The organism is Mesorhizobium sp. B2-3-4, assembly GCF_006442315.1.
GTDB lineage: Bacteria > Pseudomonadota > Alphaproteobacteria > Rhizobiales > Rhizobiaceae > Mesorhizobium.
Genome location: NZ_VFVY01000007.1, coordinates 1 through 52,892 on the forward strand (window position 1 = coordinate 1; position 52,892 = coordinate 52,892).

Sequence of the window (52,892 nt, forward strand, 5' to 3'; positions counted from 1 at the left end):
GGACCGGATGGCCATCCGGTCCGAGGCTCAGTCGCTTACATCGCACAAACTCTCCTCCGTGCAGATACAAGGGGCGGCGCTGGCTTAGACAGCTGATGCACGACCGGGTTCGTATTCGTCACGACGCTTGCAACAACGCCCTTTCCCCCGCATCGAGCAGCCATTGCCGCACAGCATGCGTCGGTTCGGGATGGCGCTGCTTTCTCGGCATCACGACATAAAAATCCTGCGTGCCGCGCATCTCGCCACGCACCGGCTGGACCAGACGGCCGGCGGCGAGGTCGGCGGCGACGAGGAAGCGGCTGGCCAGCGCTATGCCCTGGCCGGCGAGGGCGGCGTCGATGGCGAGGCCGGTCTGGTTGAAGCGCATGCGTTTCAACTCGGTAGCCATCTTCAGGCCAACCGCCTTTTCCATGAACTCCGGCCACAGATTGTGCGCGTCGTGCAGCAGGACGTGATGCTGGATTTCGGTCGCCGCGATTTCGGTTGTGCCGGCCGGCAGCAGGGCCGGACTACAGACGGCGATGATCTGCTGGGGAAACAACAGGTCGACGATCAGGCCGGCGCCAAAGGGGGCGCGGCCTTGCCGCACCGCGATGTCGACGCCGTCGGCCTGGAAGCTCGACAGGCTTTCGCTGGCCAGCACGCGCAGGTCGACCAGCGGATTGTCTGCCATGAAGTCCTGCAGCCTGGGGATCAGCCATTTGGTGGCGAAGCTCGGGGTCACGCTGATCGTCAGCCGCGCCGGTTCGGGGCGCAACAGCAAGGTCGCCTCCGAGATCAGGTCGAAGGCGCGGCGGATGTTGGGCACATAGGCGCGGCCCTCATCGGTCAGCGCCAGGCCGCGTGGCAGTCGCTCGAACAGTTTCGTGCCGAGATCGGCCTCCAGGCCGCGAATGTGCTGGGCGACCGCCCCTTGGGTGACGTTCAACTCCTCAGCGGCGATGCGAAAGTTGAGATGGCGCGCCGAGGCCTCGAAGGCGCGCAGCGCATTCAGCGGCGGCAGGCTCAGGAAGGCTTCGGGCATGCAGGAGTTTTTCTACTGGTTGATTTCAGGCATTCTGGTTCGAACCGGGCGGAAAAACCAGCTATATCGGCGCTGAGATCCCGAAAACACCGTTTGCGGCTCCCGCCAACCCGAAGAGGAAAACCCAATGAGTGTAGAAAAAGTGGCTGTGATCGTGGCCGGAGGCAGCGGCATGGGGGCGGCGGCGGCGAAGCGGCTGGCGGCGGACGGGTTCAAGGTCGCCATCCTGTCTTCGTCCGGCAAGGGCGAGGCGCTGGCCAAGGAGTTGGGTGGGCTCGGCGTCACCGGTTCCAATCAGTCGAATGACGACCTGCGGCGGCTCGCCGATGCGACGCTCGAAAAATGGGGGCGCATCGACGTGCTGGTCAACAGCGGCGGCCACGGGCCGCGCGCGCCGATCCTGGAGATCACGGACGAACAGTGGCACACGGGCATGGACGTCTATCTCATGAACGTCATCCGGCCGGTGCGCATCGTGGCGCCGCAGATGGTCAAGCAGAAGGGCGGCGCCATCATCAACATCTCGACGGCGTGGGTGGCCGAGCCGAATGCGATGTTCCCGACCTCGGCCGTGTTCCGCGCCGGCCTCGCCGCCTACACCAAGGTTTTTTCAAACACCTACGCGGCCGACAATGTGCGCATGAACAACGTGCTGCCCGGCTGGATCGACAGCCTGCCCGCCACCGAGGAGCGCCGCGACAACGTGCCGATGCAGCGTTACGGCACGTCAGAAGAGATCGCCGCGACGATCGCGTTCCTGGCTTCGGACGGGGCGGGGTATATTACGGGACAGAATATCCGGGTCGACGGGGGCGTGATCCGGGCGCTGTGAGGGCGGCGTTTTCCTTTCCTTCTCCCCCAAGTGGAGAAGGAAAGAAGCGTCACCGCTGGTCCGCATCCGTCAGCGTCTGCAGAAACGCGACGATATCGTCGATCTCGGCGTCGTCGAGCGCCGGCTTGTCGCCGGGCTTCCTGCCGTCGAAGGGCGGATCCTGATTCAAGTTCGGCCAGTAAGCCTTTGGCAGGTCGTCATATTTCTGGACCGTGCCGTCGGCATTTCTCGGGTACCAGCGGCCAGGGTCGGTGTCGCGGCTGGCGTAAAAGGCGACCGCGTCGCGCAGCGTGTGGAACTCGCCATTGTGGAAGAAGCTCCTGCGCAGCGCCACGTTGCGCAGGGTCGGCGTCTTGAACAGGCCGCAATACTCCGTCCTGCCCTTGAAATCGGTGCGCAACGGGCCGCACAGGCCGAGATCGGCATAGGCCGGGTCGGCGTTGGCCGGAATGGCCGGGTTGCGCGGCACGGCGATGGCGATCAGGCCGAAATCGGTGAATTGCGGCGGCTCGCCGTCATTGGCGGGTTCGCTCAGATGGCAGCTGGCGCAGTTGCCCTTGGTCTCGTCCTCGAACAATTCGCGGCCATGCAGTTCCTGCGCCGATAAAGTCGCCTTGCCGGCGAGAAACGCGTCGTAGCGGCTGGAATAGGGATAGAAGTCCGCCGGGCTCTGCTCGAACGTGCCGAGCGCCTCGGCGGCGGCGGCCAGCGCGTCGTCCGGGCGGTCGAAGACGTCGTCGCCGAAGGCGGCCTTGAAGTCGTCGGCATAGGCCGCCTTGCGCAGGCCGGCGGCGACGGCGGCGGCGTCCTTGTTGGCCATCTCGAAGGGCGAGAGCAGGGGGATTTTCGCCTGGTCCTTGCCATGGTCGGCGCGGCCGTCCCAGGTGAGACCTCCGGTCGGGCCGTTGTCGACGCTCTCGTCGCCCTCATCCTCGGAATCGTAGAAATGCTCGGTAAAGGCGGGTGCGGCCTGGAGATAGCGCAGCGACGGCACGGCGCGCACGCCTGGCCGGTCGAGATCCGGCCCGCCCATCTCGACTGGCGAGGCCGAAGCCGGGCCGAAAGCGTGATGCGGATCGTGGCAGGACGAACAGGCCTGTTTTCCCGAAGCCGACAGTGCCGGGTCGAAGAACATTTTTTGCCCCAGGGCGGTCAGCACCCGCGCCCTGGCGAAGGCGTCGGCACGCGACAGCGGCCCGGGATGGAGGCTGCCGTTTCCGGCGCGGACAGCGGCCGACGACGCAGCGATGGCAGCGGCCAGTGCGGCGGCACCCGCCAGCATCAGGCCTTTCCATCGCCCTGTCGTCATCGGTTCGGTCCCCGTTCGGTGCGCAGTTAGGTCGCCACTGCAACGGATTGATGACTTCCACCGGCGCTCACGAAACCGTGTTCGAGGGCGCGGCGGATGTCACAAAGGTGACAAGGCATCTACGTTAGCTGCCGCTGTGGTTCCCGCGCCATAGCCCCTCCAGCCACAGTCAAGCCACGAGGTCTTTCCATGACGAGGCTCAAGCTCCTCACTTCCTTCTGTCTGGCCGGTTCGGCCCTAGTTCCTTTCACCGCGCACGCCGCTCCCGCCGGCTTCGAAAAGATCGACACCGTCGTCGTCATCTACGCCGAGAACCGCAGCTTCGATAATCTCTATGGCGGCTTCCCCGGCGCCAATGGGCTGGCCAACGTCTCGGCCGACCAGGCGCGCCAGCTCGACCGCGACGGCAAGCCGCTGACCGAACTGCCGCCGGCCTGGGGCGGGCTGACCGCCAAGGGCGTGACGCCCGTGGTGACGGAGGCCGAGACCGCGCATCTGGCCAACGCCGCCTTCGCCATCGACGATCCCAAGGGTTTTCACGAGGGCACCAACGTCATCACCCACGATCTGTGGCACCGTTTCTACCAGGAGCAGATGCAGATCGACGGCGGCAAGAACGACAAATTCGTCGCCTGGGCCGATTCCGGCGGCCTGGTCATGGGCCATTATGACGGCTCCGACCTGCCGATGTGGCAGGTCGCGAAGAAGTACGTGCTGGCCGACAATTTCTTCCAGGGCGCCTTTGGCGGCTCCTTCCTCAATCACTTCATGCTGGCCTGCGCCTGCGTGCCGGTCTATCCGCATGCAGACACCAGTCCGATCAAGGGCCAGATCGCCGTGGTCGAGCCCGACGGCACGACCTTGAAGGTCGCCGACAATTCGCCGGCCTCGGCGCTGGGCGGCGTGCCGAAATTCGTCAATGACGGCGCCATCACGCCCGACTTCCATGCCGTCAACACCATGCAGCCGCCTTACCAGCCGAGCGCCAACAAGCCCGTGGAAGGCGGCGACAAGGCGCTGGCCGACCCGGCCGCGCCGACCACGCTGCCGCCGCAGCACGACATCACCATCGGCGATCTCCTGTCGCTGAAGGGGGTGAACTGGGCCTGGTACGCCGGCGCCTGGCAGACGGCACTCGATGGCAAGAACGCCACGCCGGTGCCGAACTTCCAGTTCCACCACCAGCCCTTCAATTATTTCGCGGCCTATGCGCCGGGCACCGCCGCGCGCACCGAGCATCTGAGGGACGGCGGTCTCGACGGCGCCGAATTCATCAAGGCGATCGACGACGGCAAGCTGCCGCAGGTCGCCTTCTACAAGCCGCAGGGCAATCTCAACGAGCACTCGGGCTATGCCGACGTGACCTCGGGCGACCAGCACCTGGCCGACCTCGTCTCGCATCTGGAGAAGAGCCCGCAATGGGGCCATATGCTCGTCGTCGTCACCTATGACGAGAATGGCGGCTTCTGGGATCATGTCGCGCCGCCAAAGGCCGACCGTTGGGGTCCAGGCAACCGCATCCCGGCCTTCATCATCTCGCCCTACGCCAAGATGGGCACGGTCGACCACACGCAATACGACACGACGTCGATCCTGCGCTTCATCACCGCGCGCTACGATCTGCCGGTGCTCTCGGGCATCGTCGCCCGCGACAAGGCGCTGGCGGCCAATGGCGAACCGCCGATGGGCGATTTGTCAGCGGCGCTGGATCTCAGCCGCTAACCGCCTGATCTGCGGATCAGGTCGCGGCCGATCGGCTTCGGCGCCTCGCTGCGCAGCACCAGCGCCGTGGTGACCGCGCCATGGCGCGCCACCGCGTCGACGATGGTTTCAAGGTGGGCGGGCGAGGGCACGACCACTTTCAGGATGAAGCAGTCCTCGCCGGTCAGCCGGTGTACCTCGGTAATCTCGGGCATTTCGGCGAACTCCTTCAGGCACGGGCGGATGTGCTCATGCGTGGTGCGCACGCGGATGATGGCCATCATGCCGAGGCCCAGCGCCGCCGGATCGATCACCGCGGTGTAGCCTGATATGACGCCGCGCTCCTCCAGCCGCTTGACCCGCTCGGAGGTCGCCGGTTGCGACAGGCCGACCCGGCGGCCAAGTTCCGAGATGCCGATGCGGCCGTTCTCCTGCATGGCCTCGATGATAGCGATGTCGGTCGGATCGAGCGGCGCGCGCTCATCGTTGTTTTTCACAAAACACCTTGAATTCATCGGCAGGGACGTGATTTCTCCGATGGTTTCCTATTCCCGATGGCGATGCAAGACGCCACCATGCATCACCGATCGATAGGAGCAAGGCGACATGACGCATTTCATCATCCTGCCGGGAAGCGGCGGTTCGGGGCCGGCGCATTGGCAGTCGCGCTGGGAGAGCGCCAATCCGGCGATGCGGCGCTTCCTGCCTTCAAGCTGGGACCTGCCCGATTTCACCGACTGGCTGGCGGCGCTGGAGGCCGCGGTGATCGCGGCGCCGGAGCCGCCGGTGCTGGTCGCGCACAGCCTGTCCTGCCTGTTGATCGCGCACTGGCAGACAATTTCGCAAAGGCCGGTTAAGGCAGCCTTGCTGGTCGGCGTTCCCGATCCGGCTTCAGCGGTCTTTCCTGGATATGGCATGGCCTTCGCCAGAATTCCCGAGGGGAGGCTGCGCTTCCCCTCGCTGGTGGTGACCAGCACCGACGATCCCTATGGCTCGCAGGAGTATGCGCAGGCGCGGGCGCGGCAATGGGGCAGCCGCATCGCCGTGATCGGCCCGTTCGGCCACATCAATGCCGACAGCGGCCTTGGCGACTGGCCGGAAGGTTTGGCGCTGCTCGAGGGGCTGGTGTCCGAGGCTTGAACGCGCTCAGCCGCCCTTCACCAAAGCGAGGACAAGCTTCTGCAGATTGCCGCCCTGGCCGAACTCGACGCGGTCGAAATCGCGGCTGCCCTGGATCCTCGCCTTCGAGATCGCGTCGAGCCGACGGACCACCTCGGCCCTGGTCTTGCTGCATTTCGGATCGTCGGTGACGGTCAGTCCGCCTGTCGCGGCTTCGATGTCATGCACCATTTTTATCATGCTGGCGCCATGCACCTTTTCATGAGCGCTGACGCCGGCGATGAACACCTCCCAGTTCTTCTGGACGGAAGGCGGCAGCGGCGCGGAGGGACTTGGCAAGGTGTAGGTGATGATCAGTTTCGGCTTGCCCGCCGTCAGCACGCAGTCCTTGCCCCTGGGCTTGTAGTCCCGGATCCCCCAGGTCAGCTTGAAGTTGGTGAAGGCGATGGCCCGGGTAATGCCAACATTCGGCCCGTTCTCGCCGATCGACCGGTAGAGTTCCAGCCCGGACTGGCCCGAAATGGCGTAGGTCTCGACCTTCTCCACCGGCTTCCACTCGGCATGGGCGGTGATCGGCAAGGCCACCAGGGCCGCCAGCAGAAGACACAGACGAACTCTCAGCACAATGTCTCTCCAAACCGGGGCCGAGCGGCCGTGCTGAACAGGCAATGCCACCGGATCGCTTTTCCTATATGCTGTCGGCGGGCGCTGCAAATGTCGCGGCACAGTCAATGGGGGGAAGTCATGAGGGTTCGTTATCTCGTCGTCGCCGGTGTCGTGGCCGCATTGCAGACGGCGCAGCCGGTTTTCGCCGCCACCTGTGGCGGCTGGAGTGCCAAGATGGAGGAGGACGAGGGCGGCAGCGTGCTGACCGCCTCGGTCTGCGGCGGACCGAAAGGCGACGCGCATCTGATGCTGACCTGTTTCGACACGCCGGTGCTGAGCTATGACCTCGGCACGGCCGGCCAGCAACCGGAAACCGGCGTCAGCGGCTCGTTCGACTTCAAGGCCGACGGCAAGACGGTGACCAAGACGCTGCAGTTGGAGGAAATGTACAATTATTTCGTGGTCAATCTGGCTAAGGCCGATCCGCTGCTCGACCTGCTGCGCTCCAAAGGCGATGTGTCGGTCAGTGCGGCCAAATATGGGCAGGCCAGTTTTTCGCTGAAGGGGTCGAGCGGGGCTATCGGCAAGGTGCTGGCGCAGTGCGGCAAGGCGAAGCCTGCCGGTGATGGGGATTAGACCTTCGAGGGTTGCGCCGCCCCTCATTGTCCTGCCGGACATTTCTCCCCGTATAGTGACGGGGAGAAAGACGCCCCGACGAATGATTTCGCCAATTTTGGACGTTGCAGAAAAGGCGCCGAGGTTGCGGCAGCATTCTTCTCCCCGTCACTATACGGGGAGAAGGTGCCGGCAGGCGGATGAGGGGCAGCGCTGTGCTCGCTTATTGTCACTCAATGCCCCATCACCCCACCCAGCCTGACCGTCGCCGCCATCAACTCCGCATCCGAAAAACCGGAAAAGCCCAGCACCAGCCCGTGCTTCGGCGCCCCGTCGATGAACATCGCGGACAGGGCGCGTGCGCCGACGCCCACCTCCTTTGCCGCCTCGACGATCGCCGAGTCCAGTCCGCCGCCCCTCAGCATCGCCATCAGATGCAGCCCCTGTTCAGGCACCGTCACATTGAGCGCATCGCCACAATGCGCCTCAAGGCCCGCCACCAGAACGTCGCGCGCGGCTTGTACCCGGCGGCGCACGCGTCTCAGATGCGCGGCGAAATGGCCTTCGTTGAGCAGATCGGTCAGCGCCCCTTCGGCAAGCGTCGAGGGGTAGCGGTCGGAGCGCGCCCGGACCGCCATCACGGCATCGAGCAGCGGCTCCGGCACGACGACATAGCCGAAGCGCAGGCCGGGGAAGAGCACCTTTGAAAACGTGCCGAGATAGGCGACGCGGTTCGCGCCATCCATGCCTTGCAGCGAGGTCAGCGGCGGGCCGGCGTAGCGGAACTCGCTGTCGTAATCGTCTTCGATAATCCAGGCGTCGTTGCGCCGCGCCCAGTCGAGCAAGGCAAGCCGGCGGCGCATCGTCATGGTCACGCCGAGCGGATATTGGTGCGAGGGCGTGACATAGGCGGCGCGGGCGTTCGGGCAGAGGCGCTCGCCGATCTCCGGGTCGAGCCCTTCGGCGTCGACCGGCACGCCAACCACCTTGGCGCCACTGCCGGCTAGCGCTGCATGCGCCATGGGATAGCAGGGGTTTTCGATCCAGACAGCGTCACCGGGGCGAAGAGCCGTCCGCACCAGCAGATCGAGCCCTTGCTGCGTACCCGAGGTCAGCACGATCTGGCCGGCGTCGCAGCGCACGCCGCGAGCGGTCCTGAGATATGTGGCAATCGCGGTGCGCAGCGGCAGGCCGCCGCGCGGATCGCCATAGCGGAAATGTTCGGGGCCGGGGCGGGCGAGGTGGCGCGACAAAAGGATACGGAACAGGTCGAGCGTGCGTGGGTCCGACACCGCCACGCCAAGCCCACAAGGCAGCGAGGTGGCGGCATCGATCTCGGGCGGACGCGGCTTGCGCAGCCTCACCGGCAGAAACGGCACGTCGGGCGCGACGAAGGTGCCGGCGCCGACCTTTGCCACCGCGAACCCTTCCGAGATCAGCATTTCGAAACAGGCGACCGCCGCGGAGCGCGACAGGCCGAAGCGGCGCGCCAGATCGCGGGTGGTCGGCAGCTTGGCGCCGGCGGCCAGCGCGCCGGTTTCGACCAACCGGCGCAGCGCCGCGTAAAGCTCGCGGCTGCGCGGACCCTCGCCCGGCAGAACCGGTATGAGCGCCGACCAATCCGGCGGATTGGTCTGAATTTTCTCGTCGTGATTGGCTCTTTTTCCAACCAATGCCATTGCCTAGGGTTGGCAGACAACAGCCAAGGATGCAAGCCGTGAACGACGTCGCCGCCAGCTTTTCCACCACCAGCCGCAACCGCATCAAGCGCCTGCACGAGCGCGGCAGCTATGACCACGAGGCTGTCTTCGCCGTGCTGGATGCGGGGATGCTGTGTCACGTCGCCTATACGTTCGAGGGCCAGCCCTATTGCACGCCGACCATCCACTGGCGCGAAGATGACTGGCTCTACTGGCACGGCTCGTCCGCCAGCCGCATGCTGCGCCAGTTGCGCGGCGGCACGCCGGCCTGCCTGACGGTGTCGCATCTCGACGGGCTGGTGCTGGCGCGTTCCGGTTTCAATCACTCGGCCAACTACCGCTCGGCGATGTGCTTCGGCACGGCGCGGATCGTCGAGGAGCCCGAGGAGAAGATGAAGGCGCTGGCCGGGGTCGTCGACCGTTTCTATCCCGGGCGAAGCGAGACCCTGCGGCCGATCTCGGCGCAGGAAGCCAAGGCGACGATGGTGATCGGCATGCGCATCGAGGAGGCCTCGGCCAAGGTGCGCGCCAAGGGCGTCGGCGACGACGAGGAGGATTACGGCCACCCGGTGTGGGCCGGTGTCATCCCTGTGCGCACGGTGATCGGCGCGGCCGAGCCATGCCCGAGGATCTTGCCGGGTATCGAACGGCCGGGGAACCTGGCTGATTATGCCGAAGGCGAAAGACTGGACCGGGCGCTGACGCAAGCGCAGAAGGTGTATGAGGGCGAGGATTGACCTGCAAGGTTAGCGCTGCCGGCGCCGGCCTTTGCCAATTACCCCAATGTCCAGCTTGGTCCAAAGGGACAGTCCCGGTACCGCCTTGCCGCCGCCACCGCCTCGCGATATCCCGCCATCATGATCACCCTCCGCAAGGCCGTCGCCGCCGATCTGCCCGCCCTTGTCGCCATGCTGGCCGACGATCCGCTAGGCGCTGCCCGCGAGGATGCCTCCTTGCCGCTGGCGCAAGGCTATCTCGATGCTTTCGCCGCCATCGATGCCGATCCCAACCAGTTGCTTGCCGTGGCCATGGATGGCGCCGAGGTGATCGGCACCTTGCAGATCACCTTCCTTGCCGGGCTGTCGCGCAAGGGCGCATGGCGCGGGCAGATCGAGGCGGTGCGGGTCGCGAGCGGCAGGCGCTCCGGCGGGATCGGGCGGAAAATGTTCGAGTGGGCGATCGAGCAGTGACGGGCGCGCGGTTGCGTCCTTGTGCAACTCACCACCGACAAGGGGAGGGCGGACGCGCACCGCTTCTATGACGGGCTCGGTTTCACCGCCAGCCATATCGGCTACAAGAAAACGCTGTAGGCTATTCGCTGTCCGTCCGTCGGCTGCGTGGCGGCTGGCGCATCGGCGAAATCTTTCAGGCTCTATTCAGTTTGCCGACGAGACAGGATATAGGTCAGTCAGGTTGACCTATATAAAAAACGTCCGGGAGGCGCGTCTTGACCCTTTTGAACCTCTTGGCTTCGCGCTCCTCGCGCATGAAAGCCTCCGAAATCCGCGAATTGCTGAAGCTGCTCGACCAGCCCGACATCATCTCGTTTGCCGGCGGTATTCCCGATCCGTCGCTGTTTCCGGCGGCCGCCATCCGCGATGCCTATGCCGATGTGCTGGGCGGCGCGGAGGCGGGCGCGGCGCTGCAGTACCAGGTGTCCGAAGGCTATCTGCCGCTGCGGCGCTGGATCGCGGGCCAGATGGGCAAGCTTGGTGTCGCCTGCGACGAGGGCAACATCTTCATCACCTCCGGATCGCAGCAGGCGCTGGACTACCTCGGCAAACTGTTCCTGTCGCCCGGCGATACCGCGCTGGTGACATGGCCGACCTATCTCGGCGCGCTGCAGGCCTTCAATGCCTATGAGCCGCGCTACGACCGGCTGCGGCCCGAAGGCGGCAACATGACGCCCGCGGCCTATCACGCGGCTGCCGCCGCGAACGGCGGCAAGGTCAAGTTCGCCTATCTGGTGCCTGATTTCGCCAACCCCACCGGCAACACGCTGGACAGAAAGCAGCGCGAGTCGGTGCTCGACCTTGCCGGCGAACTCGACATCGCCATCATCGAGGATGCCGCCTATCGCGCGCTGCGCTATGACGGCGAGGGCGTGCCGCCGATCCTGGCGCTCGACTGCGCGCGCTCCGGCGGCATCGACAAGGCACGCACGCTCTATTGCGGATCGTTCTCAAAGATCCTGTCGCCGGGCATGCGCGTCGGCTGGGTGTGCGCGCCGCGCCATGTGATCGAAAAGCTGGTGCTGATGAAGCAGGCTTCCGACCTGCACAGCCCATCGGTCAACCAGATGGTGATGCACCGCGTCGCCGAATCCGTGTTCGAAGACCAAGTGAACAAGCTGATCGGCGCCTATCGCGATCGCCGCGACGGGCTGCTCGGCGCGCTGGAAGCGCACATGCCCAAGGGCGTGACCTGGAGCCGTCCGGAAGGCGGCATGTTCGTCTGGGTGACGCTGCCCGAAGGCGTCGACGCCACCGAACTCCTGGCGCGGTCGGTGAAGGAGGCGCGGGTCGCCTTCGTGCCCGGCAATGCCTTCTATGCCGACGGTACCGGGCGCAACACGCTGCGGCTGTCCTTCACGCTGGCCGACCGCCGCGCGGTGAGCGAAGGCATTCCGCGGCTGGCGGCTCTGCTCAAGGGGTGAGGCCGGCAGCCGGCGCCTATGCCGGCACGCCTACCAGCGCCTCCAGTTTTCGCAGCCGGGAAAGAGCCAGCTCGCGGAGCGGCTGGCGGAAGCCGTCCTCGCCGGTTTCGACGACAAAGACCAGTGTCTTGAAGTCGAGCATGAATTCGTCGATGGCCAGCGTGGTCTTCTCGGAGCGGCCCATGAACCGGCGCAGCAACGCGTTCGCCTCTTCGACGCCGCCGATATCGGCTTTGTCGACCAGCGCTTCGAGCTTGTGAAAACTATCCAATCGCAATCCTCCCGCCGCGCCACGAAACTTGCCGCTAGCCGGAAGGTTCCATCGAGGCCCCATAATTGTCGCCGGCTGTCAGCAGATGCGGGCAGCCGCGTTGACGCCTTGCCGTGCGCGCCTAAATTCGGGGCCTTGCGAGGAGGAGCTTTCATGGAAACCCAGGAATTGCATCGCGGCCGGCTCATCGACCATCTCCAGCTCGTGGTCCGGGACCTGCCCGCGAGCCGGCGGTTCTACGAAGCGCTGTTCCAGGTGCTTGGCATCCCGATCGGCGGCACCGGCGCGGATTATTTCTGGGCCGACGAATTGTTCATTTCCAGTGCCGACAGCCGGGCCGCGCTGGGAAAGCTCACCGGCCGTCATCATCTGGCCTTGCAGGCCAGGGATCACGCCATGGTCGATGCCTTCCACAAGGCCGGACTGGCGGCCGGCGGCACGGATAATGGCGCGCCGGGCGAACGGCCCTATCATCCCGGCTACTATGCCGCCTTCCTGCTCGATCCCGACGGCAACAACATCGAGGCTGTCCATCACGGACCGGCCAATCGCAGCGCGGCGTCGGTGAAGATCACGTTCTAGAATGTTCCAGGTCAGGTCGTGCCGGACGCTCGCTCAGAGAGAGTGTGTGTGAGAGAGAAGCGTTCACACCCGCGCTGAAACTGCGTAGGCTCCATGACGATTTCATCCGGGAGCCGTCATGTCCGAGACCGCCCGACCCGACAAGCGGCTGAGCGAAGCCCGGCGCACGGCAAGGCTGTTGTTGCGGCCTCCGGTCGCGGCCGACCTGGATTTCGTGACGCGGCTGTTCGCCCGCCCCGAACTGGTTGCGCATCGGCCCGACCCCAGCCCCGACACGCCGCAGCAAAGTGCCGACCGGCTGCTGCGCGACATCGGCCACTGGCGCGACCATGGCTTCGGGCGCTGGACCATCGAGGCGCAAGGCGAGCCGATCGGCTTTGGCGGGGTGACGGTTTCGAAGGCGTTCGAGGGGCTCAACCTGTCCTATCATCTGCGGCCGGAAAGCTGGGGCCAGGGTTTTGCCACGGAGGTGATCCGCGAGACGCTGGCTTTCGCGTTCGGCCATCTCCACGCCAGGCGGGTGATCGGCCTGGTTCGAACAGCCAACATCGCCTCGCGGCGTGTCCTGGAGAAGAATGACTTCCGTTTCGAGCGCGAGGTGATGCTGCATGACGCGCCGACCAATCTCTATCTGCTGGAGCCGGCTGATCCGGCATGATGCCGCCGGGCTTGGCCGCGATGTCCCGGGCGGCGGTCTGTAGGGGTGTCTCCGGCGTCCGCCTTGTTGCCGTCGAATTTGTATCCTCGTATACGAGAATCGAGAGGGCAAGAATTGCATGCATCATCCAGCGCCTGAGACCGTGCCGTTCTTCAGCCAATGGGAAACGCCCGACATGACGCTGGCGGTGCTCGCCGATGGCGCCGACGTCGCGCTCAGGCGCGATCCGCTCTGGCGCGGTTCCGGTGCCGACACGCTGGACGAATACGCGGTCTGGGCGGCCAATATCTGTGGCATGGCTTGCCTCAAGATGATCCTGGCGGCGCGCGGTGAGATCGTGCCGACCATCGAGCTGGCACGGCGGTGCACCCGCTATGGCGGTTATGTCGTCAACGCGGCCGACCATTCGATCAAGGGGCTGATCTACGCGCCCTTCGTCACCTTCGTGAAGCAGGAGTTCGGCATCGAGGCCGAGGTGATGACCAATGTCGCGACGGCGGACATTCCGGCGATGCTGACCCGCTCGCGCTTCTTCATCGCGTCGGTCAGCAGTTCGATCCGCTGGCCAGAGCGTGAGCCGCCGTCGAAGGGCGGCCATCTGGTGCTGGTCACGGCGGCATCGGACCGGCTTTTCCGTTTTCACAACCCGTCCGGCCACAACGAGGCCACACAGGCGCACGCAGTGTTGGCGCCATCCGATTTCGACCGTTTCTTCGCCAATCGCGGCATTGCCGTCAGCATTTGATCTTGAGGGATTTCGATGAAGACAAGGGTAGCCATCCTCTATGGCGGGCGTTCGGCCGAACATGAGGTGTCGCGGCTTTCGGCCGCCAATGTGCTGAAGGCGATCGACCGGACGCGTTACGAGGTGGTGCCGATCGCTATTTCCCGGGAAGGCAGCTGGCTGTTGCAATCCTCGTCCGAAGCCGGCGACGGGGCAGGGGCGCCGGTCGCGGAGGATGGCGTGGAGGTTGCCCTGCTGCCCGGTGGCAAGGGCCGGCTGGTGGCGGCGGCGCGGGATGGGGCGCAACCAGACCCGGCGCCGGTCGACGTGGTCTTTCCCGTGCTGCATGGACCGTTCGGCGAGGACGGCTCGGTGCAGGGCTATGCCGAGGTGGCCGATGTCGCCTATGTCGGCTGCGGCATTCTCGCCTCGGCCGCGGCCATGGACAAGGAGATCGCCAAGCGGTTGATGCGCGAAGCCGGCCTCGCGGTTGCCCGCTCGGTCACCGTGCATCGTGGCGATGCCGTTTCGTTCCAGGAGATCGCCGGGGCGCTCGGGCTGCCCTTCTTCGCCAAGCCGGCGCGCCAGGGCTCGTCCTTCGGGGTCAGCAAGGTGAACGACAGGGATGGCTTCGACGGAGCCGTCGAAACAGCCTTGCGCTATGACGACAAGGCGCTGATCGAGGAGTTCGTCGACGGCCGCGAGATCGAGTGCTCGGTGCTGCAACGGGCCGACGGCTCGCTGACGGTGTCGCTGCCGGGTGAGATCATCCCGGCTGGCAAGCACGGCTTCTACACCTATGAGGCAAAGTATCTCGATGCCGACGGGGCAGTGGTGAAGGTGCCGGCCGATGTGCCGGCGACGGTGGCGGAGCGGGCGAGGGAGATGGCCGGGCAGGCTTTCCGGGCGCTCGGCTGCGAAGCGATGGCGCGCGTCGACTTCTTCCTGCGCGCCGACGGCTCGCTGCTGGTCAACGAGGTCAACACGCTGCCCGGCTTCACCGACATCTCGATGTATGCCAAGGCGCTGGCGGCGATCGGCATCGGCTATGCCGAGATCATCGACGCGCTGATCGAGCATGCGCTGGCGAGGCATGGCAGGCGCTGATCGGACCCGCGGGCAGGCGTGCCCGCCGTGGTATCCTCGCAACCGTTGATCTTGTGCCAATCATTGGCCGTGGATGGTGGCATTTCATCATTGGCTAATGTTGCGCGCCGGCTCAATATACCCGATCATCGCTGATGGCAGGGGAGACATAGCGTGGCCACTCGTCGAAACGGCATGGCGTCTCCTGCGCCGCGGGACACGCTTTCGGCCATCGCGCCGCATCCGCGAACGGCGTTGCCGAATGTGGCGACCATCGTGACGACGGTGGCGGCGCTGTATTTCGGGCGCGAGGTGTTCCTGCCGATCGCGATCGCGCTGCTGCTGACCTTTGCGCTGGCACCGCTGGTCTCGGCGCTCAAGCGGATCGGCATCCCCCGGATTGCCGCCGTCATTGCCAGCGTGGTCGGTGCTTTCGCCGCGCTTGGCCTGTTCAGCTTCATTGTCGCCACGCAGGTCAGCGAACTGGCGCAGAACATCCCGGTCTACCAGACAAACATTCTTGCCAAGATCCGCTCGCTCAAGGAAACCGGCGTCGGCGGCGGAATTCTTTCCAGATTGAGCACCGTGGTCGAGCGCGTTGGCCAGGAGATCAACAGGCAGGACGTTTCGCTGCCCGCCGCCGCTCCGGACAAGCCGCCGCGCGAGCCAGTGCCAGTCGAGATCATCTCGCGCGAACGGCCGCTCGAAGTGCTGCAGAACATCGTTGCGCCGCTGATCAGCCCGCTCGGATCGGCAGGGCTGATCATCGTCGTCGTCATCTTCATGCTGCTGGAGCGGGAGGATCTGCGCGACCGCTTCATCCGGCTTGTCGGCTATGGAGACCTGCATCGCACCACCGAAGCGCTCCAGGATGCCGGCAAACGGGTGGGCCGCTACCTGCTCATGCAACTGGTCGTCAACATCTTCTACGCGATACCGATCGCGATCGGGCTGTGGATCCTCGGCATTCCAAATGCCTTGCTATGGGGACTGCTGGCGCTGGCGCTGCGGTTTGTCCCTTACATCGGACCCGCCATAGGTATGTTGTTGCCGCTGTTTCTGGCACTCGCCGTTGCGCCCGGCTGGTCGCTGGTCCTGTGGACGGCATCGCTGTTCGTGGTGATGGAACTGGTGACTGGCAACGTCGTCGAGCCCTGGCTTTACGGATCGCGAACAGGGCTGTCGTCCCTGGCGATCATCGTAGCGGCCATCTTCTGGACATGGCTCTGGGGTCCGCTCGGCCTTGTCCTGTCGACGCCGCTCACTGTCTGCCTGGTGGTGCTGGGCAGGCACGTGCCGCAGTTCGAGTTCCTCGACGTGCTCTTTGGCAACGAGCCTGTGCTCGAACCGCATGCCCGCCTTTACCAACGACTGCTGGCCGGCGATCCGGATGAAGCCACCGACCACGCCGAAGAGGTGCTGGAAGAGAAATATCTGGTCGACTTTTACCACAAGGTGGCCATTCCGGCGCTGTTGCTGGGCGAGCAGGACCGCGCGCGCGGCGTCATGGGCGATCAGCAAAGGCGGCAGCTGGCCGCGAGTGCCCAGGCGCTGGTGGCAAACCTCGACGAAAGTGCGCGCGAAGAGGCGGACGAGGACCAGGACACGCTGGCGGGCGCCGAAGCGGGCGACCAGGACGACGCTGCCGACGAGGAGGAGACCGATCTGCCGGATGGCACCGGCATGTCGGTGCTTTGCGCCGGCGGGCGCGGCGAACTCGACGACGCCGCCGCTGCAATGCTGGCCCAGGTCCTCGAAATCCAGGGGGCGGCGGCGTCGAAGGCAGGCTTTGCTGATATGGAACCGGCCGGAATCCGCCGTCTCGAGCTCTCCGCGGTCGACACCGTCGTCGTCGGCTTCCTGAACCCTGATTCCATCAAGCATGCGCGGTTCCTGGTTCGCCGGCTGAAGCGTTTGAAGGCAGGGTTGCGCGTGGGAATCGTGCTCTGGTCGAATACCGGCACCGAGGACAAGGACGCCGACGTAAACCTCGCTCAGGACATCAACGCCGACTTCGTGGCGCATGGCATGATCGATGCCGTGAAGGGTGCGTTGTCGAACGAGCCGCCGGTCGCGCTCAAGCTCGTCGCCAAGCGCCGGATGCGGCGCCAGCGGACAAGGCCCGCAAAGGCCTCGGCCGCCGCGGCGGGCTAAGGCAAATTTCGAAAAACTCAGGCCGTTCACATGTTCGAAGCGACGTCGCGGGTTGAACGCGGCTTTGGCTTGTGGGCCGGGCGGATGACGACCTGCTGGTGAGGGCGGGACACGGTTTTGACCGGAGGGGCCGGCGGCAGCGCCTTGCGGCGCCGGAGCCAGTTGGAGGACAGTTCGGCAATCAGACTGTGCAAGGCTTTCACATCGTCCTCCTCTATCGGGCTCCTCCAGCGGGCGATGCGGTAATCTCCGAAGACCTGACTTGTTCCCATGCCCATGGAGCGTAACGCTCCGGGCTATTGCATCGAGGCCGATCGGGGCAGTTCAAGCGAGACGATCGCGTTGCCCTCGCCATCTTCGGCAAGTCCAGTCGCATGCGAAACCAATTTATTGTCCAAAGCGTCGAATTCGATTGCCGCGCCAAGCAGTTGGGCAGCCCGAAGGACCAGTTGCTCGACGTCTTCGAGGGCGACATTTTCCGCCAGGTTTCTCACCCTGATCTGTTCGGCCAGCAGGCTGATGTTGACGATGCCTGTCGCCCTGAACGCCTTCTGAACCGCCGAGCCGACGTCGTCGAGCAATCGGGAAGAGTATTCGTACCGCATTGAGACCTCCCATGGAGGATCGTTTTTCTGGTTATCGCACACCATGCGCCAGGCGCCGCCGCATGGCAAGCAAATTCTAAAGAAATATAAATAAAATCAATTAGTTAGCATAGGCACAACAATGGGCGTCCTGTGCTTCATCCTCATCATGGGATTGATGCACCTTTCACCCATGGGCGGGGCTTGACGCATTAGGGGCTTAATCCTATCTATTAGCTGAATGAGGTAGATACTAACTCGACACATTGTTGGCCTTAGCGAGGGAACGGATATGGCTGACCTTGAACGCCCGGAACGGCTGCAGATCATGCTCACCGCCGACGAATTGGCAGCCCTGGAGAACTGGCGCTTCGACAAGCGCATGCCGAGCCGCTCCGCCGCGGTGAGGGAGCTGTTGCGCCGTGGCCTGGCCGCGGAAGGCTTCCTGTCCGCCGGACAAGGCATCAAATCGCAGGAGTTCGGCGTGATCGGGCCAGACGGTGACGAGGGGAAAAGTGGCGGCAATCCCGAATAGGGCTTAGCGTCCGTGGGTCCGCGTGCTTTGGTCTTGCAAGGCGCTTGCCTTGATTCTCGCGCACACTAGTTAGGTGCCCATGAAGGAATTGCTGGCCGCTACGGCCAACGTCGAAGACAAGGGGCAGTTGAGCGCGAGCGCCGATGTCCGGTTGGCGGCTATTGTCGATTCCTCTTTCGACGCCATCATCAGCAAGGACCTGAACAGCGTCATCAAGACCTGGAACCTGGCGGCCGAGCGCATGTTCGGCTACAGCGCCGAAGAAGCGATCGGCCAATCCATCCTCATGCTCATTCCCGATCACCTGAAGAGCGAAGAGGTCGATATCATCGCCAAGGTTCGCTCCGGCGAGCGCGTGGCGAGTTACGAGACCACGCGACAGCGCAAGGACGGCGTGCTGATTGCCGTCTCGCTGACGGTCTCGCCGATCAGGAATGCTCATGGCGAGATCGTCGGCGCCTCCAAGATCGCCCGCGACATCTCCGCGGCCAAGGAGAACGAGCGCCGGATCAGGCTCTTGATGCGCGAGGTCAACCATCGCGTCAAGAACCAGTTCGCCGTCATCCTGTCGATGGTGCGCGAGACCAGCAAGCGCTCGAGCGATCCGCATGAGTTCGAGGAACTGATCCGCGCCCGCATAATGGCACTGTCGCGCTCGCATGATCTGCTCGTCACTTCGGAATGGGCTGGTGCTAGTCTCTTCGACCTGATCCAGGAACATCTCAAGCCGTTTGGCCGCGAGGAGCAGATTCTGCTGTCCGGGCCGGTTCTGACGTTGCAATCCAACGCCGTGCAGAACCTCGGCATGGCCTTTCACGAACTGGGCACGAACTCTTCCAAATACGGCGCATTGGCCAGCGAGGGCGGCCGGGTGGAGATCACCTGGACGATCGGCACGTCATCGCAGAATCGTGGCGCTGCGGGCAGTCGTGAATTCCAGCTGACTTGGAAGGAGACCTCGACGCCGCATCCCGGCGACCGCCGCGACGAGACCACGCGCAAGGGATTCGGCACCGTCGTGCTGCAGCGCGTGGCGCCGCAGTCGCTAGGTGGGTCTGCCGTTCTGGAGCGGTCGCCCGGCCATTTCGAATGGCGGCTGAAAGCGCCTTTGGCGTCCATCATCGTGCCGCAGGCCGGAAGCGAACTTGACGAGGCTTCGCCGGGCTCCGGCATCTAGGCCAGGAAACCCGCCCGGACCGACCCGCTCAACCTGAGGCAGCCTGGTCGCGGCAGACTACTCGACCAGGATGTGGGGCCTCCCGCGCGGCCTCGACAAACGCTTGCCTGGCGATATCGGGCGGCACGTCGCCGTTGGTTGCCCTGCGGCAGGCGCGCAAGGCGGACTGATGCTTCGGGCTGCCGGCATCGCGCCAGTGCGTCGTCAGCAATTCAATGGCCTGCTGTGTGTTGGACAGGTTGCGGGTGGCTCCGGCAACGCCGACCGAAACCACCACGGGCTTGGAGAACCACGCGGCTTGCATTGGAACCTCGACCATGTTGCGGGCATGCAACGCGCATGGCCGCGCGAGGTTTCATGGCCGCCGATCACTGAGGCGTGATGGGCTTGGTCGTCATCCGGCAAAACAACGCCTAGAGGATGTTGGTCGTCACCTCGACGATGATCGCGGCACCTTCCAGTCCGCCATTGGGAACATGCACGACGCGGGAGACCCGCAGGTCTTGCTGGCTTCCGTCGACCGACAGCGAGACGCTTTCGCCGATGCGCGGTACAGCCTGGAACGTGGCATTGGTGGCGTCCGGCCGGTTGTCGATGGATATGCGGCAATTGACGGTCATGGATTGTCTCCTGTCTGGCGGCCCCGGTCGTCAACGCGAAGACCATGGAATGGTTTCAGGAGGCGCTGGTCAAGAAATCCGGACTGCCGCCGCAGAGGGCTGGTTCCCGCTCATGGGCTCGAACCACGATTCACGCCTTCAAAGGGCGCTGTCCTACCATTAGACGAAGCGGGAAAGGCAGGACGTTATGGCGTCCAGTCGGCTTGCGGTCAATCGATGCGATCGATTGTGGCCGTCACTCCGGGAAATCGAGGCCCGGGTCCTGGCAGCGATGGACAGGGCAGTCTCCATCGCGCGACGGAATATAGGCCGACATCGGTATGTCGGGCCAGTCGCACTCGTTGCCGAACTGCCTGACATAGCGGTCATAGGTGTTGGGACCGGTGGTCAGCACAACGGCACGACGGCTCTGGATCATGGACTGTATCTCGGCGCAACTCATCGAACGGCTGTCGGGGCGGGCAGCGGCAAGACCGGTCGTCGCGAGCACGATGCCCATGGTCATCAACAGGGTCGAAACACGAGCGGACATGGCGGCATCTCTCTGGGCGGCATCTCTTTGGTTGACGCGGTTGCGCAGGCCGCCGGTCCAGATTGGCGCCGGATGGCCGCATCCACTGTCGCACAAAACCCCGATCATGTCTGTTGGTTCCGCCACACGCCCGCGTTACGGCGGGAGACAGGCGCTCGGCGCACAAGGCCGCGCAACCAAATCGGGCGTCGCGCATTGCTGGGCATGGACGGAAGGAAGCCTTACGAAACACCGCAATGGTGGCCCGGAAACGAGGGCCGCGAGGCGATGTGCTGTTCGTTCTGCGGCGGCCGCGACCATCGCTATGAGGAGTGTCCGCGAAAGCCCGACCCTTTCCGGCCCGGTGAGTCTGCCGACGAGGAGGAGAAATCCGCCCGCTGAGCCCCGTGGATGCACGCGGGGGGTCGGCCGTCCATCCATCCCGGCAGGGAACTCTGCGGCCGACAGCGGTTCGTGTCGCGGCGGCTAGCCGCGCCGTGGATCGCAGAAGAAATCGATCAGCGCGCCAGCGGTTCGTCCGGGCGCTTCCTCCGGGAAGAAATGCCCGCCGGGCACCGCCTTGCCGCGCACGTCGTCAGCCCGGCTTCGCCACAACGCCAGCGGCCCGCCTTCGCCCTCATACCATTCGGCGAGTGCGCCTTGCCCGCTCCACAAGGCCAGCACCGGGCAGGCGATGCGCCGGCCGGCGGCCTTGTCCGCCTGGTCGTGTTCGCGGTCGAGCGTTGCCGCCGCCCGGTATTCCTCGCAGATCGCGTGGATATGGGCGGGGTCGCGCAGGGCATCGACATAGGCCTGGCGGATGTCGGCCGGGAAGACATCGGGCGACGAGCCCCAGCCGCCCAGCGCATTGTCGATGATGGCGTCGGCGGCGCCCGCCAGGATCTTTTCCGGCAAGGGCTCGGGTTGCGCCAGCAACGACCACGGCCAGTAGCCGAGGGCCAGCCGGGCGTCGGCCCGGTCCCAGGCATCGGCCGTGGGCACGATGTCGAGCACAGCAAGTTTTTCAATACGGTCGGGATGATCGAGTGCCAGGCGGTAAGCGACCCGGCCGCCACGGTCATGGCCGGCAACCATGAAACTGGCGAAGCCGAGCCTGGCCATCATCGCCGCCATGTCCGATGCCATGGCCCGCTTGGCATAGGGAGCGTGATCGGGGCTCGATGGCGGGCAGGAGCTGCGGCCATAGCCGCGCAGGTCGGCGCATATGACGGTGAAACGCCCGGCGAGCACCGGCGCGATATCGCGCCACATCAAATGCGTCTGCGGAAAGCCGTGCAGCAAAAGCACCGCCGGTCCGCTGCCGGCGCGGCGCATGAAAATGCGGGCATCGCCGGTATCGACCTCGACAGGCTGGAAATGCTCGAACATGGCTGGCCTCCGGCACAGGCAACGGCTGGAGAACGCGGTTGGTTGCAGCGCTTGCCAAAGTGCCGCCTTGCGCCGGCATGCGCGGTTCCGGCCTGGCCCACGGACCAAGCCAGCAAAATTCCCGCGCTATGCCAGCTTCAAGAAGGCGCCGGCTTTCGAACGCCGATGCCTTCCCGTTCCGGTCGGACCTAGAATTCCACGCCGAACCTGGCTTTGAAGCCATTGTCTGTCGAACCGCTGCCGAACTGGCCGGAATAGGTCAGGCCGAGTGTTGCCCTCCCGGAGACAGCGAGGTCGATACCGGCCTCGACGACGGCCGCGTCGCGGGCGATCGGCGTGCCGGCGATCGAGAACGGATCGCTGCCGGCGAAGGCAAGTTGCGAGGTCGGCGTCACCGAGCCGAAGGCGTGCCGCCAACCGAGCGTGCCGCGCGCCGTCACCGGAACGCTGCCGAGGGAAAGGTCGGTCGAGGCCCTGACACCAAGCGTGCTGAAGGTCGTGTCGGTGTTTGAGGCCGACGCGCTCAATGCCGCGGCGCCGCCGTTTTCGGTAAAGCCGTCCGTGTGGAGGTTGACGTAGGCGAGATTGGCGAAGGGCTCGAACGAGGCCGCGCTCGTGTCGATCCGATAGCCGGCCTCGCCATAGACCTGAGCGGTGCCGGCGTCATAGGTCGCGCTCAGCGTATCGGCAAAGCCGGGCAGGCCGACCGTGCGCCCGGTCTCGATATTGTGCCAGCTATAGGCGGCGCCGGCGCGCAGGCCGAAGGCGCCCCACTGGCCACCGCCATAGAGGCCGAGATGATAGTTGTCGCTGGATCCGGAGGAGGCGCGGTCGTCGGCGCTGAAGGACGAACGGCTGTAACCGGCCAGGACACCGAGCCGCCAGGTGTCGCCGATGGCGCCGTCGCCGCCGGCGATGAAGCCGCCCGTCGAGCGATCGAAGCCGGCGGCATTGCCGTCGCCCTTCACGTCGGCCCAAGAGCCAAAGGCCTGGCCCCAGACGACGAAGCGGTTGCTGTCGGCAGCGACCAGTTCGGGACCGCCCTCGCCATAGGCCATCACCGGGATCGACGCGGTGGCGACGCCGTCGACGGCCGAGCGGACGCGGTTGGTGGCGGCATCCATGACGAAATGGCTGTCCTGAACAAACATCCCCTTCAGCGATGCCTGGGCCTCGCCGGAGATGGCATCGAGGGCAAGGCGCGCGGTGTCCTCGTCGCTGAGCAGCAAGATGGCCAGCCCGAGCGGATTGCCCGTGCCGAGCTGGTCGACCGCGCCGCCGACCGCCTTCTGGTTGGCCGTGTCGGCGACGTCGACGACGGACAGATCGTTGCGGGTCAGGCTGAGCGTCACGTCGTTGCCGTCGCCGCCCGCGTAGTCGACGGTGTCATCGAGGAACAGGAGGTTGTTCTCGATCGAGGCGAAAGTGCCGGTGACGGCACCCGCGCTCTGCTTGTCGATGATGGTGAAGGGACCGTTGAGAGGGTCCCAGTCCGCGGCAGTGGGCGGCGAAAGCACCAGCTTCAGCGTGGCGCCCGTAATGTCGACCGTGCCGCCAACCGTGAGCTTGTCCGTGGCCGAGGGCGATCCCTCGATCTCGAGAGCGCCATGGTTGACGTAGTCGCCGCTTACCGTCTGGGACGGTGTCTTGGGGGTGGCGCTGGCGTCGCCGATCACATGCGCGCCGCCGGCCAGGATGGTGACGTCACCGCCGATCGTGCCTGAACCGCCAAGGCTGGCGCCGGACATGACCTCGACATCGCCGCCGAGCTTGCCGACGCCCTTGAGGCCGACGATCAGCGAACCGGACGAAACGGTGGTGCTGCCGGTGAAGCCGGAGCTGTCGCCGGTCAGGATGAGCGAGCCGGTGCCTGCCTGCTCGACGGTGCCGGACCCGGTAAGGACCCCTCTGAATTGCTGCTGACCCGCGAGTTTGTAAATGAGCGCGCCTGAGTTGGAGATGCCGCCGGGATTGACCCCGCCGAGCATGCCGGTGGTGCCGCCATTGCCGAACTGCAAGGTACTGCCGGAATCTATGACGACGCCGTTGCTGCTGTTTGAGCCCGTCAGAATGAGCTTGCCGCCGCCGCTTACCGTTACGAGGCCGGTTTTCGCGCCGGTGATATTGCCGGCATAGGTCAGTTCGTCCGAACGGTTGAACGCCAGCGTTCCGTAGTTGCCGACATTGCCGACGATGGAGCCGGTGGTGCCGCCGCTGCCGATCTGGAGCGTCGCGCCGCTGGAAATGCCGACGCTGCCGCTGAAGTCGTTTTCGCCGGTCAGGATAAGCGTACCGCCGTTCAAGCCGAGGCCGGCCGTGCCATGAATGACGCCGGAGAACGTGCCCGAGGCAGCGCTGAGCATGAGCGAGGTTGCGCCGAGCTCGACCGTGCCGCTGCCGGTCAGCGACTTGATCGAGGCGGCGGCTGCCGCGGACACATCGAACGTCCCGTTCACCTCGACGCCGCTCGACTTGTCGACCCTGCCCTGGCCGGTCAGCGCCAGGGTGGCGCCGCTGTCGATCGTCGTCTTGCCGGTGAAGGTGTTCATCCCGTCGAGCTTCTGCGTGCCGCCAGCGATGGTCAGCCCGCCCGTGCCTTCTATGACGTTGACGAAATTGCCTGACGCCGCCGTGATGGTCAGGGTCTTGGACCCCAGGATGACCTTGCCGCCGCCGGTGAGCGTCTTGATCGAGGCGCCACTGGTGGTGCCCGAGATATCCAGCGTGCCGCTGGCCTGGACGCTGCTCGAAGTGGCGATGCTGCCGGATCCTGTGAGCGTCAGCGTGGTGCCGCCACCGATATTGGTGGCGCCGGTGTAGGTGTTCACGCCGCTGAGCGTCTGTGAGCCGCCATTGATCGTGAGGCCGCCGGTGCCGCTCATGACGCCGCTGTAGTCGCCCGACGCGGCCGTGACCGTAAGCGTCTTGTCGCCCAGCACCACGTCGCCGGCGCCGGTCAGCGTCTGCACGGATGCCCCCGTCGTGGTGGCCGAGATGTCGAACGTGCCGCCGACGGAAATGCCGCTCGAGTTCGCGATGCTGCCGGAGCCGGAAAGCGCCAGCTTGCCGGCGCTGATGGTGGTGGCGCCGGTATAGGTGTTGATGCCCGAGAGCGTCAGCGTGGCGGAACCGTTCTGGGTCACCGTCGCGCCCGCGCCGCCGAGGACGGTGCCGATCGACTGGTTGGCGGAGGACGTGTTGGCGAGGCCGGCAGTCGTGGCGAAATTCACCGTGCCGCCCGAGATGGCATAGGCGTTCGGGCCGGATATCGACCAGCTGTCCGGCGCCACGGTTCCCGTGACGACGACGGTCTGCGGGCCGGAGCCGCTGAATACGGCCGACGACCCGGCGCCGACCGGAGCGGACTGCGAACTCCAGTTGTTGTCCTGGCTGTAATTGTCGTTGGTGGGAGTGGAGCCCGGACCACCCCAGATCGCATCCGCCGCGTGGGCCGAATGCGGCATCGCGGCACCTGCCAAACCTGCCAAGGCCGTGCAGGCCAGCAGGGCGACGATGTTGCGCTTGCGCGGCTTACGCGTCTTGCCAAGAAGAATCATGAAAAATACCCCCAGTTCCGGCAACCGGGCCGATGACCCGCGCCAATGAAAAATCGGATCCGCGCGCCGAAACGACGCGCATCCAAGACTGAAGCCGTATCTTGATGAAGCGATATCCGCCCATGTTGCCGAGGGCCAAAGGCCGTCAGCGGCAACAAATGGAAAAGCTAAACACCCGAACCAAGACCCCCAAGGCCAAATCGGTTATTGATTCAAATTTCCGCGAGCACAACCCCAAACTGGCTCTATTGCAAGAATCTGGTTGGACCAGATTTGTGTACATTAGAAATCATGCATATCTATTTGATATCGAGTCGAAATCCGTCTTTTCATTTGCCGGCGCTCAAGGTCCGTCACGGCCGACCCAAGGGCAATCGGAGCCGTCGCGGGAACCAGAGCTGTGCGATCCCGTTTGAAGGCTTCAGGCCGCCAACCCGGGGAAAATCATGGAACAACTCGTCGAGGAATTCGGCCATCCCACCTATACCTCGTTTCCGGTCATTGCGGCGCGGCTGTTGCTGGCGACGCTTTACGGGGGGATCATCGGCTTCGAGCGCGAATGGCGCGATCGCCCCGCCGGGCTGCGCACGCATATCCTGATCTGCGTGGCCGCCGCCACCTTCGGCATACTGACGATCGAAATCATCCATGCGCCGATGTTCGCGCAGGATTCCGTCAAGGTCGATCCGATCCGCGTTGTGGAAGCGGTCACCGCCGGCGTTGCCTTCCTCGCCGCCGGCTCGATCCTGTTTTCGCGCGGCGAGGTGCATGGGCTGACGACCGGCGCCGGCATGTGGCTGGCGGGCGCGATCGGCGTCGCCTGCGGCCTTGGCCTGTGGCAGGTGGCCGGGTTCGCCACGCTGATCGTGCTGATCGTGGCAGGGCTCCTGTACCGGCTCCAACCCAAGGCCGACCCCAATGGGAAGGACGACAGGAAAGCCGCCCCGGCCCCGACCGGCCGCTCCCGCAAGTAAGCTTCCTGCCACCCTCCTGGACTACCTCTTGGGGCCCACCTCTTGGGGGGCCACCCCTTTGGGGGCCAACCTTTGCGGCCAACCTTTTGGCGCGACGGGCGTTGTCCCTTCGAAGGGAAGGCCGCCGCGGGCGGCTGTTCAAACAGAGGAGGCGGAGATGAAACTTCTCGCCATTGCATCCTGCGCCGCCGTGCTGGCCCTGCCGGCGGCGGCACAGACCACCCAGCAGGCGCCGACCCAGCAGGCCGACAAATGCCGGGCACAGACCGATCAGGGAGGCAAGCAGCAGTCCGGCGGCGGCGACCTCAGCGAAAAACTCAACGATTGCGGCGGCGTGCTGAAGCCGCCGGCCACCGGCGACCAGGGCATGGCCGCGCCAGCGCCCGATGAAGGCAAGACGCCGGTCATCAAGCCGGGTCAAGTGCCTGCCCAGCCCCCGAAGCAATAGAAATTCGCCTGCGTCATTGTCATGACGGCGAGGGAACCTCGCGGATCAGCAGACGTTTCTCCAGCGAACTTGACCTGAAAGGATGAGGCCGTGAGAGATATTGCCAGCACCGCTACGTTGCTTGCTTCTATTGCCGTCGTGATCGTCCTGATGCTGATGGCGCCGAAGAGTTTCGGTTTCGAGGCCTCGCATCCGATCGTGGACGGCGATCTGCCCACGCAATGACCGGAACTGGGCCGTGCAACAAAAAAGCAGGCGAGTTCGCCTGCTTTTTTTGTTGCCGTCTGCGGCTACCGGACCAGAAGGCCGGCGTGATCGCAAAGCGCGGTGAACGCCTCCTGTGCCTGTGCGGCGCCTTCGGTCTTTTCGAGCGCCGTCTCGACCTTTTCACGCGCGGCCTGGTAGAAAGGCCCGCGTTTGGCCTGCGGCCAGTCGATCAGGATCTCGCTGGCGTCCTGAAGCGTGGCCACCTCACGGATCGTGTCCGAGCCATGCGGCTTGACCCGCAACGGTGTCGACAGCATCACACCGGCCATTGGTTTGCGCTCCGTTACTGGAGGATGCGCGCTTCGCGCGCGGCGTCGATCATTGCCCGCATCGCCTTTTCCGGCGGCGTCCAGCCATCCAGCGCATCGCGGCAGGAGCGCAGTGCTGCCCGGTATTGACGGCCCTGGCCGGCCGGCCAGTCGCCAAGGCATTCCAGTCCTTCCCAGGCGCTGCGCACGATGCGCTCCCGCTCATGGGAGAATTTGAGGCGGATCGGTCGGGGAAATATCTTGTCGTTCACGGTCGTCTCCGGGGGGCGTGCATGGCGGCTGCCGGCATGCACGGGGGAAGCGCCTGACAACGTCGCCGGCAGGGGAGGGTTCCCGGCCGGCGGGATCAATTTTCAATCTTGTCTCAGTCGCGCGCGACGGCGTCCGATAGCGGCCTGGGCGCGGGCATGTCGGCGTTTGGCGTCAGCGGCCGGTCATGCTCGAACTGCTCGGCGCCGGGCAAGGCATGCAGCCAGGTTTCGCGCCGGCCGATCCACAATTCATACTGGGGCGTCAAATCCGTCGGCGCGACGTCGAGACTGCCGAGCATCACCTCGACCTCGTTGTCGTCGACGAAGGCGACGCGGCTGCCGCAGGTCGGGCAGAAGCTGCGCGTGCCATAGCTGGCGACTTCGCCCGCCGTCTCGAAGGCGTCGCGCGGCCATATGGCAAAGGCCGAATAGACCGATCCGCCCGCCTTGCGGCAGTCCTTGCAATGGCAAAGGCCGACCCGCGACGGCTGGCCGGTGACGACGAAATGCACCCCGCCGCACAGGCAACTGCCGGTCCTGCGTGCTGTATCGGACATGGTCGCGGCCCTCCGTTCTTGCCAGTCTGGCGCTGCCAGTCATCCGGCTTCACCATTCTGGCATGCCGCGGGCCGGGCGGGACAGATGCTCGTCTGCCATTTCGTTGGCCAGGATGAGAAAACGGGAAAAAGACATCCTGTTCACCGTAGCGCCATGCCCGGTTGACGCGGCCCGCGGCATTCTTCAACGCCATCCCTGGCGAAATGGTTGCGGTCACGCGGCCGCCTTGCGCTAGCCGCGCGCGGCCATGTGGTTGTCGAGTTTTTTGCGCGAGGGGCCGTAGCGCTTGATGATGGTCTGGGCCTCGCTCTGCGGAATGCCGTATTTGCGCGCGAAGGCTGCGACCTCGTAGGTCTCCTCGCTCGAGACCAGCTTGCGGTCCTGCTTGGTCCTGGATTTGTCGTCGGGCATGTCGGGCCTCTCTTTCAGCCGCATGGTCGCCTGCAATCGTCTCCGGCACGCGATGCCGCGATCAGACATAACCGGGATCGGCGCCGCTGGTTCCATTGGCGTGGCGTGCCGGGAGGGCCGGCACGAGCCCAACGCCCCGTTCAGGCCGAAGGGTGGACCGGTTCGGCGCTGTGCGGGACGGTCTCGCCGCAATCGCCGCAAGGCATGCTGGCGCCGGGGCAGCCGCGCTGTTGCGTGCCGGCGGGGCAGCAAAGCCCGTTCGAGCTGGTCCAGCGAGGGCAATCGAAAACCTGGCCGGTGCCGCCGCAGCCGGTGCACTCCAGCACCGACGACCGGACGAGATAGGACCTTGTCCCTAACCTGACGCTTGCGCCCAATTCCTTACCCACCCACACCGTGCACCAGACATGTCTGTGCATTAGCCCCAGCTAACAATAGCACGATCCAGGTTACGGACAAGTTTCGTGATCGTTAAAGATTCGTAAAGATCGGTCCCGCCGGGAGCGATGCGCGCCGTACCATCAGCCGGCAAACCGCCATCGGGGAAAAAAATTCGCCTGCCATGTCGGATCGGCGCCGGTCGGCGCGTCCTCGGGACAGTTGAAGCTGGAGAACACCCATGTCGTCGCAGACCTCACAATCGCCGTGGCAGACCGCGGCCCTTCTCGTTGCCCGCCTGATCTTCGCCGCCGTCTTCCTGATGGCGGTTACCTTCAAGTTCATGGGCATGGAGGCGACGGCTGGCTTTATCGCCGCTGCCGGCTTTCCATTCCCGCTCTTCCTCGCCTGGTGCGCGGCGATCCTGGAGGTGGCACTGGTTCTGTGTTTCCTGAGCGGCGCCTTCTTCTCGCTGGCCGCCCTGGTCGCCGCAGCCTATGTGCTGTTCCTGGCCTTTGCCTTCCATGGACCCAGCCACTGGGCCGGCAACCAGGCCGAGTTCGGCTTCTTCGTCGACCATTTTTCGTTCATCGCCGGACTGCTGTTCGCCGCGGTGCACGGACCCGGACGGATGCTGGCGCTGAATCTGGGCTGGCCGGGCAGGGCGTAAAGACGTCCGCCCGGGGCAGGGCGTGAAGACGCCCGCCCCTTTCACATCTGATCGTTGTAAGGCTCCTTCATCTGGCCGACCATGCGGGCCAGTTTCGAGAAAGACGGCATGTCGGCTTCCGGCTGGCACTGATTGGCGAGTTCCAGGAGCCGGATCGGAAAATTGACGGCGTCGCGGCTCGACGCCGACATGCCGCCGGACCGCTCCTCGCCGGTTTCCGAGGCCTCGGCCTTGCGCAGTGCGATGTCGATCTCCTCCGCTGTCAGCACCCCCTTGCGGACCAGCACGTGGTTGATCGATGCGACGGCCATCAGCAGGCCTTCGAGTTGCAGATTGGCGACGTTCATGATGATGCTCCCTCCATTGACCAGATAAAACGCGCCAGCGGCGTTTCCGATCCGGAAGGGAGCAGTGCGGGATGATCAGATCTTGTTGGCAAACAACAGGATCAGCAGCGCCAGCAGGATCGCCGCCAGTATCCCGGCCGGCCGCCAGGCCCAGTTCCGCGACCATGGCCAGATCGGCAGCACGAAGATCAGGACCAGCATGAGGGTGATGATCGAGAAGGCGCCGGGAACGGTCATCCTCTGTCCGGATGTCTTGAGCAAGCTGACGGGGAATAGCTTATTCCTGCGTCAGGCGCTCGCCATATTCGCGCCACAACGCCTTGACCTCCAGGCTGCCGAGGCGCGGGATCGATCGATCGCCGCAATCTATCGCCGAGGCGCTGATGTCGTAGTTGGGGTAGGCGTTGGCGACGAAGCGGATCGCTTCGCCAAGCGAGTGCACCCGGATGATCGGATCGGCCTGGCCCTGGCCGGTGCTGCGCACACCGGAAACCGTGGCTGGAGCATGCCGCATCCGGAAGACGGATGCCATGGCTGGTCTGTCCATCGTCCTCTCCCATAAAGGCCGTGACGGGAATCATTCCATGCGCTTGCCTGCATGATCCCACAGGGGCGGGCTCCTGAAAAGCCGGCTAGCGAATGCCGCTTTTCAAGGCGGACACGACCGTCCGATTGCCGGGTGAGGCGGGTTACCGCCGTTTCACGATGACGCTGATTTGCGCCGCCGGCCGCCTTGCCGCGCGCCCGGACGTCTGGCATCCTACCCGCGATGGGAATGGAGTTCTCCCGAAACCGCCAGTGATGGCTGATGACTCCTGCCGCGAAAACCGCGGTGGGAATCTGTCGATCCCGCCGCCATGGCGGGCTTCGTGCTCGCCCCGAGAGAGGATCGAGCATGTCTTTTTCCAATTGCCAAATCGTCATGGCCGGCGGCGCGCTGGGCACGCTGGCGCGCTACCTCGTCTCCCTCTGGGCGCTGCCGGTGAGCAGCCAGTTGCCCTGGGGCACGATCATCATCAACATCAGCGGCTCGCTGCTGATCGGCTTCTTCGGCACGTTGACACTGGCCAGCGGGCGCTACCCGGCTTCGGACAGCCTGCGCCTGTTCGTGATGATCGGGCTCTGCGGCGGCTACACGACGTTCTCGTCGTTCAGCCTGCAGACGCTGGACCTGATGCGCGCCGGCGGATTCGGCCGCGCGGCGCTCAACATCGGCCTGTCGGTGCTGTTATGCGTCGGCGCGGTCGCCCTCGGCCACATCATCGCGGCCCGCATCAATGGCGGTGGCGCCCAGATCGCGCAGAGCGTGATCGAGGAGGAGGCGTAGGGAACGTCTTGGGAATTTATTCCTTTTTCTGTTGACCCGCTGAGGGCAGCCATGGTACATATTTGTCCATGGTGCTGATTTGCGCCAATGACCCGCCGCCGAGGCGGGTTTTGTGTTTTTGGGCGCTTCTGCCGTGGTTGCGAATTTGAACGGCGGCAGGACAGAGAGGGGCGCTGTAGGGCGCTACCTCCGCGAGATGCGAGAAATTCCCATGCCACGCTATGCCACCATCATCACCGGCGATGACGGACGCGAGATCGTCAGCGCCATCGGCGAGTTCGAAGGAGCGCCGCCGCCTGTGCTCCTGGGACGCGTCGAACCGGTCGCGCCCGATGTGCTGATCGGCATGGTGCGGGATAAGGCCGGCGGCTTCGGCTTTCCACAGGCGGGCATTGGCGGGCAGCTCCTGGGTCTCGCCATGGCGCGGCTCAGGGCCGCACGGCTCGTCGCCGTCGCAAAGCCCATACAGGCCACGAAGCCGAAACGCGCCAGGAGCACCGGCAAGAAATCCGCCCGCTCGAAAAAGCGGGCCAGGCCGGCGCCGCCCAGGGCAGCGCCGGCCATCGGCGGCGACGATGCCGTGGCGCAGACCCATGACTGACGCAGCCGTACCGGCGCGTCGCAAGGCAAGGCCGCCGCGGCGCAAGGCTGCCGCCAGTCCAGCGCCGCCGCCCAAACCCCGCTCGCGCACGAAGAAGACACTGGGCGACGATTTCCTGGCCGCCGTCCGCGCCGACTTTCGCGCGCACGGTGCCGGCGTCATCGCCGAGGTGCGGGCCGACAAGCCGGACCAGTATCTGAAGATCGTGCTTTCGGTGCTGCCCAAGGATTTCGATGCCGCCGTCAACCCCCTGGATTCCCAGAGCGATGAAGAAATCCGCAGCCGAATCCGCGCCCTCGAAGCCGTCCTGCGGCCGTTCCTCGGCGAGCCGGCCGATCCCGGCAACGCTGGTCCCGGCGAGCGTTGAATATCTGGCGCTGCTGGCGGAGCTTGACCGCCGGCGCAGCCGCAACCAACTGGCGGCGTACAAGCCGTATGGACGCCAGGCCGAATTTCACGCGGCAGGCGCACAAAACCGAGAAAGGCTGTTCATGGCCGGCAACCAGCTCGGCAAGACCAAAGCCGGCGGTGCCGAATGGGCCATGCACCTCACCGGTCGCTATCCCGCGTGGTGGCAAGGCAAGGTGTTCGACACGCCCGTGCGGCTCTGGGCCGCCGGCGTCACCGGAGAAGGTACGCGCGACAACCCGCAGCGCGTGCTCATCGGCCCGCCGCAGCAGCAGTCCGCCTGGGGCACCGGCATGATCCCGGCCGATGCCATCGTCGACACCATCATCGGACGCGGCGCGCCCGGCGCGCTGGACAGCGTCGTGGTGCGCCATGGCGGTGGCGGCGACGTGCAGGCCGGCGAAAGCGTGCTGTCGTTCAAGAGTTTCGAAAAGGGCCGCGAGAAATGGCAGGGCGAGACGCTGCACGGCGTCTGGTTCGACGAAGAACCGCCGCTGGATATCTACTCCGAGGGCCTGACCCGCACCAATGCGACGGGCGGGATCACGATCGTGACCTTCACACCGTTGCTGGGAATGAGCGATGTGGTGTTGCTGTTTTTGAGCGCGGGCGAGGTCGAGAGGATGGGGAAGGGGTGAGAAGGTGCGCTTCTTCCTTCTCCCACAAGGGGAGAAGGGAAGAAGCGCTCATTCGCCCTCCCGCGCCACCATTTGATCGAGATTCTCGTTCAGCCGCCTCAGCAGGCCGACCAGCATCTGAACCTCGTCTTCGCTGAAGCCGGCGAGGGCATGCTGATTGCCTTCGTCCAAGGCAGCGCGTGTCGCGGGCAGTTTTTCCAGTGCCGCTTCGGTGAGCGAGATCAACTGGCTGCGGCCGTCATCCGGATCGGGCGCGCGGCGCACCAGCCCGTCGCGTTCCATGCGCGACAGCATCTGCGCCATCGAGGGCTGCTCGGTCTTGGCCAGGCGCGCCAGCTCCTTTTGCGACATCGCGCCGCCATGGCGCAGGAGATAGACCACCGGCAGCTGGCCGATGGAGAAACCGAACGGCCTGACGCGCCGCTCGCCGAGGCGGGCGAAGCTGCGCGAGGCCATGTTGATGAGGGGCGCGGGGTTCGAAAACAGATTCCAGTCGATCATGGGTTGCATAGGTACCTATGTTTATTATATAGGCTCCTATATAAATCAATGCGAGACCTCTGTCCATGACCGGAAGACCCCCACGCATCGCCATAATCGGCGCCGGCCCGGCCGGACTGACGCTGGCGCGCATCCTCCACATCAACGGCATCGCCGCCACCGTCTTCGAGCGCGAGGAGCATGCGCTTTCCCGCCCGCAGGGCGGCACGCTCGACCTGCATGCCGAGTCCGGCCAGCTGGCGCTGCAGCGCGCCGGGCTGGAAGCAGAGTTCCTGCGCATTGCGCGCTATGAGGACCAGGGCAGCCGGCTCTACGACAAGAACGCACGCCTGCTGCTTGCCGATGACGACGACAGCGGCGACCGGCCGGAAGTCGACCGCTCGGCGCTGCGCGAAATCCTGCTTGCCTCGCTGCCCACCGGCACGGTGCAATGGGGCCGGGAATTGCGCGAGGTTTTTGCGCGCCCGGACGGCGCCTATGACCTTGCCTTCGGCGTCGACCTGCTCGGTCCGTTCGATCTCATCGTCGGCGCCGACGGCGCCTGGTCGCGCGTGCGGCCGCTGGTGTCACGCTACCGGCCGCACTATAGCGGGCTCACCTTCATCGAATTCGGCATAGACGATGTCGACGCCAGTCATCCGGCGCTCTCGAAACTGGTCGGGCGCGGCAAGATCGGTGCCGAAGGCGAAGGCAGAAGCATGATCGTGCAGCGCAACGCCAACGCGCATCTGCGCGGCTATGCGATCTTCCGCGTGCCGGCGGACTGGGCGGACAGGACCTTCGATTTCGCCTCGCCGGCGGCGGCGCGGGCGCGCCTGATGGCGGAGTTCGACGGCTGGGCGCCGGAGCTCGTGGCGCTGATCGCGGCCAGCAACGATCTGATCGTGGCGCGCGCCATCCATGCGCTGCCGATCGGCCATCACTGGCAAAACCGGGTCGGCGTGACGCTGCTGGGCGATGCCGCCCATGTCATGTCGCCCTTCGGCGGTGAAGGCGTCAATGCCGCCATGCTGGACGCCGCCGAGCTCGCGCGCCATCTGGTCGAGGCGGACGACTGGACGCAGGCGGTCAGGCTCTACGAGCAGGAGATGTTCGACCGCGTGGTGGAACCCGCCACCCACGCGGCGGAAGCGGCCGCCACCGAGCTTTCCCATATCGGTCTCGAACTGACGCTGGAGCATGTGCGCCGGCATGCCGAGATGCGGGAGGCTGCCGCTCAAGGCGGCTGATTGACCGGACCGGCCTTTTCGCCGTTGGGCCGGCGGTAAGCCGCGGAAAATACCGTGCGCGGACAAGGCGATACGCCACGTCCTGCAGAGGCTGAATCAGGAAATCGCGATGTCACGCCACGTCACTTTCATGACCATCGACGATGCCGAGCATTATTCGCCTGTGGAACGCGCGGCGATCGTGGCCGCCTATCCCGCGCATGAGCGCGAGGCGCGGGCCAAGGGCATTCCGGTGATGGGCTCGGGCCGTATCTTTCCGGTAGCCGAGGCGCTGATTGCCTGCGAGCCGTTCCGGCTGCCGCGCTATTGGCCGAGGCTGGGCGCGCTCGACTTCGGCTGGGATCATCCTTCAGCCGCCGTCGAGCTCGCCTGGGATACGGAGGCCGATGTGGTCTACGTCACCAAGGCTGCCAGAGCCTCGCAGCAGACGCCGGCCATGCAGGCGCTGACCTTGAAACCCTGGGGCGACTGGCTGCCCTGGGCCTGGCCGCGCGACGGCCGCCGCGAAACGCTGGAAGGGGCGGGCACCGCGCTTTCCCGGCAATATGCCGCGCACGGGCTGAACATGCTGTCGCGCCACGCGCAGTTTTCCGACGGTTCGGTCTCGGTCGAGGCCGGGCTGATGGAGATGCTCGACCGCATGCAGTCCGGCCGTTTCAAGGTGTTTTCGACGCTTCTTGCCTGGTTCGAGGAGTTTCGGCTCTACCATCGCAAGGACGGCCAGGTGGTCAAGCTGCGCGACGACCTGATGGCGGCGACACGCTACGGCGTGATGATGCTGCGCGAAGCGGTGGTCGATCCGGCGGAATTCAAGGCCGGACGGAAACGGCCGATGGAGCAGAGCGATCCGCTGGGGGCGTTTCGGTAGCTTCCACACTTCGCCATTCTCGGGCCTGACCTCGAGAATCCAGCCGCGACACGAGCTGAAGACTGCGGCGGACCAGAAATCCGCACTGCAGCGGCGCCCGTGTGTCCCTGCCTGGATCCTTTGGGCGGCGGAGCAGTCCCAGAGATCTCCGCCGCGTCGTGCCGGCACTTGCTCCGCCCGCCGGATGACCCTCCGGGGCGCCTGGCCGAGCCTGTAGTCCGCGGCACCGGCCAATCCTCCAAGAAACGTCGATCCGAGAAGACCCGCGAACGCGACAACGCAGCGCGCGCCGTCCGGCTGCGCCGCGATCACCGGCGCCGGGCGTCCTTGGTTCAAAATCATTCGAGCAGGAAGCAGCAATGGCCCACGTCATCCCCCTTTCCGTCGGCCAGCGCCGGCTCGATACCGGCAATGCGGTGCAATATCCGCAGGGCTCGCCGATCGGCGGCGCCATGCAGGGGCTGGGCGATCAGCTTTCGGCCGTCGCCGAGCGCTACCGGCAGATGATGGCCCAGCAGGAAGCGTTCGACGCCGAAATCGCGCGGCGCAAGTTCAATGGGCAGATCGCGCAGGCGGAAGACGAGGCGACGGCCAACGCGCCCGCCGACAGCACCGGCTTGCATGACGCCATGTACGGGCAGGTCAGTCCGTACGACGGCCGGGTGGTGAAGACCGGCCTGTCCGACAAGCTGTTTGCCGCCGCCTTGCCCGGCATGCCCGAAAGCCAGCGCGCCAACTTCGCCAGGCAGAAAGAAGCGATGCGCGGGGCCGGCTCGCTTCGCATGGCGGCACGGCAGCTTCAGCGGCGCAGGGATTATGAGCAGGCCGAAGTCGACACGGCGATGAAGACCAGCGCCATCGCCATCGGCAGCGCCGATCCCGAAGATCACGTCAGCTTTGAAGCGGCCCGGCAACAAGGGCTCGACCTGATCGACAAGATGGGCGTCGACCCCGGCATCAAGCAACAGATGGTCAAGGATTGGTTCGGCACCGCCGCAAAGACGCGGTTCGAGGCGCTGATCGCTAAGGATCCGGCGCGGGCGCTGGCGATGTTTGGGGTTGGGGCGCCGGGAGAGTCCTCCGGTAAAAACTCCGACGATCACCTCGAAACGCCTGATGTGCCGCAAGTATTCGGCGGCAATGATCCGGCGCCCAGCCACCTCGCTCCAGATGACGTTCAGTTGCTGATCAAGCAGGCACATGCCGCGACTACGGCGCAACTGATCGACGCGCGCACCAACATCGCCCTCGCTTCGCTGAACGCCTCGGACGCTATCGCCAAGACCGGCAGCTATTCCGGCAACATGCCTGGTCCGGCCGACTTTGCCGGCGTTTATGGCGCCGAGGAGGGTGGCAAACGGTATCACGACTTCAGCTTGAGGATCGACGTAGGCCGTCAAGCCTTCGGCATGCGTACCATGCCAAACCAGGCTATCCACGCAGCGCTGCGCGATGCGGAGCCTGGGCCCGGCAGTTCCGAAGAAGAGAAGACACGCTATCGGGTTACCGCTGCGGCGGCTCTCAAGACACTAGGTATGAGGCGGGCCGACCCTGCCGGTTATGTTCAAGAAGTCTTCCCCATTGTTGACGCTGCGTGGAAGGCAGCGACAGGTCCAGACAGCAAGTCGGAGAGCGACGATCCGGCGGCATACAAATGGGCTATCGCCGTCTCGCTTGCAGCCCAGAGCCAACTGGGCGTCGAGACCCCTCAACCCCTGCCGAAGGCGGTTGTCCAAAGCATAGCTGATACCTTTGGCAACAAAGACGTGCCGCAGGGTGAGAAGGGCATCATCCTGCGTGACCTTCTGGCCGCGGCGCCCGACCTGACGGCGCGCGAGGCCCTGTCTCAGCAATTGACTCAAGCCGGCCTTGCTGGGCCGGCTCAAATCGACCCGATCATCACGACTGCGACAGGACGGCCTCCGCCAGCGCCAGCTGGCGATGTCAGGTCTGGGTTCCAGCGAGTTGCGGACGACTTCGGCGATTATCTGAGCGAGAGTGTCGAGGCCCTCGGCCGCATCCCGCATGACATTGGGCTGGGTCTCCGGGATCTGCGCGATTCCCCTCTGGATTTTCTTGAACAACTGCCGGTTACCCCCGGCTCGGGATTAGCAGCCGAAGGGGCTGCAGGCCTCAGATGGATGGCCACCAATCTACTCAAAGGCGGGAAAATCGCCGATGAAGTGATTGAGCCAGCTTTGAGGGCTTTCTCAAAAAATTACCGAAAGACGTTCTTTAAAGAATATCCTGATTTGGTTGGGTTAGTATTTATTCATCATCGAATCGAGCAGAAAGTCCTTAAGAGATACATTGGGGTTATAACCAACGAGATGATGCACTCGCTTGAAAATCTCCGCGGGATACCAAAGGAGTTGAATTCCACATTGCACCTGAGTACCATTCGACGCGAATGGGACGCGTTCTATAGGCGGAATCCAACTACCACATTACAGAAGTTGCTTGAGAAGGCTGCGGAAATAGATCAAAAATATGGCCACCTTTTCAACCCACCGATAGGTAAAAAATGAAGTACTTCTATCTAGAACCGGAAGTTTCTGGCGGTCCCGGCGAAAATACCATTATGGACGTGACGGTCCATCCTCCTCTCGTATCTCGCTTGCACTATGAATTTGACGGGTGGTTGGGCGATGGCATAGTGACGTCGTTCCCGTGCTACCTTGTAACTAAGGATGTCAAAGAGAAAATTCTTGAGAGTGATTTTTCCGGCGTAACATTCGATGATGTCGAGGTGACCACTTCTGAGTTGTTCGAGGAGATGCAGCCAAACCAGAAGCTTCCAGCTTTCGTATGGCTGAAAGTGAACGGGGATGCCGGCGACGATGATTTCGGAATTGCGAAAGATTATCGCCTCGTCGTTTCCGAACGCGTTCTCGATGCCCTCAAGTCGTTCGGAATCTCCAATGCCTTGATTGAACCTTTTGATGGGGCTTGATGTTCCCAGTCTTGCGAGTCATGTGGGCGGCGTTGAGGCGATGGATTGCCATTTTGGGGTCGAAAGCTGCCGACTTGTGGGGCGTCACGCTGAAGAAGGCGTTTGGCGGCTGATAAGAGCTTGGACAATTTTTGCACGGCAAATTCTTTGATTCGATTAAGACGAATCTTGTTCGTCGCATCCTCGGCTTACTCGTCAGCAGATGCTAGAATATATTGAGCATATCGATAGATACAGACATCTGTTCATTCCGCCTATAGGTAAGTGATGCAATATTTTTATATCGAGCCGGACGTTGCTGGGGGACTTGGACCCCACACGATCCTTGATTCGAGCGTTCACCCTCCAATGGTGCGCAAGCTTCATTATGTGGTGGAGGGTTGGACCGTGGAAGTGCTCGTTACGACCTTCCCATGTTACCTCGTCACTGACAAAGCGCAGCGCGCACTTCAAGAGATGAGTTTTTCGGGTGCGAGTTTCGCGGACGTCGAAGTAACAACATCCGAAGAATTTCATGAGGATCTGCCAAACCAGAAACTTCCGCCCCTCGTTTGGCTGAAGGTGTATGGGAGGGCAGGCCACGACGATTTCGGGATCGCGGCGAACCATCTACTGGTCATCTCCAATCGCGTTCTGGATTTGCTGGAATCGTTGGGTATACCGTTTGCTGTCGTCGAGCCTTACGACGGTAAATAGAAAGGTACTTGCGATGCGGTTAATGGGGAATTCCTTAAGGAGCATAATGGCGGCGAAAGTTTCATCGGCGACAGCTATATAATTTTTTTCAAAGCCGAAGAATTGGCAGACTTCAATCGAGAATACCAGGTTGAAAAATACGCACCAGGAATCTTGTTGTTTGCATCAAACGGAGGAGGGGAAGCCTATGGCTTCGACACCCACGAGGTTGCGATGCCTATCGTGCGCATCTCCTTTATGGAACGGCAATCCGCCGAGACGATAGCACGAGACCTCACCGATCTATTTGCTACGCTGGAGGACTTGAAATGAGTGTACAAGATACCGCTTCTCGCTCCAAGGGCATGGAACTCCTCGATATCAAACCGATTGCGGTTGGCGGCGATCCAGTCAGTTTGGAGAACAAGGTCTGGTTGACCAGACAACAGCATTTTGAAGTGGTGCGCTTCTGGAATTGAACTATCGAAATTCAGCGTAAAGCGGCACTGGACACGGCGGCCCGGTCCGATGGGTAGGGGCAGGGAGCACTGATCTTACGCAGGCCATCACCATTGGACCAAGGCAACGAAAAAAGTGCACTGTCACCGTAATTCTGGACTACGTGAGTTACATCGATAAGAAATATGGGCATCTGTTCAATCCCCCGATAGGTGAGTAATGCAATATTTTAAAATACGGCCGAACGTCGCCGGCGGGATTGGCGAAAACACCGTTCTCGACCCGAGTGTCCATCCGCCAATCGTGACGAAGCTTCACTATGTGGTGGAGGGCTGGTTCGGCGATGTGATCGTTGCGACATTCCCCTGTTTCCTCGTAACTGAGGAAACCCAGCGCGCACTACGGAAGATGGGCTTTTCAGGTGCGACGTTCGCCGAGGCCGAAGTGACTATCTCGGAAGAGTGTGAAGAGGATCAGCCCGGGCTGCAACTGCCACCTTTCGTCTGGCTGAAAGTGAATGGCAAGGCCGGCAGCGATGATTTCGGGATTGCTATACCTTTCCGCCTCGTCATCTCGAAAAGGATTCTCGATTTGTTGGAATCGTTGGGCATTCCGTTTGCCGTGGTCGAGCCTTACGACGGCCAATAAGAATGGGATTGGAATTACGGTGACAGTGCACTTTTAGCGACCGTATCGATGTGACTGATGGGAACCTCCAGACTAAGACATGGAAAATAGTGCACTGTCACCGTAATTCGAGATCGCCGCGCGCCGGCTGAACGGCCAACTCGCGCGGGCCGAGGCCGACGCCGTGGCGAACGCGGCGGCCGATGGCGCCGGCCTGCACGACGCCATGTACGGACAGGTCGACCCGCGCACCGGCCAGGTGGTGAAGACCGGCCTGTTCGACACGCTGTTCGACGATTTCGTCAAACAGGCGCCGGCCGAACTGCGCCCTGGTCTGGCCAGCCGCAAGCCCGCGCTGCGCGAAGCAGGCTCGATACGCATGGCGCTGCAGCAAAATCAGCGGCGCCGCGATTACGAGCAGGCCGAGGTGGACACGGCGCTGAGACCGGCGCCATCGCCATCGGCAATGCCGATCCCGACGATCGCGAGGCCTTCGAAGCGGCCAGGCAGGAGGGCCTCGACCTCAGGATGGGGGTCGATCCCGGCATCCGGCAGCAGATGGCGAAGGAGTGGTTTGGCACCGCCGCCAAGGCGCGCTTCGAGGCGCTGATCGCCAGGGATCCGCAGCGCGCGCTCGATATATTTGGTGTCGGGACGCCGGCCGCCGACAGCAAGGCTACGGCCGAGAGCGCGCAGACCCAGGGCAACTCCTTGCCGGTCGGCTCAAAAGTGGCTGTGGGGAAAAGTGACCGTGTCGGCACGCAGACCCCGGACGAACGTATAGCACAGGCGTTCAGGGACGATCTTCCGCAGCAGGAACAGGATGCGCTGGCCTTAAAGGCAAAGCTGGCCAAGTTCACGCAGGACATCGCGACGCGCGTCGCCATCGGCCGCGCCGAGGCGGAAGCGCCAGACGAAATCGCCCGCACAGGCGCCTACTCGGGCAGCATGCCCGGCCGGGATGCCTACAGAACCATCTATGGGCTCGACGAGGGCGACAGGCGCCTGAAGGATCTCGAATGGCAGGTCAACGTCAGCAAGCAGGTCTTCGACATGGGCACCATGCCGAACCAGGCGGTCAATGCCGCCCTTCTTGATGCCACTTCGCAGTCCAGCGGATCGCAGGAAGACAATCCGCATCGCCTGGCAACTGCGGTCGCAGCTATGCGAGTTCTCACCGCAAGACGAACCGACGCCTGGGGCTCCGTCGCGCAGTCGGTGCCGGCAATGGCCACAGCCTGGAAAGCCGTGATCGGTGGCGGGCTCGAAGATCCCAACGGGTATAACAAGGACGCTTACGACAAGGCGATAGCCATCGGACTTGTCGCGCAAGAAAGACTGGGCATCGAGAACCCCCAACTCGTGCCGCAATACGTTATTCAAGAGCTTTCGGATAATCGTAATAGCCCCAGTACGTATCAGCAGGAAAAGAACGCGAAAATAACCGCGCTGCTTGCGGAAACCTCCGGCCCTGTCGCCCGGGCAGCCGTGGGTAGGCAACTGGCTGCCGCTGGTCTGGGTTGGATCTTGCCGGTCGAGGCTGGCTATCAACCGCCATCCACCAGCTCAATATTTGCATCGGAGGCCAAAGCGCTTGGCAAACTTGCCGCCAATGCAGGGATATTCTTAGGCAAGGTCAGTGACCAGATGGGCTCCAACCTTGCCTCACTGGGCGGAGCCAGCGTCAAGTCTCCAGAGAACAAAGACGTTTACTACGAGCCGGCGAACGACGTTGAAGACTTGATGATGCATCAGGGATCCGACGCGGCGACCTGGGGCTTGGGCGAAGGTGCTGGGAAAGGAATAGCGCGAGCGATTGAATGGCTCGGTTCCAAGGCGGCAGGGCAGGCAGGACGATCCGTTGGTGTTTCGGCAGCGGCTAAAGCTCGGACTTCCGAAGGTGCCACCGGACCGGCTCAGGAGCCGGCCGCCGGACAAAACGCAGCGGCAAACACGCCGACCAAGCCACAGCCTGATGATTTCTCGAAGCAACCCGCGACGTCGCTGGATGGTCTGTACTCGGTCGCGCCCAAATGGCAGGCAAATCTTGAGGGCACCGGCCATGAAATCGCTGATTCAGTCGGCGTAGAGTTCGTAACCAAGGGTATGAAGAAGAGGACTACAGCGGACGAGAAGATTGGACGCAAGGGATACGAGGATGCGTCGGGGCTGACTGATGTGGTCAGAGCCGGGTTCGTGGTCAAGACACCCGCACAGGCCGATGAGATCGTCGCTCGGCTCGCTCAGCGGTACAAGATTATGGATGAAAAATGGGCTGGAAAGGACAACGATTACTTCGATCGAAACGTAATGATCCGCTTTGATGACGGCACACTGGGCGAAGTCCAAATGTGGGAGCCGAATATCTATAAGGCAAAGTACGAACTCGGGGGGCAGGATTTCTACACCCGCAGCAGGAGCCTAGAAGAAGGTAGCGTCCAGCAGATTGATATTGAGAGGCAGGAGGCAGCACTTTACGCTGCTGCTCGCCGCGACGCTGATCCAATCTAGAGGGACCTGTTCGCCAGATTAGGGGGCGGATCGAGTTCACGAGCGTCGAAATAGGTTCGTCAAGATGATTTGTTGAATTTCTATAAATAAATGAATCTATTTTTGGTCTCTGTCCTAAAGTAATGATAAGTATATGTCATTTTCATCATATTTTCTTATACAGTACTTTGAAGGTTGTGCTATAGTACGAAAAGATGAAGGAGTCAAAACATGAGTCCGTTGCCAGACAATCGACCGCCTCGGTTCGTCGATTGGGACCATCGCCCTGCCATCATTGGTGTGGGGGGCGCGTATGCCAAGCTTAAGCCCGGTTCGCCCTGGATACGGGTAAGTGCCGCGGATGTCCGCAATTCGGCCAATTTACTCGATGAACAGGAGTGGCGTAAGCGCTTCGAAGAGAAGTTTGGCGAACTCGACCCGCCGTTGGAACTTGCCAATACACCGTCCAATGTTCCATGGCATTGGCGAGATGGCCAGACATGAGAGCGCCAGGAGACAATCGCTCGCCAAATTTCGTCGATTGGGATGATCGCCCAGCCATTATCGGTGCAGGGGGCGCTTATGCCATGCTTGAGCCGAACTCTCAGTGGGTCCGGGTTAATTCGGCCGTTGTCGGCAATTCCGCCAATGTTCTTGACGAACAGGAATGGCGGGAGCAGTTCAGGGAGGAGTATGGCGAACTCGACCCGCCACTAGAGCTCGCCAACACGCGGCAGCAGAATGTCTCGCCTCCGTAAGGGGGGCATCGATCCTATTCGAGGTTCAGATATGAACATCGAGTCAGATGGAACGAGTTTCGTTGATTGGAACCATCGCCCCGCCATTGTTGGCGTAGGAGGCGCATACGCCTTGCTTGGGCGACCCGGCGGAGTTCAAGCCCGGACTCCGGCGGGGCGAAAAACGCCTAAGCAGTTGGCGACACGGCTACTGGTTTTCAGATCACGCCTTCAACGTCAGGCGGCACCTTTTTCTTGACCGACGATATGGGGGCGTATTGCCGCTTTTTCCGCCCCTTCAATTCCTTGTGCGGCTGGGGGGCAAACTCGCCAGCTTCCCTATTAGCTTCGTTGTCTCCTGCAATCCCGAATTACGGTGACAGTGCACTTTTAGCGACCGTATCGATGTGACTGATGGGAACCTCCAGACTAAGACATGGAAAATAGTGCACTGTCACCGTAATTCCGAATGATCGATCAGAGTGGGATCAAGTCAGAACTCAAGTGGCTCTACAATGACCTCAACAACCCAAATCTACAGGGTGCCCGCGCGGCCGGGCGGCCTGTCGAACAATCCACCTCGAAAACCTACCGGGGATTTGGTCCGGAACAAATGGGGTATAGGAGTGGAGTGGATGCAGACAGAGAATTGATGGCCGAAGCTATTCGCGCCTACATGGCGAAAACTGTCGCGCCAAAAACGGCTGCGCGCATTCGTTCATACGTAAATAAACATAAAGATCTGAAGCACATCATTCAGTTCAACAGTCTTATCGATCTAACCGCGGGTACGGCTGGAGCGGCAGCCGCCATTGGGTCGACCGAAGCCGACCCTACTGTTCACGAGTAATAGGTTGCCGTTGTTGGTGCGGGAGGCGCTTATGCCATGCTTGAGCCCTAATTCTCCCTGGGGCATCTGCCTGAAGGACCTAGGACAATAGCGATGCGATATAGTTTAACGGAGGGCCAGTTCGACGCGCCGGCTGAATCCACAGTTGTCGATGGCCTGTCCGTGCGCTTGGGCGTCGTGCTGCCCAAGGACTACTCCGACTTCCTCAAAGAGCATAATGGCGGCGAAGGTTTTATCGGCGACAACTATATTATCTTTTTCAAAGCCGAAGAGTTGGCAGACTTCAATCGAGAATATGAGGTTGCAAAATACGCACCAGGCATCCTGTTGTTTGCATCAAACGGAGGAGGGGAAGCCTATGGCTTCGACACCCAGGATGTGGAAATGCCAATCGTGCGCATCCCGTTTATATTTATGGAACGGCAATCCGCCGAGACGATAGCGCGAGACCTCGACGATCTATTTGCTACGCTGGAGGACTTGAAATGAGCGTACAAGATACGACTTCTCGCTCCAAGGGCATGGAACTGTTCGAGATCAAACCGATTGCGGTTGGTGGCGATCCAGTCAGTTTGGAGAACAAGATCTGGTTGACCAGACAAGAGCATTTTGAAGTGGTGCGCTTCTGGAATCGAACTATCGAAATTCAGCGTAAGGTGGCGCTGGAGAAGGCGTCGCGGGCGGATCGTTAGGGCGCGGCAAAGCACCAAATAGGAATTTTCTCACATCTCATTGACGGCGTGAGGGCAGCAATGGTATCTTTCTGTCCATGGTGCTGATTTGCGCCGACACCCCGCCCTCAAGGCGGGTTTTGTTTTTGGGCGACTGCCGGTGCGGGTACGTGCCGCGGTAATTGCCTGAGAATGCGGCGCCTCGGAATTCTGCATCGTCGCGGCGCTCACAGGATGAAAGCCGGGCATCGGCGCTTCCTTGCCGACGATGGCTTCGGCGACTGACGAAAGTCCATCCATGACCGTCCGCATCGTTCCCGCCACGCTGCGCGATCTTTCCTATGTCGCGGCCAATCTGCGCTCCGAGGACCGGGCGGAAATAGACTGCCAGCTTGACCATTGGTCGCCGGCGCTGCTTGCGCTCACCGCGTTGCAGGGTTTTGCCTATGTCGCCGAGCTCGACGGCAATCCGGAGGCCGGCTTCGGCGCGGCCGAGCAGCGGGGCGGGCTGTGGATCGCCTGGAGCTGGGGCACGCGCCGCATGAAGCGCTGCGTGCCCGAGATCACGCGCTTCTTCCACGAAGCGCTCGGGCCACGGGTCGCCGCGCGCGGCGCCTGGCGGGTCGAGGCGCGGGCGCTGGCCACCAATGAACTGGCGCTGCGCTGGCTGGACAGGCTCGGCGCCACGCAACGCTGCCGCCTGCCGGCCTACGGCCGCAACGGCGAAGATTTTTTCCTCTACGACTGGACAAGAGAAGGCTGGAACCATGTGCCTATTTCAAAAGCCGCCGGAACTGAAGCCGTTGCCGCCGGCGCCGACCATGCAGGACAAGGATGTGCAGGCGCGCGAGGCAGCGCTGCGGGCTGAGCTCGAGCAGCGCCAGGGCACCGCCAGCACCGTCAAGACCGACCTGTCGCCGTCCGACCTCACCGGCCAGCGCCGCGTGCTCCTGGGGGTATGACCATGACCGCGATGAAACGCAGTTTCAGGAAGCGCGTATGGGACTGGTGGGTTTGGCGGCGGCACGCGCGGATGGCGAAGCGGCGGGGGCGAGGCGCGTGATCTCACCCACATCGGGGAGATCGGCTAGTTGGCTTTCTTCGCGAATGCCCACACCATCAGCGGGTACTCCTCGTCATTGCTGAGATCGCGCCATAGACCATACGCCCGCACGGGGCCGCCTATATGGGCGCGGGCGCAGGCCTTGTTGCCCCAGCCGTGGACCTTGACATTGGCTTCGGGAAAACCGCCCTCGACCATCAATTGCTTGAGGCCGGCAGGCGTCCATCTGTTGTAGTCGTGCGGGCGGGCGTGCACCCGGAACAGGAACGGCGTCGCCACCATCGCCCAGCCGCCGGGCCTGGTCATGGCATGGATGTTTTCCACCGCCGCGCGCGGGCGCTGGACATGTTCCAGCACCTGGTCGGCGATGACGATGGAATAGTCTTCCTCCGTGCGGTCCCGACAGATGTCGAAGGCGGGAAAATCGACGCTGCGGTAGTTGGGACACATCGCCCGCCAATAGCGGTTCCAGCCGGGCGAGATCTCGATCACGTCGGAAGCCTTGCGGTTGCCGGCTTCGAGGAAAAGCGTGAACGCCTCGATCTGGCGGATGCGCAGCCAGTTGCGGCTGTCATAGCCAAGCAGCCGCTTGGCCACCTGCTTGCCACGGTTTTTCAGGGTACCGGCCAGGCTTGTCGTCGTCACATCGACCTCCTCCTGCCCGCCGCCAGATGAGCCTAGCCCAGGCAAATGGGCAAAAGATGACAAGAAGAGGCGATCGCCCCACGAGGGGGAGGTCGCCAGCTTGGGCGCCGCGCCCTTCCACCACATCAATCCATTTCCATCCCCAGCGAGGCACTCATGACCGATTCCCGCGCCCGCGATATTCTTTCGCGCCAGTCCGAGCTCGAGACCGAACGCAGCCAGTATGAGGCCGTCTGGGAGCAGGTGGCCGAGTTCTGCGACCCCGACGCGCCCGACATCTGGAGCGGGCGGGCGGGCGTCGGACAGGATTCGCAGGCCGAACGCCAGGAACGGCGCGGCAGCCGCGTCTACGCCAACACCATCAATTCGGCCGCCAACCGGCTGGCCGCGGGGCTGGAAAGCCTGATCATCCCGCAGTCCGAAAAATGGCATGGGCTGTCGACCGCCGAAATGAACGACGAGGAGACCGACGAGGAAAAGGAATGGGCGGAAGCGCTGCGCGATTTCCTGTTCTCGCTGCGCTACTCCGCCAATTCAAATTTCGTGCCGGCAACGCAAGCGTGCCTGCGCAATGTCGTGCGTTACGGCCCGGCCTATCTCTATGCCGAGGAAGGGTTCGGCGGCACGCTGATCCGCTACGCCTCGATCCCGGTGGTCGAGGGCTATCTCTGCCGCAACCGCTGGGGCCAGGTCGACATGTTCCACCGGCGCTACGAGCGCACCGCGCGGCAGGCCGCGCAGCTCATCGGCTACGACAGGCTGCCGGCGCGCATCAAGGTGCTGGTCGACGATCCGGCCAAGTGCGAGGAAAAGATCTCGCTGATCCAGTGCATCCAGCCGCGCGACGAACGCAAGATGTACGGACAGGGTGGCCGCACGCAGTATCTCGACATGGCGTACGCCTCCTACCATGTCATCGAGGACGAGGAGGAGATCGTCAGGGAAAGCGGTTTTCGCACTTTCCCGGTTTCGACCTTCAACTGGCGCCGCTATGAGGGCGACCCCTATGGCGTCTCGCCCGCCATCGAGGCATTGACGACGGTGCGCGAGGAGAACGCCGTGCGCCGCTCGGGCCTGCGCGCGCTGCAGCAGATCACCGATCCGGCCACCGCGTCCAAGGCGCGGCTCGACTATGTGCCGGTGCTCAATCCCGGCGAGAACTATCCGGGCCTCATCGACGACAATGGCAGGCCGCTGATCCAGCCGATCGCCACCGGGCAGAACCCGACCTATGCCTTCAACTACGCGGCGAGCCGCGCCGACGAGATCCGCGACATGATGTTCGTCAACCTGTTCCAGACGCTGGTGCAGAACCCGCAGATGACGGCGACCGAAGCGCTGATCCGCCAGGAAGAGAAGGGCGCGCTGCTCGGTCCCTCCGGCTCGATCATCCAGGCAGGCTTTGCCACCAATCTCGACCGCGAACTCGGCATTCTCGAAGACAAGGGCCTCTATGACGAGGACAGCCGCTTCGCGCCGCCGCATAGCCTCGCCGGAAAGACGGTGCGGCCGACCTTCACCGGCCCGCTCGACGTGCTGCGCCGCTCGGCCGAGGCGCGCGACACCATCCAGCTGGTGACCACGGCCATGCAGATGGCGCAGTTCGATCCAGGCGTCATGGACAATATCGACAGCGACGAGGCGATCAAGATCGTGCAGAGCGCCGGGCGCAGCCCGCAGCGCATTTTTCGCCGCAAGGAAGAGGTCGAAGGTCTGCGTGGCGCCAGGGCGCAGGCGCAGCAGGCGCAGGCCGGCATGGCGGCGATCGCCACAGCAGGAAAGGCGGCCAAGGATGCGGTGCCGGCGGCGGTGCAGGCGCGCGACAGCGGCCTGCTCGATGGCCTGCAGAACATGATGCAGGGCGCGGGTGGCGGGCAGGGCGCCGGCCAAGGCACACCGGCCGGCCAGGCGCCGGCGGGAGGCGGCGCATGAGCGGCAAACGCTTCGCCCGCGCCAGTCAGGCCGGCGGCCCGGCCAGGGCACGGGACGCGCTGACCAAGGCCTATCTGCGCGTGTTCTCCGGCGAGGACGGCGAGATGGTGCTGGCCGACCTCGCGGCGACCGTCGGCTATTACCGGCGGCCGTCCTATGGCGAGTGGATGGCGCGGACCAGGACGCCCGAAGGTTTTGAACTGCACAGCGCGCTCTCCAATGCGCGTGCCGAAGTGGTGCAGCACATTATGGGATTCTTGACGTTGGACGAGACGCAACTGGCGGCGCTGGAGAAGGCGGCGCGGGCGGAAGGGTAGGCGGAGCCCGTGAAGCTGCGGTCCTCGCCCCGTTTACGGGGAGAGGATGCCGGCAGGCAGGCGAGGGGGCAGCGTCAGCCTGTCGAGACTTAGCGCTGCCGTCCTTCGGCGCCCCTTCCGGGACCTTCTCCCCGTGAGCGGGAGGAAGGTTCCCCGGGCAGCAGCGCTGCTCCAGGATTCTTCCAAAAAATCGATCCGACAAAACCCGCGAACGCGACGACCCAGCGTGCGCGCGATGCGGCCGTTCCGCGATCGCCGGCGACGCGCGCTTTTGTTCAAGCCAGCCAGGCAGGAAACAGCCAATGGTCCACGTCATCCCCCTTTCCATTGCCAAGCGCGGGCGTGATCGCGCGGCGCAACATCCGCAGGGATCGTCCGCAGACGGGACCACGCGCGGCTATGACGGCGACCTGCAGGAATTGGCCGAGCACTACCGGCAGATGACAGAGCGGCAGGAAGCGTTCGACGCCGAGCTGGCGCGCCGCAAGTTCAATGGCCAGATCGCGCAGGCCGAAGACGAGGTGACGGCGAACGCGCCGGCCGACGGTGCCGGCCTGCATGAGGCCATGTATGGCCAGGTCAATCCGTACGACGGCAGGATGGTGAAGACAGGCCTGTTCGACAAGCTGTTCGCCGCCGCCTTGCCAAACATGCCCGAGAGCCAGCGCGCCGCTTTCGCCGGACAGAAGGAGGCGATGCGTCGAACCGGCGGGCTGCGCATGGCGGCGCGGCAGCTTCAGCGGCGCAAGGATTATGAGCAGGCCGAGGTCGACACGGCGCTGAAGACCAGCGCCATCGCCATCGGCAATGCCGATCCCGACGATCACGTGACCTTCGAAGCGGCCAGGCAGGAGGGCCTCGACCTCATCGACAGGATGGGGGTCGATCCCGGCATCCGGCAGCAGATGGCGAAGGACTGGTTTGGCACCGCCGCCAAGGCGCGCTTCGAGGCGCTGATCGCCAGGGATCCGCAGCGCGCGCTGGATATGTTTGGTGTCGGCACGCTGGCCGCCGACGGCAAGGCTACGGCCGAGAGCGCGCAGACCCAGGGCGACTCCTTGCCGGGCGGCTCAAAGGTGGCTGCGGGGAAAAGTGACCGTGTCGGCACGCAGACCCCGGACGAACGTATAGCACAGGCGTTCAGGGACGATCTTCCGCAGCAGGAACAGGATGCGCTGTCCTTAAAGGCAAAGCTGGCCAAGTTCACGCAGGACATCGCGACGCGCGTAGCCATCAGCCGCGCCGAGGCGGAAGCGCCAGACGAAATCGCCCGCACAGGCGCCTACTCGGGCAGCATGCCAGGCCGGGATGCCTACAGAACCATCTATGGGCTCGACGAGGGCGACAGGCGCCTGAAGGACCTCGAATGGCAGGTCAACGTCAACAAGCAAATCTTCGACATGGGCACCATGCCGAACCAGGCGGTCAATGCCACCCTTCTTGATGCCACTTCGCAGTCCAGCGGATCGCAGGAAGACAATCCGCATCGCCTGGCAACTGCGGTCGCAGCTATGCGAATTCTCACCGCAAGACGAACCGACGCCTGGGGCTCCGTCGCGCAGTCGGTGCCTGCAATGGCCACTGCCTGGAAAGCCGTGATCGGTGGCGGGCTCGAAGATCCCAACGGGTATAACAAGGAAGCTTACGACAAGGCGATAGCCATCGGACTTGTCGCGCAAGAAAGACTGGGCATCGAGAACCCCCAACTCGTGCCGCAATACGTTATTCAAGAGCTTTCGGACAATCGTAATAGCCCCAGTACGTATCAGCAGGAAAAGAACGCGAAAATAACCGCGCTGCTTGCGGAAACCTCCGGCCCTGTCGCCCGGGCAGCCGTGGGTAGGCAACTGGCTGCCGCTGGTCTGGGTTGGATCTTGCCGGTCGAGGCTGGCTATCAACCGCCATCCACCAGCTCAATATTTGCATCGGAGGCCAAAGCGCTTGGCAAACTTGCCGCCAATGCAGGGATATTCTTAGGCAAGGTCAGTGACCAGATGGGCTCCAACCTTGCCTCACTGGGCGGAGCCAGCGTCAAGTCTCCAGAGAACAAAGACGTTTACTACGAGCCAGCGAACGACGTTGAAGACTTGATGATGCATCAGGGATCCGACGCGGCGACCTGGGGCTTGGGCGAAGGTGCTGGGAGAGGAATAGCGCGAGCGATTGAATGGCTCGGTTCCAAGGCGGCAGGGCAAGCAGGACGATCCGTTAGTGGTTTGGAAGCGACAAATACGCCAACCTCCAGGGTTGCTCCCGGTCAGGCTGCAGAGAGCCTTGCTGTGCCGATTGCAAAAGCAGGAACCAAACCGGAGATTTCCACCGGCACCAGTCTATACACCTACTACCCTCCAAATAACGGCTTCCTTAAAATGCCGGAAGATGGCCTGTTACCAGTGGGAGACCTTGTCGACCGGTTCGGGGATACATTCGGCAGATATGTGGCTCCAGCGGGTACTCCGGTTTGGATGCGAAGTCTTGTACCTGGCACCGTGGAATCCAAGCCTTATAATCTGTACGAAGTGATGAAGCCTCTTCCTGCTTTGAAGGGAACGGCTGCACCTTGGTTCAACCAAGGGGGAGGTGGTCCTCAGTACATGTTCTATATAAGTGTCGAAGATCTAATTCGCCTAGGCTACCTGAAATGGAGAAAATGATGAATAGGCACGATTTTTTGGCCCTGATCCGGGAAGAGAAAATTATGCCCCACGCCTTCAGCCTGTATGAGGTCAAAGATGAATCTCTTGTTCTGGATAAAGACGGATATCGATGGGTGGTATACTATAGTGAGCGAGGAAACCGCCTAAAAGAAATGAGTTTCCCATCGGAGTCTGGTGCTCTTGAGTATATGATAGGGCTTTTGATGGAAAGCCATACGTCTAGGCAGAAACCGGGAGGATTTATATGGCAATAGATCATGTCATTGTCATTGGTGGCTGGGAGGATGTCAAAGGCCACGACATCAGGCTCCAGGACTTCATCATAAACGGAGAGTCTTTCATCCCGATTTTTGTCGACGAAGCGACATTCAAGCGAGAGGCGGCCGGCAGCGGTTTCGAAGACCAAGGTGTTTCGATCGACCGCAATCTTCTTATCTCTATCCTCAGCGACGACCAGATGCTGCTCCTGAATCCCGGCAGCGACAGTTTGCGCATGAGACGGGCGGATCTTGCGAGAGGATTGCAGGCTGTTTTGGCTGCTCCCAGGAAATAATCCGACTGAGCACGATAGACAGCCTGAATGACATGGCGGCAATGGGATAGGGCGGCATGGCTGACACGAGAGCTAACCAGAAAGACGATCCGGCAGGAGAAGATGGACGGCTCGCCTACGCCGAAAAGAATGTCCAATAGGATTTTATTCTCAAGTCCATTGACGCAGTGACGGCAGCAATGCTACAATTCTGTCCATGGTGCTGATTTGCGCCAGCGACCCGCCTTCAAGGCGGGTTTTGTTTGCGCCGCGATAGCCGATGCGGATGCCGCGATGGTTGCGGGAGGGCGGCGCTCCGGAATTCAGAATTGGCCTCTCGCCGATCGGTAGTCCCGCGCCGGCATTATTCTTCAACGGCGCCGACATCCTAGACGTTGGCGCTGCTGCCCTTCATCTCCCTGCCGGGACCTTCTCCCCGTTGAACGGGGAGAAGGCGGCCAGGGATCAATAATTGCCGTTGTAGTAGCGGTCGTCGCAGGGCGCGGTGTAGATGCGGCCGTAGCGGTCCTGGTATCGGCAGAGCTGTTCTCCGCGCGGCTGCGGGGTGGTGGCGGAGCCGACGACGGCGCCGAGCAGCGCGCCGCTGGCCGCGCCGATGACCGTGCTCTTGGTGTTGCCGCCGATGGCCTGGCCGACAAGCGCGCCGCCGGCGCCGCCGATGAGCGCGCCGGTGGTGGCGCGCTGCTGGCCTTCGCTCTGCGTTTC

At 63.4% G+C, this 52,892-nt stretch carries 64 protein-coding genes, 1 tRNA gene, 2 pseudogenes and 1 riboswitch (1 of these 68 running past the window's edge); of the genes and pseudogenes, 42 read left to right on the plus strand and 25 right to left on the minus strand.

Translation table 11 applies throughout. The features are described from left to right. Positions 1–118: 118 nt before the first annotated feature. Positions 119–1,027, minus strand: coding sequence for a transcriptional regulator GcvA (gene gcvA, locus FJ967_RS12430; RefSeq protein WP_140732007.1), 909 nt, complete (start codon positions 1,025–1,027; stop codon positions 119–121). A 127-nt stretch (positions 1,028–1,154) separates the two neighbouring features. Between gcvA and FJ967_RS12435 the strand changes: the two genes are divergently transcribed. Continuing rightward, positions 1,155–1,859 (plus strand): SDR family oxidoreductase, encoded by a 705-nt coding sequence (locus FJ967_RS12435; protein ID WP_140732008.1) that lies wholly within the window; start codon positions 1,155–1,157, stop codon positions 1,857–1,859. A gap of 49 nt (positions 1,860–1,908) precedes the next feature. On the opposite strand, the gene FJ967_RS12440 is transcribed toward FJ967_RS12435, so the two are convergent. Continuing rightward, positions 1,909–3,141, minus strand: a complete 1,233-nt coding sequence (locus FJ967_RS12440; protein WP_246675269.1) for a cytochrome c peroxidase — start codon at positions 3,139–3,141, stop codon at positions 1,909–1,911. A gap of 216 nt (positions 3,142–3,357) precedes the next feature. Between FJ967_RS12440 and FJ967_RS12445 the strand changes: the two genes are divergently transcribed. After that, entirely contained in the window at positions 3,358–4,890 is a 1,533-nt protein-coding gene (locus FJ967_RS12445) for an acid phosphatase (protein ID WP_140732010.1), read from the plus strand. Here FJ967_RS12445 and FJ967_RS12450 read toward each other — a convergent pair. After that, complete coding sequence (locus FJ967_RS12450; protein WP_140732012.1) at positions 4,887–5,384, minus strand: Lrp/AsnC family transcriptional regulator; 498 nt, start codon at positions 5,382–5,384, stop codon at positions 4,887–4,889. The two genes, FJ967_RS12445 and FJ967_RS12450, sit on opposite strands and share 4 nt — an antisense overlap. A gap of 91 nt (positions 5,385–5,475) precedes the next feature. Here FJ967_RS12450 and FJ967_RS12455 point away from each other — a divergent pair, with 91 nt between their 5' ends. Then, positions 5,476–6,009, plus strand: coding sequence for an alpha/beta hydrolase (locus FJ967_RS12455; protein ID WP_140732014.1), 534 nt, complete (start codon positions 5,476–5,478; stop codon positions 6,007–6,009). Positions 6,010–6,015: 6 nt separating this feature from the next. On the opposite strand, the gene FJ967_RS12460 is transcribed toward FJ967_RS12455, so the two are convergent. Beyond that, positions 6,016–6,612, minus strand: a complete 597-nt coding sequence (locus tag FJ967_RS12460; RefSeq protein WP_181175812.1) for a DUF922 domain-containing protein — start codon at positions 6,610–6,612, stop codon at positions 6,016–6,018. Positions 6,613–6,732: 120 nt separating this feature from the next. Between FJ967_RS12460 and FJ967_RS12465 the strand changes: the two genes are divergently transcribed. Beyond that, the gene (locus tag FJ967_RS12465; protein WP_246675260.1) at positions 6,733–7,230 is read left to right on the plus strand and encodes a hypothetical protein; all 498 of its coding nucleotides are present in this window, start codon (positions 6,733–6,735) and stop codon (positions 7,228–7,230) included. A gap of 212 nt (positions 7,231–7,442) precedes the next feature. Here the strand turns inward: FJ967_RS12465 and FJ967_RS12475 are convergent, their stop codons facing one another. After that, a complete protein-coding gene (locus FJ967_RS12475) occupies positions 7,443–8,888 on the minus strand; it encodes a PLP-dependent aminotransferase family protein (RefSeq protein WP_140732015.1) in 1,446 nt (481 codons plus the stop codon). 29 nt (positions 8,889–8,917) lie between these two features. On the opposite strand from FJ967_RS12475, the gene FJ967_RS12480 reads away from it, so the two are divergent. The 3 genes and pseudogenes from FJ967_RS12480 to FJ967_RS12490 all read left to right on the plus strand — a co-directional run bounded on the left by FJ967_RS12480 (position 8,918) and on the right by FJ967_RS12490 (position 11,565). Beyond that, positions 8,918–9,646 carry a pyridoxamine 5'-phosphate oxidase family protein gene (locus tag FJ967_RS12480; RefSeq protein WP_181175814.1) on the plus strand — a complete coding sequence of 243 codons (729 nt, stop codon included), beginning with the start codon at positions 8,918–8,920 and terminating at the stop codon, positions 9,644–9,646. A 120-nt stretch (positions 9,647–9,766) separates the two neighbouring features. Then, positions 9,767–10,219, plus strand: a pseudogene (locus FJ967_RS12485) (GNAT family N-acetyltransferase). Between the two features lie 176 nt (positions 10,220–10,395). Continuing rightward, entirely contained in the window at positions 10,396–11,565 is a 1,170-nt protein-coding gene (locus FJ967_RS12490) for a PLP-dependent aminotransferase family protein (protein WP_181175839.1), read from the plus strand. A 16-nt stretch (positions 11,566–11,581) separates the two neighbouring features. Here the strand turns inward: FJ967_RS12490 and FJ967_RS12495 are convergent, their stop codons facing one another. Further along, the gene (locus FJ967_RS12495; protein WP_246675261.1) at positions 11,582–11,836 is read right to left on the minus strand and encodes a hypothetical protein; all 255 of its coding nucleotides are present in this window, start codon (positions 11,834–11,836) and stop codon (positions 11,582–11,584) included. Between the two features lie 153 nt (positions 11,837–11,989). Here FJ967_RS12495 and FJ967_RS12500 point away from each other — a divergent pair, with 153 nt between their 5' ends. The 5 genes from FJ967_RS12500 to FJ967_RS12520 all read left to right on the plus strand — a co-directional run bounded on the left by FJ967_RS12500 (position 11,990) and on the right by FJ967_RS12520 (position 17,040). After that, positions 11,990–12,418 (plus strand): VOC family protein, encoded by a 429-nt coding sequence (locus tag FJ967_RS12500; protein WP_140732022.1) that lies wholly within the window; start codon positions 11,990–11,992, stop codon positions 12,416–12,418. Positions 12,419–12,536: 118 nt separating this feature from the next. Then, positions 12,537–13,076 carry a GNAT family N-acetyltransferase gene (locus FJ967_RS12505; protein ID WP_140732024.1) on the plus strand — a complete coding sequence of 180 codons (540 nt, stop codon included), beginning with the start codon at positions 12,537–12,539 and terminating at the stop codon, positions 13,074–13,076. A 118-nt stretch (positions 13,077–13,194) separates the two neighbouring features. Further along, positions 13,195–13,821: a C39 family peptidase gene (locus tag FJ967_RS12510; RefSeq protein WP_140732026.1), complete on the plus strand. Its 627-nt coding sequence runs from the start codon at positions 13,195–13,197 to the stop codon at positions 13,819–13,821. A gap of 9 nt (positions 13,822–13,830) precedes the next feature. Beyond that, a complete protein-coding gene (locus FJ967_RS12515) occupies positions 13,831–14,907 on the plus strand; it encodes a D-alanine--D-alanine ligase family protein (protein ID WP_140732028.1) in 1,077 nt (358 codons plus the stop codon). Positions 14,908–15,081: 174 nt separating this feature from the next. Continuing rightward, positions 15,082–17,040: an AI-2E family transporter gene (locus FJ967_RS12520; RefSeq protein ID WP_181175841.1), complete on the plus strand. Its 1,959-nt coding sequence runs from the start codon at positions 15,082–15,084 to the stop codon at positions 17,038–17,040. Between the two features lie 26 nt (positions 17,041–17,066). On the opposite strand, the gene FJ967_RS12525 is transcribed toward FJ967_RS12520, so the two are convergent. Both FJ967_RS12525 and FJ967_RS12530 read right to left on the minus strand, forming a co-directional pair. Then, the gene (locus FJ967_RS12525; RefSeq protein ID WP_140732032.1) at positions 17,067–17,318 is read right to left on the minus strand and encodes a hypothetical protein; all 252 of its coding nucleotides are present in this window, start codon (positions 17,316–17,318) and stop codon (positions 17,067–17,069) included. 18 nt (positions 17,319–17,336) lie between these two features. Next, entirely contained in the window at positions 17,337–17,645 is a 309-nt protein-coding gene (locus tag FJ967_RS12530) for a hypothetical protein (RefSeq protein WP_140732034.1), read from the minus strand. A gap of 271 nt (positions 17,646–17,916) precedes the next feature. Here FJ967_RS12530 and FJ967_RS12535 point away from each other — a divergent pair, with 271 nt between their 5' ends. Together FJ967_RS12535 and FJ967_RS12540 are read left to right on the plus strand one after the other, a co-directional pair. Next, entirely contained in the window at positions 17,917–18,159 is a 243-nt protein-coding gene (locus tag FJ967_RS12535; RefSeq protein ID WP_140732035.1) for a hypothetical protein, read from the plus strand. A gap of 79 nt (positions 18,160–18,238) precedes the next feature. Beyond that, positions 18,239–19,336 (plus strand): PAS domain S-box protein, encoded by a 1,098-nt coding sequence (locus FJ967_RS12540; RefSeq protein ID WP_181175816.1) that lies wholly within the window; start codon positions 18,239–18,241, stop codon positions 19,334–19,336. A gap of 28 nt (positions 19,337–19,364) precedes the next feature. Here the strand turns inward: FJ967_RS12540 and FJ967_RS12545 are convergent, their stop codons facing one another. The 6 genes from FJ967_RS12545 to FJ967_RS12570 form a co-directional block, all read right to left on the minus strand. After that, positions 19,365–19,640 carry a DUF982 domain-containing protein gene (locus FJ967_RS12545; protein ID WP_246675262.1) on the minus strand — a complete coding sequence of 92 codons (276 nt, stop codon included), beginning with the start codon at positions 19,638–19,640 and terminating at the stop codon, positions 19,365–19,367. 109 nt (positions 19,641–19,749) lie between these two features. Further along, on the minus strand, positions 19,750–19,956 hold the full coding sequence (locus FJ967_RS12550; protein WP_140732037.1) for a hypothetical protein: 207 nt from the start codon (positions 19,954–19,956) through the stop codon (positions 19,750–19,752). Between the two features lie 100 nt (positions 19,957–20,056). Further along, positions 20,057–20,130, minus strand: a tRNA-Gln gene (locus FJ967_RS12555). A gap of 61 nt (positions 20,131–20,191) precedes the next feature. Then, a complete protein-coding gene (locus tag FJ967_RS12560) occupies positions 20,192–20,488 on the minus strand; it encodes a hypothetical protein (RefSeq protein WP_140732039.1) in 297 nt (98 codons plus the stop codon). Positions 20,489–20,953: 465 nt separating this feature from the next. Next, positions 20,954–21,856 carry an alpha/beta hydrolase gene (locus FJ967_RS12565; protein WP_140732041.1) on the minus strand — a complete coding sequence of 301 codons (903 nt, stop codon included), beginning with the start codon at positions 21,854–21,856 and terminating at the stop codon, positions 20,954–20,956. 188 nt (positions 21,857–22,044) lie between these two features. After that, positions 22,045–25,413 (minus strand): autotransporter domain-containing protein, encoded by a 3,369-nt coding sequence (locus tag FJ967_RS12570; RefSeq protein ID WP_140732042.1) that lies wholly within the window; start codon positions 25,411–25,413, stop codon positions 22,045–22,047. A 446-nt stretch (positions 25,414–25,859) separates the two neighbouring features. Here FJ967_RS12570 and FJ967_RS12575 point away from each other — a divergent pair, with 446 nt between their 5' ends. The 3 genes from FJ967_RS12575 (at position 25,860) to FJ967_RS33955 (ending at position 27,060) form a co-directional block, all read left to right on the plus strand. Further along, complete coding sequence (locus tag FJ967_RS12575) at positions 25,860–26,387, plus strand: MgtC/SapB family protein (RefSeq protein WP_140732044.1); 528 nt, start codon at positions 25,860–25,862, stop codon at positions 26,385–26,387. A gap of 157 nt (positions 26,388–26,544) precedes the next feature. Beyond that, positions 26,545–26,835, plus strand: coding sequence for a hypothetical protein (locus FJ967_RS12580; protein ID WP_140732045.1), 291 nt, complete (start codon positions 26,545–26,547; stop codon positions 26,833–26,835). Positions 26,836–26,925: 90 nt separating this feature from the next. Next, entirely contained in the window at positions 26,926–27,060 is a 135-nt protein-coding gene (locus FJ967_RS33955) for a hypothetical protein (protein ID WP_281405677.1), read from the plus strand. Positions 27,061–27,125: 65 nt separating this feature from the next. Here FJ967_RS33955 and FJ967_RS12585 read toward each other — a convergent pair whose 3' ends face one another. From FJ967_RS12585 to FJ967_RS12600, 4 genes are all read right to left on the minus strand, one after another. Beyond that, on the minus strand, positions 27,126–27,371 hold the full coding sequence (locus tag FJ967_RS12585) for a DUF982 domain-containing protein (protein WP_140732047.1): 246 nt from the start codon (positions 27,369–27,371) through the stop codon (positions 27,126–27,128). 14 nt (positions 27,372–27,385) lie between these two features. After that, positions 27,386–27,622 (minus strand): DUF982 domain-containing protein, encoded by a 237-nt coding sequence (locus tag FJ967_RS12590; RefSeq protein ID WP_140732049.1) that lies wholly within the window; start codon positions 27,620–27,622, stop codon positions 27,386–27,388. A 113-nt stretch (positions 27,623–27,735) separates the two neighbouring features. Next, on the minus strand, positions 27,736–28,179 hold the full coding sequence (locus FJ967_RS12595) for a GFA family protein (RefSeq protein WP_140732051.1): 444 nt from the start codon (positions 28,177–28,179) through the stop codon (positions 27,736–27,738). Positions 28,180–28,411: 232 nt separating this feature from the next. After that, the gene (locus FJ967_RS12600) at positions 28,412–28,591 is read right to left on the minus strand and encodes a DUF3606 domain-containing protein (protein ID WP_140732052.1); all 180 of its coding nucleotides are present in this window, start codon (positions 28,589–28,591) and stop codon (positions 28,412–28,414) included. A 619-nt stretch (positions 28,592–29,210) separates the two neighbouring features. Between FJ967_RS12600 and FJ967_RS12605 the strand changes: the two genes are divergently transcribed. After that, on the plus strand, positions 29,211–29,639 hold the full coding sequence (locus tag FJ967_RS12605) for a DoxX family protein (protein ID WP_140732054.1): 429 nt from the start codon (positions 29,211–29,213) through the stop codon (positions 29,637–29,639). A 41-nt stretch (positions 29,640–29,680) separates the two neighbouring features. On the opposite strand, the gene FJ967_RS12610 is transcribed toward FJ967_RS12605, so the two are convergent. From FJ967_RS12610 to FJ967_RS12620, 3 genes are all read right to left on the minus strand, one after another. After that, complete coding sequence (locus FJ967_RS12610; protein WP_140732055.1) at positions 29,681–29,986, minus strand: hypothetical protein; 306 nt, start codon at positions 29,984–29,986, stop codon at positions 29,681–29,683. 75 nt (positions 29,987–30,061) lie between these two features. After that, positions 30,062–30,223 carry a DUF3309 family protein gene (locus FJ967_RS12615; RefSeq protein WP_140732057.1) on the minus strand — a complete coding sequence of 54 codons (162 nt, stop codon included), beginning with the start codon at positions 30,221–30,223 and terminating at the stop codon, positions 30,062–30,064. A gap of 40 nt (positions 30,224–30,263) precedes the next feature. After that, positions 30,264–30,533 carry a hypothetical protein gene (locus tag FJ967_RS12620; protein ID WP_140732058.1) on the minus strand — a complete coding sequence of 90 codons (270 nt, stop codon included), beginning with the start codon at positions 30,531–30,533 and terminating at the stop codon, positions 30,264–30,266. A 215-nt stretch (positions 30,534–30,748) separates the two neighbouring features. Further along, positions 30,749–30,811, plus strand: a riboswitch (Fluoride riboswitch). 70 nt (positions 30,812–30,881) lie between these two features. Here FJ967_RS12620 and crcB point away from each other — a divergent pair. The 4 genes from crcB to FJ967_RS12640 all read left to right on the plus strand — a co-directional run bounded on the left by crcB (position 30,882) and on the right by FJ967_RS12640 (position 32,960). After that, positions 30,882–31,313 carry a fluoride efflux transporter CrcB gene (gene crcB / locus FJ967_RS12625; RefSeq protein ID WP_140732060.1) on the plus strand — a complete coding sequence of 144 codons (432 nt, stop codon included), beginning with the start codon at positions 30,882–30,884 and terminating at the stop codon, positions 31,311–31,313. Between the two features lie 211 nt (positions 31,314–31,524). Further along, entirely contained in the window at positions 31,525–31,914 is a 390-nt protein-coding gene (locus tag FJ967_RS12630; protein WP_140732062.1) for a hypothetical protein, read from the plus strand. Next, positions 31,907–32,281: a hypothetical protein gene (locus FJ967_RS12635; RefSeq protein ID WP_140732063.1), complete on the plus strand. Its 375-nt coding sequence runs from the start codon at positions 31,907–31,909 to the stop codon at positions 32,279–32,281. Before FJ967_RS12630 ends, FJ967_RS12635 begins: the two co-directional genes overlap by 8 nt. Before the next feature lie 124 nt (positions 32,282–32,405). After that, positions 32,406–32,960, plus strand: a complete 555-nt coding sequence (locus tag FJ967_RS12640) for a terminase family protein (protein ID WP_246675263.1) — start codon at positions 32,406–32,408, stop codon at positions 32,958–32,960. Positions 32,961–33,008: 48 nt separating this feature from the next. On the opposite strand, the gene FJ967_RS12645 is transcribed toward FJ967_RS12640, so the two are convergent. Next, positions 33,009–33,461: a MarR family transcriptional regulator gene (locus FJ967_RS12645; protein WP_140732066.1), complete on the minus strand. Its 453-nt coding sequence runs from the start codon at positions 33,459–33,461 to the stop codon at positions 33,009–33,011. Between the two features lie 65 nt (positions 33,462–33,526). On the opposite strand from FJ967_RS12645, the gene FJ967_RS12650 reads away from it, so the two are divergent. The 16 genes and pseudogenes from FJ967_RS12650 to FJ967_RS33370 all read left to right on the plus strand — a co-directional run bounded on the left by FJ967_RS12650 (position 33,527) and on the right by FJ967_RS33370 (position 45,982). Beyond that, positions 33,527–34,690: an NAD(P)/FAD-dependent oxidoreductase gene (locus FJ967_RS12650; RefSeq protein ID WP_140732068.1), complete on the plus strand. Its 1,164-nt coding sequence runs from the start codon at positions 33,527–33,529 to the stop codon at positions 34,688–34,690. Between the two features lie 82 nt (positions 34,691–34,772). Further along, positions 34,773–35,558, plus strand: coding sequence for a terminase family protein (locus FJ967_RS12655; RefSeq protein ID WP_281405679.1), 786 nt, complete (start codon positions 34,773–34,775; stop codon positions 35,556–35,558). Between the two features lie 359 nt (positions 35,559–35,917). Continuing rightward, a complete protein-coding gene (locus FJ967_RS33360) occupies positions 35,918–38,086 on the plus strand; it encodes a hypothetical protein (protein ID WP_181175818.1) in 2,169 nt (722 codons plus the stop codon). Continuing rightward, the gene (locus tag FJ967_RS12665) at positions 38,083–38,511 is read left to right on the plus strand and encodes a hypothetical protein (protein ID WP_140732071.1); all 429 of its coding nucleotides are present in this window, start codon (positions 38,083–38,085) and stop codon (positions 38,509–38,511) included. Before FJ967_RS33360 ends, FJ967_RS12665 begins: the two co-directional genes overlap by 4 nt. A gap of 267 nt (positions 38,512–38,778) precedes the next feature. Continuing rightward, on the plus strand, positions 38,779–39,207 hold the full coding sequence (locus FJ967_RS12670; protein WP_140732073.1) for a hypothetical protein: 429 nt from the start codon (positions 38,779–38,781) through the stop codon (positions 39,205–39,207). A gap of 39 nt (positions 39,208–39,246) precedes the next feature. Next, positions 39,247–39,519 (plus strand): annotated as a pseudogene (locus FJ967_RS12675) (SMI1/KNR4 family protein); the annotation flags it as partial. After that, complete coding sequence (locus FJ967_RS33365; protein WP_181175820.1) at positions 39,516–39,665, plus strand: hypothetical protein; 150 nt, start codon at positions 39,516–39,518, stop codon at positions 39,663–39,665. The pseudogene FJ967_RS12675 and the gene FJ967_RS33365, both read left to right, overlap by 4 nt. 199 nt (positions 39,666–39,864) lie before the next feature. Next, a complete protein-coding gene (locus tag FJ967_RS12680) occupies positions 39,865–40,293 on the plus strand; it encodes a hypothetical protein (RefSeq protein ID WP_140732077.1) in 429 nt (142 codons plus the stop codon). A gap of 163 nt (positions 40,294–40,456) precedes the next feature. Beyond that, positions 40,457–40,882 (plus strand): hypothetical protein, encoded by a 426-nt coding sequence (locus FJ967_RS12685; RefSeq protein WP_140732078.1) that lies wholly within the window; start codon positions 40,457–40,459, stop codon positions 40,880–40,882. Continuing rightward, the gene (locus FJ967_RS12690; RefSeq protein ID WP_140732080.1) at positions 40,801–42,783 is read left to right on the plus strand and encodes a hypothetical protein; all 1,983 of its coding nucleotides are present in this window, start codon (positions 40,801–40,803) and stop codon (positions 42,781–42,783) included. The genes FJ967_RS12685 and FJ967_RS12690 overlap by 82 nt, the downstream gene beginning before the upstream one ends. A gap of 210 nt (positions 42,784–42,993) precedes the next feature. Continuing rightward, on the plus strand, positions 42,994–43,266 hold the full coding sequence (locus tag FJ967_RS12695) for a hypothetical protein (RefSeq protein ID WP_140732082.1): 273 nt from the start codon (positions 42,994–42,996) through the stop codon (positions 43,264–43,266). Between the two features lie 702 nt (positions 43,267–43,968). Then, positions 43,969–44,349: a hypothetical protein gene (locus tag FJ967_RS12700; protein WP_140732084.1), complete on the plus strand. Its 381-nt coding sequence runs from the start codon at positions 43,969–43,971 to the stop codon at positions 44,347–44,349. A gap of 93 nt (positions 44,350–44,442) precedes the next feature. Next, positions 44,443–44,838, plus strand: a complete 396-nt coding sequence (locus FJ967_RS12705; RefSeq protein WP_140732086.1) for an SMI1/KNR4 family protein — start codon at positions 44,443–44,445, stop codon at positions 44,836–44,838. Continuing rightward, positions 44,835–45,041, plus strand: a complete 207-nt coding sequence (locus FJ967_RS12710) for a hypothetical protein (RefSeq protein ID WP_140732087.1) — start codon at positions 44,835–44,837, stop codon at positions 45,039–45,041. Before FJ967_RS12705 ends, FJ967_RS12710 begins: the two co-directional genes overlap by 4 nt. Before the next feature lie 277 nt (positions 45,042–45,318). Then, complete coding sequence (locus FJ967_RS12715) at positions 45,319–45,888, plus strand: hypothetical protein (RefSeq protein WP_140732089.1); 570 nt, start codon at positions 45,319–45,321, stop codon at positions 45,886–45,888. Continuing rightward, positions 45,842–45,982 (plus strand): hypothetical protein, encoded by a 141-nt coding sequence (locus tag FJ967_RS33370; protein ID WP_181175848.1) that lies wholly within the window; start codon positions 45,842–45,844, stop codon positions 45,980–45,982. Before FJ967_RS12715 ends, FJ967_RS33370 begins: the two co-directional genes overlap by 47 nt. 125 nt (positions 45,983–46,107) lie before the next feature. Here FJ967_RS33370 and FJ967_RS12720 read toward each other — a convergent pair whose 3' ends face one another. Further along, positions 46,108–46,728: a methyltransferase domain-containing protein gene (locus FJ967_RS12720; protein ID WP_140732091.1), complete on the minus strand. Its 621-nt coding sequence runs from the start codon at positions 46,726–46,728 to the stop codon at positions 46,108–46,110. Positions 46,729–46,884: 156 nt separating this feature from the next. Here FJ967_RS12720 and FJ967_RS12725 point away from each other — a divergent pair, with 156 nt between their 5' ends. The 4 genes from FJ967_RS12725 to FJ967_RS12740 all read left to right on the plus strand — a co-directional run bounded on the left by FJ967_RS12725 (position 46,885) and on the right by FJ967_RS12740 (position 52,187). Beyond that, complete coding sequence (locus FJ967_RS12725) at positions 46,885–48,660, plus strand: portal protein (RefSeq protein WP_140732093.1); 1,776 nt, start codon at positions 46,885–46,887, stop codon at positions 48,658–48,660. Beyond that, complete coding sequence (locus FJ967_RS12730; RefSeq protein ID WP_140732095.1) at positions 48,657–48,977, plus strand: hypothetical protein; 321 nt, start codon at positions 48,657–48,659, stop codon at positions 48,975–48,977. Before FJ967_RS12725 ends, FJ967_RS12730 begins: the two co-directional genes overlap by 4 nt. Before the next feature lie 302 nt (positions 48,978–49,279). After that, positions 49,280–51,631 (plus strand): TNT domain-containing protein, encoded by a 2,352-nt coding sequence (locus FJ967_RS33375; protein ID WP_181175821.1) that lies wholly within the window; start codon positions 49,280–49,282, stop codon positions 51,629–51,631. A gap of 247 nt (positions 51,632–51,878) precedes the next feature. Further along, on the plus strand, positions 51,879–52,187 hold the full coding sequence (locus FJ967_RS12740) for a hypothetical protein (protein WP_140732097.1): 309 nt from the start codon (positions 51,879–51,881) through the stop codon (positions 52,185–52,187). 150 nt (positions 52,188–52,337) lie between these two features. On the opposite strand, the gene FJ967_RS12745 is transcribed toward FJ967_RS12740, so the two are convergent. Together FJ967_RS12745 and FJ967_RS12750 are read right to left on the minus strand one after the other, a co-directional pair. Beyond that, on the minus strand, positions 52,338–52,541 hold the full coding sequence (locus FJ967_RS12745; protein WP_140732099.1) for a hypothetical protein: 204 nt from the start codon (positions 52,539–52,541) through the stop codon (positions 52,338–52,340). Positions 52,542–52,631: 90 nt separating this feature from the next. Continuing rightward, positions 52,632–52,892: the 3' portion of a YMGG-like glycine zipper-containing protein gene (locus tag FJ967_RS12750; RefSeq protein ID WP_140732100.1), read on the minus strand. Its footprint extends 57 nt past the window's final position; 261 of the gene's 318 nt are visible here — the last part of the coding sequence; the start codon falls outside the window, past its right edge — the gene reads right to left on this strand; its stop codon occupies positions 52,632–52,634.

Bases quoted from the DNA above. Each gene is read 5' to 3' on its own strand.
- gcvA (WP_140732007.1), bottom strand. From the start codon at position 1,027: ATGCCCGAAGCCTTCCTGAGCCTGCCGCCGCTGAATGCGCTGCGCGCC.
- FJ967_RS12435 (WP_140732008.1), top strand. From the start codon at position 1,155: ATGAGTGTAGAAAAAGTGGCTGTGATCGTGGCCGGAGGCAGCGGCATG.
- FJ967_RS12440 (WP_246675269.1), bottom strand. From the start codon at position 3,141: ATGCTGGCGGGTGCCGCCGCACTGGCCGCTGCCATCGCTGCGTCGTCG.
- FJ967_RS12445 (WP_140732010.1), top strand. From the start codon at position 3,358: ATGACGAGGCTCAAGCTCCTCACTTCCTTCTGTCTGGCCGGTTCGGCC.
- FJ967_RS12450 (WP_140732012.1), bottom strand. From the start codon at position 5,384: ATGAATTCAAGGTGTTTTGTGAAAAACAACGATGAGCGCGCGCCGCTC.
- FJ967_RS12455 (WP_140732014.1), top strand. From the start codon at position 5,476: ATGACGCATTTCATCATCCTGCCGGGAAGCGGCGGTTCGGGGCCGGCG.
- FJ967_RS12465 (WP_246675260.1), top strand. From the start codon at position 6,733: ATGAGGGTTCGTTATCTCGTCGTCGCCGGTGTCGTGGCCGCATTGCAG.
- FJ967_RS12475 (WP_140732015.1), bottom strand. From the start codon at position 8,888: ATGGCATTGGTTGGAAAAAGAGCCAATCACGACGAGAAAATTCAGACC.
- FJ967_RS12480 (WP_181175814.1), top strand. From the start codon at position 8,918: ATGCAAGCCGTGAACGACGTCGCCGCCAGCTTTTCCACCACCAGCCGC.
- FJ967_RS12490 (WP_181175839.1), top strand. From the start codon at position 10,396: ATGAAAGCCTCCGAAATCCGCGAATTGCTGAAGCTGCTCGACCAGCCC.
- FJ967_RS12500 (WP_140732022.1), top strand. From the start codon at position 11,990: ATGGAAACCCAGGAATTGCATCGCGGCCGGCTCATCGACCATCTCCAG.
- FJ967_RS12505 (WP_140732024.1), top strand. From the start codon at position 12,537: ATGTCCGAGACCGCCCGACCCGACAAGCGGCTGAGCGAAGCCCGGCGC.
- FJ967_RS12510 (WP_140732026.1), top strand. From the start codon at position 13,195: ATGCATCATCCAGCGCCTGAGACCGTGCCGTTCTTCAGCCAATGGGAA.
- FJ967_RS12520 (WP_181175841.1), top strand. From the start codon at position 15,082: ATGGCGTCTCCTGCGCCGCGGGACACGCTTTCGGCCATCGCGCCGCAT.
- FJ967_RS12525 (WP_140732032.1), bottom strand. From the start codon at position 17,318: ATGGGCATGGGAACAAGTCAGGTCTTCGGAGATTACCGCATCGCCCGC.
- FJ967_RS12530 (WP_140732034.1), bottom strand. From the start codon at position 17,645: ATGCGGTACGAATACTCTTCCCGATTGCTCGACGACGTCGGCTCGGCG.
- FJ967_RS12535 (WP_140732035.1), top strand. From the start codon at position 17,917: ATGGCTGACCTTGAACGCCCGGAACGGCTGCAGATCATGCTCACCGCC.
- FJ967_RS12540 (WP_181175816.1), top strand. From the start codon at position 18,239: ATGAAGGAATTGCTGGCCGCTACGGCCAACGTCGAAGACAAGGGGCAG.
- FJ967_RS12545 (WP_246675262.1), bottom strand. From the start codon at position 19,640: ATGCAAGCCGCGTGGTTCTCCAAGCCCGTGGTGGTTTCGGTCGGCGTT.
- FJ967_RS12550 (WP_140732037.1), bottom strand. From the start codon at position 19,956: ATGACCGTCAATTGCCGCATATCCATCGACAACCGGCCGGACGCCACC.
- FJ967_RS12560 (WP_140732039.1), bottom strand. From the start codon at position 20,488: ATGTCCGCTCGTGTTTCGACCCTGTTGATGACCATGGGCATCGTGCTC.
- FJ967_RS12565 (WP_140732041.1), bottom strand. From the start codon at position 21,856: ATGTTCGAGCATTTCCAGCCTGTCGAGGTCGATACCGGCGATGCCCGC.
- FJ967_RS12570 (WP_140732042.1), bottom strand. From the start codon at position 25,413: ATGATTCTTCTTGGCAAGACGCGTAAGCCGCGCAAGCGCAACATCGTC.
- FJ967_RS12575 (WP_140732044.1), top strand. From the start codon at position 25,860: ATGGAACAACTCGTCGAGGAATTCGGCCATCCCACCTATACCTCGTTT.
- FJ967_RS12580 (WP_140732045.1), top strand. From the start codon at position 26,545: ATGAAACTTCTCGCCATTGCATCCTGCGCCGCCGTGCTGGCCCTGCCG.
- FJ967_RS12585 (WP_140732047.1), bottom strand. From the start codon at position 27,371: ATGGCCGGTGTGATGCTGTCGACACCGTTGCGGGTCAAGCCGCATGGC.
- FJ967_RS12595 (WP_140732051.1), bottom strand. From the start codon at position 28,179: ATGTCCGATACAGCACGCAGGACCGGCAGTTGCCTGTGCGGCGGGGTG.
- FJ967_RS12600 (WP_140732052.1), bottom strand. From the start codon at position 28,591: ATGCCCGACGACAAATCCAGGACCAAGCAGGACCGCAAGCTGGTCTCG.
- FJ967_RS12605 (WP_140732054.1), top strand. From the start codon at position 29,211: ATGTCGTCGCAGACCTCACAATCGCCGTGGCAGACCGCGGCCCTTCTC.
- FJ967_RS12610 (WP_140732055.1), bottom strand. From the start codon at position 29,986: ATGAACGTCGCCAATCTGCAACTCGAAGGCCTGCTGATGGCCGTCGCA.
- FJ967_RS12615 (WP_140732057.1), bottom strand. From the start codon at position 30,223: ATGACCGTTCCCGGCGCCTTCTCGATCATCACCCTCATGCTGGTCCTG.
- FJ967_RS12620 (WP_140732058.1), bottom strand. From the start codon at position 30,533: ATGGACAGACCAGCCATGGCATCCGTCTTCCGGATGCGGCATGCTCCA.
- crcB (WP_140732060.1), top strand. From the start codon at position 30,882: ATGTCTTTTTCCAATTGCCAAATCGTCATGGCCGGCGGCGCGCTGGGC.
- FJ967_RS12630 (WP_140732062.1), top strand. From the start codon at position 31,525: ATGCCACGCTATGCCACCATCATCACCGGCGATGACGGACGCGAGATC.
- FJ967_RS12635 (WP_140732063.1), top strand. From the start codon at position 31,907: ATGACTGACGCAGCCGTACCGGCGCGTCGCAAGGCAAGGCCGCCGCGG.
- FJ967_RS12640 (WP_246675263.1), top strand. From the start codon at position 32,406: ATGGCCGGCAACCAGCTCGGCAAGACCAAAGCCGGCGGTGCCGAATGG.
- FJ967_RS12645 (WP_140732066.1), bottom strand. From the start codon at position 33,461: ATGATCGACTGGAATCTGTTTTCGAACCCCGCGCCCCTCATCAACATG.
- FJ967_RS12650 (WP_140732068.1), top strand. From the start codon at position 33,527: ATGACCGGAAGACCCCCACGCATCGCCATAATCGGCGCCGGCCCGGCC.
- FJ967_RS33360 (WP_181175818.1), top strand. From the start codon at position 35,918: ATGGCCCACGTCATCCCCCTTTCCGTCGGCCAGCGCCGGCTCGATACC.
- FJ967_RS12665 (WP_140732071.1), top strand. From the start codon at position 38,083: ATGAAGTACTTCTATCTAGAACCGGAAGTTTCTGGCGGTCCCGGCGAA.
- FJ967_RS12670 (WP_140732073.1), top strand. From the start codon at position 38,779: ATGCAATATTTTTATATCGAGCCGGACGTTGCTGGGGGACTTGGACCC.
- FJ967_RS33365 (WP_181175820.1), top strand. From the start codon at position 39,516: ATGAGTGTACAAGATACCGCTTCTCGCTCCAAGGGCATGGAACTCCTC.
- FJ967_RS12680 (WP_140732077.1), top strand. From the start codon at position 39,865: ATGCAATATTTTAAAATACGGCCGAACGTCGCCGGCGGGATTGGCGAA.
- FJ967_RS12690 (WP_140732080.1), top strand. From the start codon at position 40,801: ATGGGGGTCGATCCCGGCATCCGGCAGCAGATGGCGAAGGAGTGGTTT.
- FJ967_RS12695 (WP_140732082.1), top strand. From the start codon at position 42,994: ATGAGTCCGTTGCCAGACAATCGACCGCCTCGGTTCGTCGATTGGGAC.
- FJ967_RS12700 (WP_140732084.1), top strand. From the start codon at position 43,969: ATGATCGATCAGAGTGGGATCAAGTCAGAACTCAAGTGGCTCTACAAT.
- FJ967_RS12705 (WP_140732086.1), top strand. From the start codon at position 44,443: ATGCGATATAGTTTAACGGAGGGCCAGTTCGACGCGCCGGCTGAATCC.
- FJ967_RS12710 (WP_140732087.1), top strand. From the start codon at position 44,835: ATGAGCGTACAAGATACGACTTCTCGCTCCAAGGGCATGGAACTGTTC.
- FJ967_RS12715 (WP_140732089.1), top strand. From the start codon at position 45,319: ATGACCGTCCGCATCGTTCCCGCCACGCTGCGCGATCTTTCCTATGTC.
- FJ967_RS33370 (WP_181175848.1), top strand. From the start codon at position 45,842: ATGCAGGACAAGGATGTGCAGGCGCGCGAGGCAGCGCTGCGGGCTGAG.
- FJ967_RS12725 (WP_140732093.1), top strand. From the start codon at position 46,885: ATGACCGATTCCCGCGCCCGCGATATTCTTTCGCGCCAGTCCGAGCTC.
- FJ967_RS12730 (WP_140732095.1), top strand. From the start codon at position 48,657: ATGAGCGGCAAACGCTTCGCCCGCGCCAGTCAGGCCGGCGGCCCGGCC.
- FJ967_RS33375 (WP_181175821.1), top strand. From the start codon at position 49,280: ATGGTCCACGTCATCCCCCTTTCCATTGCCAAGCGCGGGCGTGATCGC.
- FJ967_RS12740 (WP_140732097.1), top strand. From the start codon at position 51,879: ATGGCAATAGATCATGTCATTGTCATTGGTGGCTGGGAGGATGTCAAA.